The 56,166-nt window shown below is 62.0% G+C and carries 51 protein-coding genes (1 of these 51 only partly in view); 33 read left to right on the top strand and 18 right to left on the bottom strand.

Going from position 1 to position 56,166, the window contains the following annotated elements; translation table 11 throughout:
• Positions 1–523 precede the first annotated feature (523 nt).
• Positions 524–1,672, bottom strand: coding sequence for an aldose epimerase family protein (locus tag AOA62_RS16145; RefSeq protein ID WP_099549151.1), 1,149 nt, complete (start codon positions 1,670–1,672; stop codon positions 524–526).
• Between the two features lie 138 nt (positions 1,673–1,810).
• Between AOA62_RS16145 and AOA62_RS16150 the strand changes: the two genes are divergently transcribed.
• Positions 1,811–2,578: an SDR family NAD(P)-dependent oxidoreductase gene (locus tag AOA62_RS16150; protein WP_099549152.1), complete on the top strand. Its 768-nt coding sequence runs from the start codon at positions 1,811–1,813 to the stop codon at positions 2,576–2,578.
• Positions 2,579–2,583: 5 nt separating this feature from the next.
• Here the strand turns inward: AOA62_RS16150 and AOA62_RS16155 are convergent, their stop codons facing one another.
• Genes AOA62_RS16155 through AOA62_RS16165 form a run of 3 tightly spaced genes read right to left on the bottom strand, consistent with a single transcriptional unit; the run spans position 2,584 to position 4,612 of the window.
• Entirely contained in the window at positions 2,584–3,186 is a 603-nt protein-coding gene (locus tag AOA62_RS16155; protein ID WP_099549153.1) for a glutathione S-transferase family protein, read from the bottom strand.
• Positions 3,187–3,215: 29 nt separating this feature from the next.
• Positions 3,216–3,749: a G/U mismatch-specific DNA glycosylase gene (gene mug / locus AOA62_RS16160; protein ID WP_099549154.1), complete on the bottom strand. Its 534-nt coding sequence runs from the start codon at positions 3,747–3,749 to the stop codon at positions 3,216–3,218.
• On the bottom strand, positions 3,746–4,612 hold the full coding sequence (locus AOA62_RS16165; protein ID WP_099549155.1) for a LysR substrate-binding domain-containing protein: 867 nt from the start codon (positions 4,610–4,612) through the stop codon (positions 3,746–3,748). Before AOA62_RS16165 ends, mug begins: the two co-directional genes overlap by 4 nt.
• A gap of 134 nt (positions 4,613–4,746) precedes the next feature.
• On the opposite strand from AOA62_RS16165, the gene AOA62_RS16170 reads away from it, so the two are divergent.
• Genes AOA62_RS16170 through AOA62_RS16185 form a run of 4 tightly spaced genes read left to right on the top strand, consistent with a single transcriptional unit; the run spans position 4,747 to position 8,873 of the window.
• Positions 4,747–5,799: an agmatine/peptidylarginine deiminase gene (locus AOA62_RS16170; RefSeq protein WP_017134571.1), complete on the top strand. Its 1,053-nt coding sequence runs from the start codon at positions 4,747–4,749 to the stop codon at positions 5,797–5,799.
• Positions 5,800–5,803: 4 nt separating this feature from the next.
• The gene (gene aguB, locus AOA62_RS16175) at positions 5,804–6,685 is read left to right on the top strand and encodes an N-carbamoylputrescine amidase (RefSeq protein WP_017134572.1); all 882 of its coding nucleotides are present in this window, start codon (positions 5,804–5,806) and stop codon (positions 6,683–6,685) included.
• Positions 6,682–7,764: an extracellular solute-binding protein gene (locus tag AOA62_RS16180; RefSeq protein WP_099549156.1), complete on the top strand. Its 1,083-nt coding sequence runs from the start codon at positions 6,682–6,684 to the stop codon at positions 7,762–7,764. Before aguB ends, AOA62_RS16180 begins: the two co-directional genes overlap by 4 nt.
• A gap of 8 nt (positions 7,765–7,772) precedes the next feature.
• The gene (locus AOA62_RS16185; RefSeq protein WP_099549157.1) at positions 7,773–8,873 is read left to right on the top strand and encodes an agmatine/peptidylarginine deiminase; all 1,101 of its coding nucleotides are present in this window, start codon (positions 7,773–7,775) and stop codon (positions 8,871–8,873) included.
• Here AOA62_RS16185 and AOA62_RS16190 read toward each other — a convergent pair.
• Positions 8,870–9,340 carry a MarR family winged helix-turn-helix transcriptional regulator gene (locus tag AOA62_RS16190; RefSeq protein ID WP_017134575.1) on the bottom strand — a complete coding sequence of 157 codons (471 nt, stop codon included), beginning with the start codon at positions 9,338–9,340 and terminating at the stop codon, positions 8,870–8,872. The two genes, AOA62_RS16185 and AOA62_RS16190, sit on opposite strands and share 4 nt — an antisense overlap.
• A gap of 274 nt (positions 9,341–9,614) precedes the next feature.
• On the opposite strand from AOA62_RS16190, the gene AOA62_RS16195 reads away from it, so the two are divergent.
• The 4 genes from AOA62_RS16195 to yghU are packed head-to-tail and all read left to right on the top strand — an operon-like array spanning position 9,615 to position 16,242.
• Positions 9,615–12,794 carry an efflux RND transporter permease subunit gene (locus tag AOA62_RS16195; RefSeq protein ID WP_099549158.1) on the top strand — a complete coding sequence of 1,060 codons (3,180 nt, stop codon included), beginning with the start codon at positions 9,615–9,617 and terminating at the stop codon, positions 12,792–12,794.
• A 1-nt stretch (position 12,795) separates the two neighbouring features.
• Positions 12,796–13,965 carry an efflux RND transporter periplasmic adaptor subunit gene (locus tag AOA62_RS16200; protein WP_099549159.1) on the top strand — a complete coding sequence of 390 codons (1,170 nt, stop codon included), beginning with the start codon at positions 12,796–12,798 and terminating at the stop codon, positions 13,963–13,965.
• Positions 13,958–15,403, top strand: coding sequence for an efflux transporter outer membrane subunit (locus AOA62_RS16205; RefSeq protein ID WP_099549160.1), 1,446 nt, complete (start codon positions 13,958–13,960; stop codon positions 15,401–15,403). The genes AOA62_RS16200 and AOA62_RS16205 overlap by 8 nt, the downstream gene beginning before the upstream one ends.
• A 2-nt stretch (positions 15,404–15,405) precedes the next feature.
• The gene (gene yghU, locus AOA62_RS16210; protein WP_017134579.1) at positions 15,406–16,242 is read left to right on the top strand and encodes a glutathione-dependent disulfide-bond oxidoreductase; all 837 of its coding nucleotides are present in this window, start codon (positions 15,406–15,408) and stop codon (positions 16,240–16,242) included.
• Positions 16,243–16,565: 323 nt separating this feature from the next.
• Here yghU and AOA62_RS16215 read toward each other — a convergent pair whose 3' ends face one another.
• From AOA62_RS16215 to AOA62_RS16225, 3 genes are read right to left on the bottom strand one after another with little or no spacing between them, the layout of a single operon-like run.
• Positions 16,566–17,492 carry a sugar ABC transporter substrate-binding protein gene (locus tag AOA62_RS16215; protein ID WP_056861869.1) on the bottom strand — a complete coding sequence of 309 codons (927 nt, stop codon included), beginning with the start codon at positions 17,490–17,492 and terminating at the stop codon, positions 16,566–16,568.
• A gap of 19 nt (positions 17,493–17,511) precedes the next feature.
• Positions 17,512–18,291, bottom strand: coding sequence for a TIM barrel protein (locus AOA62_RS16220; RefSeq protein WP_099549161.1), 780 nt, complete (start codon positions 18,289–18,291; stop codon positions 17,512–17,514).
• The gene (locus AOA62_RS16225; protein WP_099549162.1) at positions 18,288–19,307 is read right to left on the bottom strand and encodes a Gfo/Idh/MocA family oxidoreductase; all 1,020 of its coding nucleotides are present in this window, start codon (positions 19,305–19,307) and stop codon (positions 18,288–18,290) included. Before AOA62_RS16225 ends, AOA62_RS16220 begins: the two co-directional genes overlap by 4 nt.
• 184 nt (positions 19,308–19,491) lie before the next feature.
• Here AOA62_RS16225 and AOA62_RS16230 point away from each other — a divergent pair, with 184 nt between their 5' ends.
• Positions 19,492–21,474 (top strand): sigma-54-dependent Fis family transcriptional regulator, encoded by a 1,983-nt coding sequence (locus AOA62_RS16230; RefSeq protein ID WP_099549163.1) that lies wholly within the window; start codon positions 19,492–19,494, stop codon positions 21,472–21,474.
• Positions 21,475–21,605: 131 nt separating this feature from the next.
• On the opposite strand, the gene AOA62_RS16235 is transcribed toward AOA62_RS16230, so the two are convergent.
• The gene (locus AOA62_RS16235) at positions 21,606–22,655 is read right to left on the bottom strand and encodes a LacI family DNA-binding transcriptional regulator (RefSeq protein ID WP_099549164.1); all 1,050 of its coding nucleotides are present in this window, start codon (positions 22,653–22,655) and stop codon (positions 21,606–21,608) included.
• A gap of 161 nt (positions 22,656–22,816) precedes the next feature.
• On the opposite strand from AOA62_RS16235, the gene AOA62_RS16240 reads away from it, so the two are divergent.
• From AOA62_RS16240 to AOA62_RS16260, 5 genes are read left to right on the top strand one after another with little or no spacing between them, the layout of a single operon-like run.
• Positions 22,817–23,911: a fatty acid desaturase family protein gene (locus tag AOA62_RS16240; RefSeq protein WP_099549165.1), complete on the top strand. Its 1,095-nt coding sequence runs from the start codon at positions 22,817–22,819 to the stop codon at positions 23,909–23,911.
• Between the two features lie 30 nt (positions 23,912–23,941).
• The gene (locus AOA62_RS16245; protein ID WP_017134582.1) at positions 23,942–24,262 is read left to right on the top strand and encodes a MocE family 2Fe-2S type ferredoxin; all 321 of its coding nucleotides are present in this window, start codon (positions 23,942–23,944) and stop codon (positions 24,260–24,262) included.
• Positions 24,263–24,264: 2 nt separating this feature from the next.
• Complete coding sequence (locus tag AOA62_RS16250; protein ID WP_099549166.1) at positions 24,265–25,464, top strand: NAD(P)/FAD-dependent oxidoreductase; 1,200 nt, start codon at positions 24,265–24,267, stop codon at positions 25,462–25,464.
• Position 25,465: 1 nt separating this feature from the next.
• The gene (locus AOA62_RS16255; protein WP_099549167.1) at positions 25,466–26,284 is read left to right on the top strand and encodes a sugar phosphate isomerase/epimerase; all 819 of its coding nucleotides are present in this window, start codon (positions 25,466–25,468) and stop codon (positions 26,282–26,284) included.
• Between the two features lie 50 nt (positions 26,285–26,334).
• Positions 26,335–27,297, top strand: a complete 963-nt coding sequence (locus AOA62_RS16260; protein WP_017134585.1) for a Dyp-type peroxidase — start codon at positions 26,335–26,337, stop codon at positions 27,295–27,297.
• On the opposite strand, the gene AOA62_RS16265 is transcribed toward AOA62_RS16260, so the two are convergent.
• Positions 27,294–28,166, bottom strand: coding sequence for an undecaprenyl-diphosphate phosphatase (locus AOA62_RS16265; RefSeq protein ID WP_099549168.1), 873 nt, complete (start codon positions 28,164–28,166; stop codon positions 27,294–27,296). The genes AOA62_RS16260 and AOA62_RS16265 overlap by 4 nt on opposite strands.
• A gap of 179 nt (positions 28,167–28,345) precedes the next feature.
• Here AOA62_RS16265 and AOA62_RS16270 point away from each other — a divergent pair, with 179 nt between their 5' ends.
• The 6 genes from AOA62_RS16270 (at position 28,346) to AOA62_RS16295 (ending at position 35,526) form a co-directional block, all read left to right on the top strand.
• On the top strand, positions 28,346–28,852 hold the full coding sequence (locus AOA62_RS16270; protein WP_099549190.1) for a GNAT family N-acetyltransferase: 507 nt from the start codon (positions 28,346–28,348) through the stop codon (positions 28,850–28,852).
• Positions 28,853–29,163: 311 nt separating this feature from the next.
• Positions 29,164–30,696 carry an ABC transporter substrate-binding protein gene (locus AOA62_RS16275; protein WP_236447806.1) on the top strand — a complete coding sequence of 511 codons (1,533 nt, stop codon included), beginning with the start codon at positions 29,164–29,166 and terminating at the stop codon, positions 30,694–30,696.
• 12 nt (positions 30,697–30,708) lie between these two features.
• Positions 30,709–31,650: an ABC transporter permease gene (locus tag AOA62_RS16280; protein ID WP_099549170.1), complete on the top strand. Its 942-nt coding sequence runs from the start codon at positions 30,709–30,711 to the stop codon at positions 31,648–31,650.
• Positions 31,647–32,501 carry an ABC transporter permease gene (locus AOA62_RS16285; protein ID WP_099549171.1) on the top strand — a complete coding sequence of 285 codons (855 nt, stop codon included), beginning with the start codon at positions 31,647–31,649 and terminating at the stop codon, positions 32,499–32,501. Before AOA62_RS16280 ends, AOA62_RS16285 begins: the two co-directional genes overlap by 4 nt.
• Positions 32,498–34,132, top strand: a complete 1,635-nt coding sequence (locus AOA62_RS16290; protein ID WP_099549172.1) for an ABC transporter ATP-binding protein — start codon at positions 32,498–32,500, stop codon at positions 34,130–34,132. The genes AOA62_RS16285 and AOA62_RS16290 overlap by 4 nt, the downstream gene beginning before the upstream one ends.
• 110 nt (positions 34,133–34,242) lie before the next feature.
• Positions 34,243–35,526: an OprD family porin gene (locus AOA62_RS16295; RefSeq protein ID WP_099549173.1), complete on the top strand. Its 1,284-nt coding sequence runs from the start codon at positions 34,243–34,245 to the stop codon at positions 35,524–35,526.
• Between the two features lie 167 nt (positions 35,527–35,693).
• Here the strand turns inward: AOA62_RS16295 and AOA62_RS16300 are convergent, their stop codons facing one another.
• The gene (locus AOA62_RS16300; protein ID WP_099549174.1) at positions 35,694–36,572 is read right to left on the bottom strand and encodes a GntR family transcriptional regulator; all 879 of its coding nucleotides are present in this window, start codon (positions 36,570–36,572) and stop codon (positions 35,694–35,696) included.
• A 140-nt stretch (positions 36,573–36,712) separates the two neighbouring features.
• Here AOA62_RS16300 and AOA62_RS16305 point away from each other — a divergent pair, with 140 nt between their 5' ends.
• The 3 genes from AOA62_RS16305 to AOA62_RS16315 are packed head-to-tail and all read left to right on the top strand — an operon-like array spanning position 36,713 to position 40,944.
• A complete protein-coding gene (locus AOA62_RS16305) occupies positions 36,713–38,218 on the top strand; it encodes a serine hydrolase (RefSeq protein WP_099549175.1) in 1,506 nt (501 codons plus the stop codon).
• 12 nt (positions 38,219–38,230) lie between these two features.
• A complete protein-coding gene (locus tag AOA62_RS16310; protein WP_099549176.1) occupies positions 38,231–39,526 on the top strand; it encodes an aminotransferase class III-fold pyridoxal phosphate-dependent enzyme in 1,296 nt (431 codons plus the stop codon).
• On the top strand, positions 39,523–40,944 hold the full coding sequence (locus AOA62_RS16315) for an aldehyde dehydrogenase family protein (RefSeq protein ID WP_099549177.1): 1,422 nt from the start codon (positions 39,523–39,525) through the stop codon (positions 40,942–40,944). The genes AOA62_RS16310 and AOA62_RS16315 overlap by 4 nt, the downstream gene beginning before the upstream one ends.
• On the opposite strand, the gene AOA62_RS16320 is transcribed toward AOA62_RS16315, so the two are convergent.
• Positions 40,931–41,869, bottom strand: a complete 939-nt coding sequence (locus AOA62_RS16320) for a GlxA family transcriptional regulator (RefSeq protein WP_099549178.1) — start codon at positions 41,867–41,869, stop codon at positions 40,931–40,933. The two genes, AOA62_RS16315 and AOA62_RS16320, sit on opposite strands and share 14 nt — an antisense overlap.
• Before the next feature lie 185 nt (positions 41,870–42,054).
• Here AOA62_RS16320 and AOA62_RS16325 point away from each other — a divergent pair, with 185 nt between their 5' ends.
• The 3 genes from AOA62_RS16325 (at position 42,055) to AOA62_RS16335 (ending at position 44,541) form a co-directional block, all read left to right on the top strand.
• Positions 42,055–42,663 (top strand): TetR/AcrR family transcriptional regulator, encoded by a 609-nt coding sequence (locus AOA62_RS16325; protein WP_099549179.1) that lies wholly within the window; start codon positions 42,055–42,057, stop codon positions 42,661–42,663.
• Entirely contained in the window at positions 42,660–43,337 is a 678-nt protein-coding gene (locus tag AOA62_RS16330) for a type 1 glutamine amidotransferase domain-containing protein (RefSeq protein ID WP_099549180.1), read from the top strand. The genes AOA62_RS16325 and AOA62_RS16330 overlap by 4 nt, the downstream gene beginning before the upstream one ends.
• A gap of 79 nt (positions 43,338–43,416) precedes the next feature.
• Positions 43,417–44,541 (top strand): alkene reductase, encoded by a 1,125-nt coding sequence (locus tag AOA62_RS16335; protein WP_099549181.1) that lies wholly within the window; start codon positions 43,417–43,419, stop codon positions 44,539–44,541.
• 266 nt (positions 44,542–44,807) lie between these two features.
• Here the strand turns inward: AOA62_RS16335 and AOA62_RS16340 are convergent, their stop codons facing one another.
• Positions 44,808–45,806 (bottom strand): NAD(P)H-quinone oxidoreductase, encoded by a 999-nt coding sequence (locus AOA62_RS16340; protein WP_099549182.1) that lies wholly within the window; start codon positions 45,804–45,806, stop codon positions 44,808–44,810.
• A gap of 186 nt (positions 45,807–45,992) precedes the next feature.
• Here AOA62_RS16340 and AOA62_RS16345 point away from each other — a divergent pair, with 186 nt between their 5' ends.
• Positions 45,993–46,373 (top strand): DoxX family protein, encoded by a 381-nt coding sequence (locus tag AOA62_RS16345; RefSeq protein ID WP_026013490.1) that lies wholly within the window; start codon positions 45,993–45,995, stop codon positions 46,371–46,373.
• Between the two features lie 55 nt (positions 46,374–46,428).
• Here AOA62_RS16345 and AOA62_RS16350 read toward each other — a convergent pair whose 3' ends face one another.
• The 4 genes from AOA62_RS16350 to AOA62_RS16365 form a co-directional block, all read right to left on the bottom strand.
• Positions 46,429–47,247 (bottom strand): alpha/beta fold hydrolase, encoded by an 819-nt coding sequence (locus AOA62_RS16350; protein ID WP_099549183.1) that lies wholly within the window; start codon positions 47,245–47,247, stop codon positions 46,429–46,431.
• Between the two features lie 87 nt (positions 47,248–47,334).
• Positions 47,335–48,726 carry an alginate export family protein gene (locus tag AOA62_RS16355; protein ID WP_099549184.1) on the bottom strand — a complete coding sequence of 464 codons (1,392 nt, stop codon included), beginning with the start codon at positions 48,724–48,726 and terminating at the stop codon, positions 47,335–47,337.
• Complete coding sequence (locus AOA62_RS16360) at positions 48,723–49,616, bottom strand: VOC family protein (RefSeq protein WP_017134596.1); 894 nt, start codon at positions 49,614–49,616, stop codon at positions 48,723–48,725. Before AOA62_RS16360 ends, AOA62_RS16355 begins: the two co-directional genes overlap by 4 nt.
• A gap of 185 nt (positions 49,617–49,801) precedes the next feature.
• Complete coding sequence (locus AOA62_RS16365) at positions 49,802–50,374, bottom strand: LuxR C-terminal-related transcriptional regulator (protein ID WP_017134597.1); 573 nt, start codon at positions 50,372–50,374, stop codon at positions 49,802–49,804.
• Positions 50,375–50,504: 130 nt separating this feature from the next.
• Here AOA62_RS16365 and AOA62_RS16370 point away from each other — a divergent pair, with 130 nt between their 5' ends.
• The 3 genes from AOA62_RS16370 to AOA62_RS16380 are packed head-to-tail and all read left to right on the top strand — an operon-like array spanning position 50,505 to position 54,583.
• Positions 50,505–51,683 (top strand): acetyl-CoA acetyltransferase, encoded by a 1,179-nt coding sequence (locus AOA62_RS16370; RefSeq protein WP_099549185.1) that lies wholly within the window; start codon positions 50,505–50,507, stop codon positions 51,681–51,683.
• A gap of 3 nt (positions 51,684–51,686) precedes the next feature.
• Positions 51,687–53,222: a class I adenylate-forming enzyme family protein gene (locus tag AOA62_RS16375; protein ID WP_099549186.1), complete on the top strand. Its 1,536-nt coding sequence runs from the start codon at positions 51,687–51,689 to the stop codon at positions 53,220–53,222.
• Between the two features lie 38 nt (positions 53,223–53,260).
• Positions 53,261–54,583 (top strand): MFS transporter, encoded by a 1,323-nt coding sequence (locus AOA62_RS16380; RefSeq protein ID WP_099549187.1) that lies wholly within the window; start codon positions 53,261–53,263, stop codon positions 54,581–54,583.
• A 4-nt stretch (positions 54,584–54,587) separates the two neighbouring features.
• Here AOA62_RS16380 and AOA62_RS16385 read toward each other — a convergent pair whose 3' ends face one another.
• Positions 54,588–54,899 (bottom strand): hypothetical protein, encoded by a 312-nt coding sequence (locus AOA62_RS16385; protein WP_017134601.1) that lies wholly within the window; start codon positions 54,897–54,899, stop codon positions 54,588–54,590.
• A 202-nt stretch (positions 54,900–55,101) separates the two neighbouring features.
• On the opposite strand from AOA62_RS16385, the gene AOA62_RS16390 reads away from it, so the two are divergent.
• Both AOA62_RS16390 and AOA62_RS16395 read left to right on the top strand, forming a co-directional pair.
• On the top strand, positions 55,102–55,758 hold the full coding sequence (locus tag AOA62_RS16390; RefSeq protein WP_017134602.1) for a secretin and TonB N-terminal domain-containing protein: 657 nt from the start codon (positions 55,102–55,104) through the stop codon (positions 55,756–55,758).
• On the top strand, positions 55,755–56,166 hold the 5' portion of the coding sequence (locus tag AOA62_RS16395; RefSeq protein ID WP_017134603.1) for an RNA polymerase sigma factor. It continues 134 nt past the right edge of the window; the window shows 412 of its 546 coding nt (coding positions 1–412); the start codon lies at positions 55,755–55,757; its stop codon lies beyond the right edge, outside the window. Before AOA62_RS16390 ends, AOA62_RS16395 begins: the two co-directional genes overlap by 4 nt.

The following is a 56,166-nucleotide window of genomic DNA, read 5'->3' on the forward strand; positions in this document are numbered from 1 at the left end:
TGATGCCATCGCAGGCAAGCCAGCTCCCACCTTAGACCGAGTATGGCTTTGCTGTGCTGTTGCTGTTGCTGTTGCTCCGGCTCTTACATCCTTTTCGATGACGAAGTCAGCGGTCTTTTGATCTGCGCTTTTGATCTTGATCTGAAATCGCCCCGTTAAACACGATGGCCGGAATCTGACAGTGATTTGGGGGGTAAACCGGCAGGGATGCCGGTTTAGCCGCCCCGCGCCATGGATGGCGCGTGGCGGCGGCCCCCCAAATCAGTGTCGGATTGCGGGCATGCCGAGCCACAGCGAGGCACCGAGTGTTGGGGCGAGGACTTTTTGCTTACTTTTTGGTCCTTCAAAAAGTGAGCCGCTGTAAGAGCGGAACCATAAGCCGCCGTTACCGCAGCAACGGATATGTACTCAGCAACCCTGAGCCAGCCCAAGACTTCAAACTGCCCCGGCACTCCCCGGTCACAAGGAAAAACCGGGGTGCCTGTCGCGAGGGCCGGCTCCTGCACCCCGGTTGCACCAACACTCAGTCGGCAGAAAACTTGAGCACAGTGTTCTGGCTATAAGTCTGCCCAGGATTCAACCGAGTCGAAGCAAATTTGGGTTGGTTGGGCGCATCAGGAAAATGCTGGGTTTCGAGGGTAAAAGCACTCCAGTGCTGATACGTCTTGCCGCCTTTGCCCTTCACCGTGCCATCGAGGAAGTTGCTGGTGTAGAACTGCACCCCAGGCTCGCTGGTGTAGAGCTTCAAACGCCGGCCAGACGCAGGGTCGTGTACTTCGGCGGCGAGTTGCTTGATATCGCCCTGGGTGTCGAGCGCCCAGTTGAAGTCAAACCCGCCTTGTTTCGGCTCGGCAAATTTAAGCTGCGGATGCTCGTCCTTGATGTGCTGGCCGATCGGCGTGGGTTTGAGAAAGTCCATCGGCGTGCCCTTGACCGGTGCCAGCTCGCCGGTCGGAATCAGGGTGGCATTCACCGGCGTGTAATGGCTGGCATGCAAGGTCGCGACCTGCTTGAGAATGTCGCCATTGCCCGCGCCCGCCAGGTTGAAATAGCTGTGGTTGGTGAGGTTGAGCACGGTGGGTTTGTCGGTGCTGGCTTTGTAGTCGATATGCAGTTCGTTGTTATCGTTGAGGCTGTAGGTGACCTCGGTTTTAAGGTTGCCAGGGAAGCCCATTTCACCGTCCTTGGACAGGTAGCTGAGCTTGACGCCGACCGAGTCCTTGCCCTTGACGGGTTCGGCTTGCCAAACGTGCTTGTCAAACCCCTGGGCGCCGCCGTGCAGCGAATTTGGCCCGTCGTTGAGCGGCACCTGATAGCGCTTGCCATCAAGCTCAAACGCACCGCCCGCCAGGCGGTTGCCGAAGCGCCCGATGGTCGCGCCAAAAAACGCCGTGCCGCTCTGATAGCCCTGCACGTCATCAAAACCCAGTACCACGTCATCGACCTTGCCGTTTTTATCCGGCACGTGCAGTGACTGCAACACACCGCCGTAGGTGATCACCGTGGCTTGCATGCCGTGGCTGTTGCGCAAGATGTACTGTTCGACGGCGGTGCCGTCATTGGTTTTACCGAAGGGTTTGTGTTCGCTGGTGAGGCCCGCAGCCTGGGCGCCGCCGCTGGCAATCAGCAGGGACAAGGCGAGGCCGGAAAGCAGGTGACGAGGGTGCTTCATGGTCGAACTTCCTTTTGTTGTTTTCAGTGGAATAGTTCTACTAATGTGCGATATTTTGTCGTTGCAGCAGCAGATTTATAGCCTTTTACGGCCTGTTTGCAAAATAAAATAAGACTAATTAAGTGAGGCAACCTTTATATGACCACTCAGCAGGCTGTTTACCCCGACCTTGAGGGTAAGACCGTTCTGGTTTCCGGTGGTGCCTCAGGCATCGGCGAATTCCTGGTGCGCGCGTTCGCCGCGCAGGGCGCCAGGGTGGGTTTTGTGGACCGGGCGCAAAGCCAGGGTGAGCGGCTGGCCGCGCTGCTGCATTCCCAGGGCTACAAGGTTGAGTTCGTGTGTTGCGACATCACCGATGAAATCGCCTATAAAGCGGCGATCGAACGCTTTGAGCACTCGTTGGGGCCGATCACCGTACTGGTCAATAACGCGGCCAACGATGTGCGTCACACCCTGGAAGAAGTCGATTCGGCGATGTTCGACAGGCTGATCGCGGTCAACCTCAAGCACGCGTTCTTTGCTGCCAAGGCCGTGGTGCCGATGATGAAACGCGCTGGTGGCGGGGCGATCATCAACCTGGGCTCGGTGGGGTGGATGATGGCGTCTGCTGGCTACCCGGTGTACGCCGCCAGCAAGGCGGCGGCCCATGGCATGACCCGCGCCCTGGCACGTGAGCTGGGGCCGAACCATATTCGCGTGAATACCCTGGTGCCCGGTTGGGTCATGACCGAAAAACAATTGGCAATGTGGGTCGATGATGCGGCCAAGGAGCTGATCAGCCGCAGCCAGTGCCTGCCCGGCAGCGTACTGCCGGAACACATCGCCAATATGGCGTTGTTTCTCGCCTCCGATGCCTCGGCGATGTGTTCGGCGCAGAACTTTATTGTGGATGGCGGCTGGGTCTAGGCCTGTTACTCGATGGGGTAGCGCTTGAACGCCGGGTGCTGTTCCAGCCGGTCGGCGTGACGTTGCAGGTTGGGGAATGCCTTGGGGTCGAGCACCGACGGCAGTTTGAGTTGGGTGAACGACCAAGCGACTGCCGTGGTCAGTGCAGCCTGGGTCAGCGGCCCCCCAGTGGTCTGAGCCAGGTGTTTTTCCAGCAGCGAATAGGCCGCCAGCAGTTGCCCGGTCACGCGGTCTATCCACGGTTCATGGCGTTTTTCTGCCGGGCGCAGATTGTCCTCATAGACGATCTGCACGGTTTTCTCGCAGGCCGCCAGGGCCAGCCCGAGCAGGTGCAGTTCGTGGGCGCGGGCGCCCGTCGCTTGTGCCAGCAGCTTCTTGTCGGTGGGGGCCTGGGCTTCGAAATAATCCAGGATCAGGCTGGAGTCCATCAGCAAGGTGCCGTCGTCCAGCACCAGGGTCGGCGCCTTGACCACCGGGTTGATCGCGTGGAACTGCTCGAAGGTGCTGAACACCGACACCGACTGATGTTCAAACGCCACGCCGTACAGGTCCAGGGAAATTGCCACGCGGCGTACGTAAGGCGAGTCCAGCATGCCTATCAGTTTCATGAAGCCTCCGTTGCTTTCAGGTGATGGGATCAGGAGATTAAGGGCACATGATTGTCCTGCGCAATGGCCTTGCGCAGTTGCTGATAGGCATCCACTAACTGCTCCAGGTTGAACGCCAAATTGCGCCCGCTGGGGTTGGGCAACACCCATACCGCTGCGCCGCCCAACAACAGCGGCTGCAACCCCCAGGCAACCTCGCGCTGGCCGGACACGGCGCTATAACCGACCTTGCCCAGAAAGGCCACGAAGCGTGGCTGCCAGCGGCGGATTTTCTGCTCAAACGCAGCCGCGGCGTCGTTGAATTCATGCCGCGCCAATTCCCCCGCACTCGCCGTCGGACGCTCCACCAGTGTGGTCAGCCCGCAGTGGTAGTCGAGCAAGGTGCGCCCCTCTGCGGGGTGAATTTCATGGGGCGTGAAGCCGGCCAGGTGCAACGTGCGCCAGAAGCGGTTGCTGCGGTTGGCGAAGTGCAGGCCCAAGGCGGCGGAGCCTTTGCCGGGGTTGATGCCGCAGAACACCACGTTCAAGTGCTCGGTGAGGATGTCTTCAAGTCTGTCGCTCATGTCGGGTCTATCTGCAAACGCATCAGCAGCCATTCGGTAAAGCTGCGGGCCAGTGGGTCGTTTTCACTGTCACGGTGGGTCAACAGCGCCCAACTGGGACCGCGAATGGTGGCTTCGACCAGCGGCGTGAGCAAACCATCGGCCTGGGCCTGGCGGCTCAGCAGTTGGCTGACCAGGCCGATGCCCAGCCCGCTGCACACGGCATCCAGCAGTAAACCTGGATCGGAAAAATTCAGCCCGTGGTCCTGTTGGCCCACATCAATGCCGGCCTCCACGGCCCAATGGCTCCAGTCCATCTCTCGTTCGCCGTGCAACGTGGTGCGCTGCGCCGCAGGCACAGACAGCAGCTTGGGATGGCACGCCGGAAACAGGCGGTCGGCATGCAGCACCTTGAAGCTGCATTCGGCCTGGGAGCTGATGTCGTCACGCACGGCCAGGTCGATGGTCTGGCTGGCCATGTCAGGCACTTCATCGGTGCTGAAGATCCACAGGTCTACCTCCGGGTGCCGCTGACGAAAGTCCGCCAGGCGTGGCAGCAGCCAGTGACGAGCAAAGGTCGGCGTGGTGTTGAGCACCAGTTGATTGGGTTTGCGGTACTGCCCCAGGCGTCGCACGCCCACCGCCAGTTGTTGCAGCAGCGCCTGGGTGGTGCTGAGGAAGTCATAACCTGCGTCGGTGAGGCTCACGCTGCGCCCGCTGCGTAAAAACAGCGGCTGCTCCAGGTAAGCCTCCAGGCTGCGGATCTGCTGGCTGATCGCCGATTGGGTCAGGTGCAGTTCTTCGGCAGCCTTGTGGAAACTGCCTAGCCGGGCGGCGGCTTCAAAGCCGCGCAGGGTGCCGAGGGGCGGCCAGTGGTTGAGCATATCGATAAGCTCCGCTAATCAGTTTTCTACAAAATCCATCGTTTGTTAGGCCTTTTCAGCCTACGTAGCATGTGCGCCAAGACTCCGTGGGCAGTTTTCACTGAACACAATGACTTAACTCAAAGGTGCTTGTCATGCAGCGTAGTGAAATTTTAAGCAGTGGTTGGTGTATGCCCGCGGAGTGGTCCCATCATGTGGCGACCTGGATGGTCTGGCCACATAACCAGGCGCTGTGGGAAAGCACCTGGGGTGTGACTTTGGCATTGGTGCAGCAGGATTTTGCGCGGGTCGCCAATGCCATCGCACGTTTTGAGCCAGTAAAAATGATTGTCGACCCTTCGGCAATCGCCAGTGCCAAAGCCCTGTGTGGCCCTGGCATCGAGTTGATCGCTGAGGCCGTCAATGACAGCTGGTGCCGCGACTCCGGCCCCACCTTCATTTGTCACCCGCAACAGGGTGCGGCAGGTGTGAGCTGGCGCTTCAACGCCTGGGGCGGCAAGTCGGCCCATGACTTGGACGAAAGCCTGGCGCGCCGGGTGCTTAATCACCTGGGGCTGGAATGCTTCGGCACGCCGCTGAGCAATGAAGGCGGCGCGATCCATGTGGACGGCGAGGGCACCTTGATCACCACCGAATCGGTGCTGCTCAACCCCAACCGCAATCCCGGTATGACCAAGGCCGAGATGGAAGAGGTCTTCGCGCGCCTGCTGGGGATCAAAAAGACTATCTGGCTGCCCGGCGACCCGGATTACGTCACTGGCGATATGACCGACGGCCACGTCGACGGCGTGTGTGCCTTCGCCCGCCCTGGCCTGCTGCTGGTGGATGCCACCCACGATCACCACTCGACCTACGCCCAAGTGGTACGCGAAAACCGTCGCGCCCTGGAACTGGCCACCGACGCCCATGGCCGCCGTTTCGAACTGATCGAACTGTATGAGGCCACCGACGCAGTGGACACCGATGCAGAAGTGTTTTGCGCCTCCTACACCAACTTCTACATTGCCAACGGCGCAATCATCATGCCGGCCTACGGCATTGAGGCTGATCAGGTAGCGGCCGAGGTGCTGGCCCAGGCGTTCCCGGGCCGTGAAATCGTGCCGGTGCAGATCAACCACTTGGCCCACGGCGGCGGCGGGGTGCATTGCATCACGCAACAGCAACCGGCCTGGCCGTTAAAGGGGTAATGCCATGACTGTATTGACGATTGCTACTACCCAGATGCCGTGTACCTGGGACTTGCCGGGTAACCTCGACCGCGCCGAGCGGTTGGTGCGCGATGCCGCCGCACAGGGCGCCCAGGTCATCCTGCTGCAGGAGCTGTTCGCCACGCCGTATTTCTGTATCGAGCAGCATCACAAACATTTGGCACTGGCCGAGGAGTATCAGCACAGCCGCGTGCTCAAGCGTTTCGCCGCATTGGCGAAGGAACTGGGCGTGGTGCTGCCGCTGAGCTGGTTCGAAAAGGCCGGTAATGCCTACTTCAATTCCCTGAGTGTGGCCAATGCCGATGGGCAGTTGATGGGCGTGTACCGCAAGACTCATATTCCCAACGCCATCGGCTACCAGGAGAAGGAATATTTCAGCCCCGGCGACACCGGTTTTCGCGTATGGGACACGGCGTTCGGGCGCCTGGGTGTCGGTATCTGCTGGGACCAGTGGTTCCCCGAAACCGCCCGCTGCCTGGCGTTGCAGGGTGCTGAAGTGTTGTTGTTCCCCACGGCCATCGGCTCGGAACCCGGCTGCGCGGCGCTCGACTCCCGTGACCACTGGCAAATGACCATGCGCGGTCACGCCGCCGCCAACCTGGTGCCGGTAGTGGCGGCCAACCGCGTAGGCCGTGAAGTGGCGACAACGGATGCGAGCCTGCAAATGGATTTCTATGGCTCGTCGTTTATCTGCGACCACAAAGGCAAGCTGCTGGTCGAAGCTGATCGCGAATCCACTGGCGTACTCGTGCACTCCCTGGACCTGTCTGCGATGCGCGAAGAACGCCGGACCTGGGGCATCTTCCGCGACCGCCGCCCGCACATGTATGACGCACTGCTGACCCTGGACGGACGCCCATCATGAGACTGCTTTTGAGCTGTGCCCTGATCCTCACCAGCGCCTGCGCCACGGCCGATGACAAGACGCTGAAACTCTACAACTGGGCGGACTATTTTGCGCCGGACACCTTGTCGGCTTTCACCGCCGAGACCGGCATCAAGGTGATCTACGACGTGATGGACGGCAGCGAAACCCTGGAAGCCAAGTTGATGGCCGGCGGCAGCGGCTACGACCTGATCTTCCCCGGCGACACCGTGGCCGAGCGCCTGATGCGCGCCGGCAGCCTGCAACCGCTGGACCCTGCCAAGCTCACTGCGCTGGATGATATCGAGCCGGGTTTGCAGAAGTTGCGCAGCCACTACGTCAACTCGAACAAAGCCACGGTGCCCTACACCTGGGGGACTATCGGCCTGACCTACAACACCGCACAGATTAAGCAGCGCTTGCCGAACGCGCCGGTCAACAGTCTCGACCTGCTGTTCAAGCCCGAATTTGCCGCCAAGTTCGCCGACTGTGGCATTTCGCTGATCGATTCACCGGATGAAGTGCTGGCCGTGGTGCTCAACTATCTGGGGCGCGACCCGCGCAGCGCCAAACGTGAAGACCTGGCCGCTGCCAGTGACTTGCTGCTCAAGCTGCGCCCGTATATCCGCAAGTTCCAGTCGCAACCGGTGACCGACTTGGTCAACGGTGATTTGTGCCTGTCTCTCGGCTACAGCGGTGACATGACCCAAGCCCAGCGCGCCGCCGATGCGGCCGGCAAATCGGTGACCTTTGGTTATCACATCCCTCGCGAGGGCACCACGGTATGGATGGATACCATGGCCATTCCCGTCGACGCCCAGCACCCGGAATACGCCTATGCTTTTATCAACTTCGTGATGCGCCCGCAGAACATGGCCGCCATCACCAACTTCACCGGCTACCCTACGGCCAACGCCAATGCCCGCCCGGCGGTGGAGGCAGCCATGCGTGATAACCCGCAAATTTACCCGGATGCAGCCACCTTCGAGCGGTTGATTGCCGGCAAAGACATCCCCCAGGCGGATATGCGTGCGCGCATGCGCATGTGGACTAAATTCAAGACAGCGACCACCAAGTAGAGACCCCCATGCCAACCCGTCGAACCTTCATCAAACAAGCCAGCGTGGTCTGTGCCATGACCTTACTCACCACCCATGTACGTGCCGCTGTCAAAGGCCGTTTCTACATGCCCGACGAAGGCGAAAAACACCGCCAAGCCTTTATCGCCTTTGGCGCCCAGGACGCTATCTGGGAAGACTTTACCGCTGATGTGCAAGCGGCCCTGGGCCGTATCGCCAGGGCGATTGCCAACTATGAGCCGGTCACTGTGTTCTGTCGCGAAGACGAGCGCGCATTGGCGGAAAAACACTGCGGCACGCGCAATATCACCTTTGTCGAAACCGAGTTGGACGATATCTGGATGCGCGACACCGGCGCCAATTTCGTCATCGATGGCACCGGTGGCGAAGGCGCAGTGGATTTCAACTTCAATGGCTGGGGCAACAAACAACAACATGCCGATGACGCGCAGTTGGCGGCGCTGGTGGCCGAAGAAACCGGCGCGCGCCACATTCGCAGTGAGCTGGTGGGCGAGGGTGGGGCAATCGAAGTGGATGGCCTGGGCACCGGCATCATGACCGAAAGCAGTTGGATCAACCGCAACCGCAACCCCGACTGGAGCAAGGCCGACGTGGAGGCCGAACTTAAGGAACGCCTGGGGCTGCGCAAGATCATCTGGCTGCCGGGCATCAAGGGCAAGGACATCACCGACGCCCACGTCGACTTCTACGCCCGGTTTGTGTCGCCCGGCGTGGTGCTGGCCAACCTCGATACCGACCCCGAGTCCTACGACCACAAAGTCACCCTTGCGCACCTGGAAATCCTCAAGAACGCCACTGACGCCGACGGCCGCCCGTTGCAGGTGCACACCGTATCGCCGCCGCTGAACCCGCGCAAAAACAAGTTCAGCAAGGGTAACGAGGACTTCGCCGCTGGGTATATCAATTATTTTGTGATCAACGGCGCGGTAATTGCGCCTGAATTCGGCGACCCGGAGGCGGACCGCAAGGCATTGGACCTGCTGTCACGGCTCTACCCGAGCCGCAAAGTGCTGCAACTCAATATCGATGCGATTGCCGCGGGCGGCGGCGGTATCCACTGCGTTACCAACCACCAGCCGATGGCTTAATTGTCCTTGGCCAACAGGGTGCGGGCAAATTCGTCGGAGGCGATAAAGTCCAGGGTCTGGCGCAGTTGCGCCGCCGCTTCACGGCCGAATGCCTGATCGAAGCGTTCGGCCATTTGCGTGGAAATACGCTTGGCCGCCAGGTGGGTGCGCTTGCCTTGTTCGGTCAGCAGCACGCGCCGGGTACGCCGGTCGAGTTCGTCCACGCGCAGCTCCACCAGGCCGTCACGTACCAGCGGTTTGAGCGTGTGGCCGAGCGCGGACAAATCCATCACCAGGGTTTGTGCCAGCTCGCCCATTTTCGGCGTGCCGGCCTTGGCGATGCGGTTGAGCAGCGCGTATTGCGTGGCTTTGAGCCCGCAGGGCGCGAACGCTTCGTCATAGATCTGGCCCAGGCGGCGCGAGGTGCGGCGCACGGCACCGTTGACGCAGGCGCTGGGGCTCTCGGAGCAAGGCGGGGCAGATTTCAAGGGCAGATACTCTCTGATACAAAACACGACGCGGCTGATTATGCCTGCGCGACCTGTCAGGACAAGGCCTTTCGGACCGAACTGACGTTCCAGATGAAAACTGAGACAGCTTGAAACAAATTAGTTGCGTATGCCACTAAGTTCGATATCGTGGCATATGCCTCTTTGTGACCGGGATGTCGTTACAAAAACCCCAGGACGTGCATGGGGCGAGGCGGGAAACGGCATGGCGCAGCCTGCTTGACCGACCAATCTCCTGTCTGGATCACCTCCTATGCTCAACCTCGTGCGCATCGCCTTGCTGCGCCCCTATACCTTTTTGGTATTGGCCATTTTCATCCTGATCGTCGGGCCGCTGGCGGCCTGGCGCACGCCGACGGACATCTTCCCGGAAATCCGCATTCCGGTGATTGCGGTGATCTGGCAGTACACCGGTTTGCCGCCGGACCAGATGGCGGGGCGCATCACCTCGCCGTTCGAGCGGGTGCTGACCACCACCGTGAACGACATTCGCCATATCGAAGCGCAGTCGATGAACGGCTACGGGATTGTGAAGATCTTCTTCCAGCCCGGCGTCAACATCAGCACCGCCAACGCCCAGGTGACGTCGGTGTCCCAGGCGATCCTGCGGCAATTGCCGCCCAGCACCGTGCCGCCGCTGGTGCTCAACTACAGCGCCTCCACCGTGCCGATTGTGCAGCTTGCACTCTCTGGGCCGGGCCTGAGCGAACAGCGCCTGGGTGATATCGGCCTGAACCAGGTGCGCCTGATGCTCACCAGCGTGCCCGGCGCGGCCCTGCCATACCCGTTTGGCGGCAAGAGCCGGCAAGTGCAGATCGACCTCGATTCGGCGCGCATGCAAGCCCGTGGCCTGTCGGCACAGGACGTCGCCACTGCCCTGGCCACGCAGAACCTGATCACCCCGGTAGGCACCCAGAAGATCGGCAGCTACGAATTCAACCTGCAACTGAACAACTCACCTTCGGACTTCCATGACCTGGAAAACCTGCCGATCAAGACCGCCGACGGCACCACCGTGCTGATCCGGGACGTGGCCACCGTGCGCGACGGCAACCCGCCGCAAACCAACATCGTGCATGTGAACGGCAACCGCTCGGTGCTGCTGCCGGTGCTCAAGACCGGTTCGGCATCGACCTTGGGCGTGATCGCGGGCATCAAGGAAAAGCTTGCCGACAACAAGGCTGCGTTGCCGCCCAACTTGAATATCGATTTGATCGGCGACCAGTCGCTGTTCGTGCGTTCGGCCATCAGCGGCGTGGCCCGTGAAGGCTTGATCGCGGCGGCGCTGACCAGCCTGATGATTTTGCTGTTCCTCGGCAGTTGGCGTTCGACGGTGATCATTGCCACCTCGATTCCGCTGGCGATCCTGGCCTCGATAGCCACGCTTTCGGCGCTGGGCGAAACCCTGAATATCATGACCCTCGGCGGCCTGGCGCTGGCCGTCGGTATTCTGGTGGACGATGCCACGGTAACCATCGAGAACATCAACTGGCACCTGGAGCAGGGCAAACCGGTGCAGACGGCAATCCTCGACGGGGCGGCGCAGATCGTGACCCCGGCGTTTGTCTCGCTGCTGTGTATCTGCATCGTGTTTGTGCCGATGTTCTTCCTTGATGGTGTGGCGCGCTTCCTGTTCGTGCCGATGGCCGAAGCGGTGATCTTTGCCATGATCGCCTCGTTCCTGCTGTCGCGGACCCTGGTGCCGACATTGGCCAACTACCTGCTCAAGCCGCATCTACACGGCGACGACGGGCACGCACCGTCGCGCAACCCGCTGGTGAATTTCCAGCGCGGTTTCGAAAAGCGTTTTGAAGCCTTTCGCGAGCGTTACCACAGCGTATTGCACAGCGCCTTGCACCATCGTCGCGCGGTGGTGATCGGCTTGCTGGCGTTTGTCGCCGTGTCGTTTGCGTTGGTGCCGTTCCTGGGCCGCAACTTCTTCCCCGAGGTCGATTCCGGGTTGATCCTGTTGCACGTCCGCGCTCCGGTGGGCACACGGGTGGAGAGTAATGCGCACCTGATTGCCGACATCGAAAACGCGATCCGGCGCAAAGTCCCGGCCCAGGAACTTAAAGCCTTGGTCGACAACATCGGCCTGTCCATCAGCGGTATCAACGTGGTGTACAACAACACCGGCACCGTGGGTTCCCAGGACGCCGATATCCAGATCAGCCTCAACGAAGGCCATCGCCCGACCGCCGAGTACATGCGCCAATTGCGCGAAACCCTGCCACGGGAGTTCCCTAGCGCGGTGTTCTCGTTCCCGGCCTCGGACATTGTCGGGCAGATCCTCAACTTCGGTTCTTCGGCACCGATCGACCTGCAAATCACCGGCAATAACCTCGCGGGCAACTTCACCTATGCCAGCGCGTTGCTGCGTGATATTCGCCGGGTGCCGGGGGTGGTGGATGCGCGCATCCAGCAGTCGCGGCAATTGCCGACGTTCAATATCGACGTGGACCGCACCCGTGCGCAGTTGGTCGGCCTCACCGAGCGTGATGTGACCAACAGCCTTGTGGTCAACCTTGCCGGCTCCAGCCAGGTGGCGCCGACGTTCTGGTTGAACCCGGCCAACGGCATTTCCTACCCGATCGTGATGCAAACCCCGCAATACAACCTGGAAAGCCTGGCCGCACTGCACAACTTGCCGCTGAGCGGCAGCAATGGCGCGGCCACCGACCAGACCTTGGGCGGCCTGGCGAATATCCAGCGCAGCCACAGCAGTTCGGTGTTCAGCCAGTCGGATATCCAGCCGGTGGTTGAGGTGCTGACGGCGATTCAGGACCGCGATTTGGGTGGCGTCGCCGCCGATATCCAGAAAATCATCGCGGCCCACGCCGGTGAAGTGCCGACCGGCTCCAAGGTGATTTTGCAGGGCCAGGTGCAGACCATGAACGCGGCCTTCAGTGGCTTGCTGTTCGGCCTGTTGGGCGCGGTGGTGCTGATCTACCTGCTGATCGTGGTCAACTTCCAGTCCTGGGCCGACCCGTTTGTGATCATCACCGCGTTGCCGGCGGCACTGGCGGGCATTGTGTGGATGCTGTTTGTCACCCATACGCCGCTATCGGTGCCCGCCTTGACGGGGGCGATCATGTGTATGGGCGTGGCCACCGCCAACGCCATCCTGGTGGTGAGCTTCTGCCGTGAGCGCCTGGCTGTGCATGGCGATGCCGTGCAGGCCGCGCTGGAAGCCGGTTTCACGCGGCTGCGGCCGGTGTTGATGACCGCCATCTCGATGATTATCGGCATGGCGCCCATGGCTTTGGGCCTGGGCGAGGGCGGCGAGCAGAACGCGCCGCTCGGCCGTGCGGTGATCGGCGGGCTGGCGTTTGCCACCATCGCCACGTTGATTCTGGTGCCATTGATTTTCAGTCTGGTCCACGGGCGTCGACAACACGCCACGCTGGCGACTACCGTTTCCCAAGGGGTTTGACATGTCCGTTTCTATTGCTGAAAAAAAGCCGTCCCGTGGCCTGCTGTGGCTGATCGTGGGCGGGGTGACGGTGGTGGTCGTCGTCGGTGTCGGCCTGAGCGTGCGTGCCAGTGATTCCCGTGACCTCAGGACCTGGACCGACGCGCAGGCTCTGCCCAGCGTCAACCTGGTCAAGCCGGTGGTGCAAGCACAAGGCCCGGTACTCAATTTGCCGGGGCGCATGGAAGCCTATTCGCGCGCGTCGATTTTTGCCCGGGTCAATGGCTACCTGAAATCCTGGAATGTCGACATCGGCACGCGCGTCAAAGCCGGCCAGGTATTGGCCGAAATCGACACCCCGGAACTCGACCAGCAACTGCTGCAAGCCCGCGCCACTTTGGCCTCAGCCCAGGCCGATGAACACCTGGCCGATACCACCGCCAAGCGCTGGCAGGCGATGCTCGCGACCGACTCGGTGTCGCGCCAGGACGTCGACGAGCGCACCGGCGACCTGACCGCCAAGCAGGCCAAAGTGACGGCGGCCAAAGCCAATGTCGAGCAGTTGGTGGCGACCAAGGGCTTCCAGCATCTGGTCGCGCCGTTTGCCGGTGTGGTCACCGCGCGCAGCACCGATGTGGGCGCGTTGATCAGCGCCGGGGGCACCGCCGGCAAAGAGCTGTTTGCGGTGGCCGATGTCAGCCGTCTGCGCGTGTATGTGCAGGTGCCGCAGACCTTCTCGCCACAGATTCGCGAAGGCACTACGGCGCGCCTGAGCGTGCCGGAGTATCGCGGCGAAACCTTTACCGGCAAGGTGATCGCCACTGCCGATGCGGTCAACGCCGCGTCCGGCAGCACCTTGGTGCAACTGCTGGTGGACAACCCCGGCGGCCGCCTGCTGCCCGGTGGCTACACCAGCGTGCAGTTTGATTTGCCGGTTCAGGCCGACGTGCTGCGCGTACCGTCCAGTGCCCTGGTGTTCGATGACAAAGGTATGCGCGTCGCCACCCTCGACAGCCAGGACCATGTGCACTTCAAGACCGTCACCATCGCCCGTGACTTTGGCGACAGTGTGGAGATCGCCAGCGGCCTGCAAGCGGCCGACCGCGTGATCGATACGCCGCCGGATGGCCTGGCCGATGATGATTCGGTGCAATTGGCTGCCGCTTCCGTCGAGGCCAAACCCCATGGCTAAGCGCAACTTGCTGGGCCTGCTCGCCAGCTTGAGCCTGGGTGCCTGCTCGTTGGCGCCGCCGCTTGAAGTGCCGCAAACACCTGTCGCCGCGCAGTTTCACACCCAAGGCCCATGGACCGTCGGCGCGCCCGACGACCAGGCCAACCGAGACGGCTGGTGGCGTATCTACAACGACCCGCAGCTGGATGCGATGCAGCAGCAGTTGCTGAAAAACAACCCGGACCTGAGCGCGGCATTCGCGCATTACCAGCAATCCCAGGGGTTCCTGGCCCAGGACCGTTCGGGGCTGTTCCCCAAGCTCTCGGCCATCGGCAGCGGCCAGCGTATTCGCCAGTCGGGCACCAAACCGCTGCGCTCGGCCACCTCGCCGGACGTCTATAACTCCGCGACATTGGGCCTGGAGGTGGATTATGAAGTCGACCTGTGGGGCCGCGTGCGCGACACGGTTGCGGCCGGCATCAGTGACTCGGAGGCGGCCAGGGCCGACCTGGCGTCGGTACGCCTGAGCCTGCAAGCGCAATTGGCTGACAGTTACATCCGCCTGCGCGGTATCGACTGGCAGAACCAACTGCTGGAACAGACCCGCGACGCCTACACCAAAGCCCTTAGCCTGACCGAAGGCTTGCACGGCGGCGGGATCGTGTCCGGGCTGGACGTGGCGCGGGCGCGCACGCAGCTGTCGACGGTCAAGTCGCAATTGAACCAGAGCCTGGTGCAACGGGCGGTGTTGGAGCATTCGATTGCGGCGATGCTGGGGGAGTCCGCCTCAACCTATACCGTCGCCGTGAATGTGGCGCCGATTGCCTTGCCCAACGTGCCCACGGGCGTGCCGTCGAGCCTGCTGCAACGCCGCCCGGATATTGCCGCTGCCGAGCGTCGCATCGCGTCGGCCAATGCGCGGATCGGCGTGGCCAAGGCCGCATGGTTCCCGCAGATCACCTTGAGCGCCCAGGGCGGCTATCAGAGTGACGAGTTTGCCCGTTTGCTCAGCGCACCCAACCTGTTCTGGGCCATCGGCCCGTCGCTGGTCGGCACAATCTTTGATGGCGGCGCGCGCCAGGCCCAGGTGGATATTGCCAAGGCCGCCACTGACGAAGCCGCGGCTAAATACCGCGGCGTGGTGCTGGGCGCTTTCGAGCAAGTGGAAGACAACCTGTCGCAGATCGCGGGCCTGGGCAGTGCCCTGGATGACCAGCGTGACGCGGCCGCTGCCGCGCAATACGCCGAAGACCTGTCGACCTCGCGTTATCGCCAGGGCGCCGTGGCCTATCTGGATGTGGTCACCGCCCAAGTGGCTGCGCTGGAAGCCAAGCGCAGTGTGCTGCAACTGCAAACCCAGCAATTAAGCGCTAATGTGGGCCTGATCAAGGCGCTGGGCGGCGGATGGAACGTGGCCCAACTGGCTGCATCGAACAGTACTCAAATCAAGGAGAAGTGAGCATGACCGACTACCTACCCCCGAAGGTGTGGACCTGGGACACCGAAAGTGGCGGCACTTTCGCCAGCATCAACCGACCCATTGCCGGTGCGACCCATGACAAAGCACTGCCGGTCGGCAAACACCCGTTGCAGCTGTATTCCCTGGCCACGCCGAATGGGCAGAAGGTCACCATCCTGCTCGAAGAACTGCTGGCCCTGGGGCACAGCGGCGCGGAATATGACGCGTGGCTGATCAAGATCGGCGATGGCGACCAGTTCGGCAGCGGCTTTGTGGCAGTCAACCCCAACTCCAAGATCCCGGCGTTGATGGACCACAGTGGTGACACGCCGATTCGCGTATTCGAGTCGGGTGCGATCCTGCACTACCTGGCCGAGAAATTTGGCGCGTTCTTCCCCACCGAGCCTGCTGCGCGGGCTGAGTGTTTGTCGTGGCTGTTCTGGCAGATGGGCAGCGCGCCGTACCTGGGCGGCGGCTTCGGGCATTTTTACGCCTATGCGCCGAGCAAGATGGAATACCCGATCAATCGCTTCGCCATGGAAACCAAGCGTCAACTGGACGTGCTCGACCAGCGCCTGGCGGTGAGTAAGTACATTGCCGGCGATGAGTACACCATTGCCGATATTGCGATCTGGCCGTGGTATGGCGGCTTGGTCAAGGGCCGTTTGTACGGCGCGTCAGCGGAGTTTTTGTCGGTGCACGAGTACAAGCACGTGCTGCGCTGGGCCGAGGCGATTGAAGCACGTCCGGCGGTGCAGCGTGGGCGGCGGGTGAATCGGGTGTCCGGGGCACCTGAGGAGCAACTGGCTGAGCGCCACGACGCCACCGATCTGGACTGAAACCCGGGCAAATTGTGGGAGCTGGCTTGCCTGCGATGACGGAGTGTCAGTCGATAAATTTGCAACTGGCCCACCGCTATCGCGGGCAAGCCCGCTCCCACCTTTGGACCTCCATATTCTTCCAAACTATTTGTAGCGCTGCTCGAACTGCACCCACACGTTGCGCTGGCCGAGGCGGTTGAAATACACCGATTTTGGACTGAAACTCGATCAAACTGTGGGAGCTGGCTTGCCTGCGATTGCGGTGGGCCAGTTATAAAATGGGTGACTGACACTCCGCTATCGCGGGCAAGCCCGTTCCCACAGTTGAGGGCACCCGACTTTTATTTGTAGCGCTGCTCAAACACCGCCACCTGTTCCGGCTTGATCAACTCAAACGGCACCCACACTTCCGATTCAATTGGCTCGCCCTTGATCATCCGAATCGCTGACTCCACGGCCTGTGTGGCCTGTGCCTTGGGGTCCTGGAACACCGAGGCGGTGAGCATGCCGCGCTTGATCGCCGCCAGGCCATCGGGCAAGCCGTCGATACCGATAATCGCGATTTCACCCTTGGCCTTGCCTGCCTGTTGCAGCGCCATGGCCGCGCCAATCGCCATTTCATCGTTGTTGGCCACAATGGCGTCGAACTGTGTGCCGGCCAGCAGCCAATTGCTGGTCAGGTCCATGCCTTTGCTACGTTGCCATTCGGCGCTTTGCTGCTCGACCACCTTGATTCCCGGAAAGTCTTTGAGCACTTGCCTGGCGCCTTCGGTGCGGTCATGGGTGGCGTTCTGCGCGAGGTCGCCCATGATGATCGCCACATTGCCTTTGCCGCCGAGTTTTTCCGCCAGGTAGCGCATCTGCAATTGCCCGGCTTCGATGTCGTTGGAGGCCACCGTGACCACACCTTTGGGCAGCGTGCGTTCGTCCGGGTGGCGGTTGACGTACACCAGCGGCGTCTTCGCGGCCACGGCGGCGCGGGTCATGTTGGCGGTGGCGGCGGTGTCCACCGGCAGCACGATCACCGCGTCGACTTTCTGGTTCAGAAAGCCTTCGACCTGATTGAGCTGGCGCACCACGTCGCCCTGGGCGTCTTCGAACTGGATCTGTACATCCTGCTGTTTGGCGGCGGCTTCGAGGCCGGTGCGCACGTAGGTCATGAAGTTATCGTCAACCCGGGCGATGCTCACGCCGATGCGGTAGGCGGCGAAGGTCCATTGGCTGAACAGCAGTAAAAAAGCAGCGACGATCAATGCGTAACGAGGCATGAGGCGGTTCCTTTTTTTGTTATAGGGTGAAGGCTTGGCGAAAACGTTGCAGCGCCAACTCACTGTCGCCGCTGGCCCAGCCTTCGAGGCCGACCACGCCGCTGTAGCCGATGGCGTGCAGCGCCTTGGCGATGGCCGGGTAGTGAATCTCGCCGGTGCCGGGCTCCTTGCGTCCTGGCACGTCGGCCACCTGGATTTCACCGATGGCGCTGCCTGCGCGCTGGATCAGTTCGATCAGGTTGCCCTCGCCGATTTGTGCGTGGTACAGGTCCAGGTTCATCTTCAGGTGCGGGCTGCCGACGGCTTCGATCAGTGCCAGAGTGTCGTCGGCACGGGCAAACGGCACGCCGGGGTGGTCGACGTCGGTGTTGAGGTTTTCCAGCAGAAACACGCGGCCGGCGTCTTCGCCCAGACGCGCGATTTTTTCCAGGGTCTTGCACGCGCTCAGCCACATGCGCCCGGTGGTCTGGGCCACCGGCTGCACCGGCAGGCCACCGTCACCCAGGCCGGTGCCGTGCAGGTTGAGGCTGGGGCAGTTCAGGCGTGCGGCGACACCCAGGGACTCGCGGGCACTGTCGAGCAATTGGCGGATGCCGTCGGGGTCGGTGAGGCTGCCGCTGATGTAGCCGGTCATGGAGGTGAAGTCGGCGCCGGTGGCGGCCAGTGCGCCGATGTCCTTGTGGGTCCAGCTCCAGATTTCGGCGCTGAAACCCAGGGCATGAATGCGCTTTACGCGTTCGATAAAGGGCAGGTCGAGAAACACCATCTCGGCGCTGACCGCCAGTTTAAACGGCATCATCGGCCGGCTCCTGGCACGGTTACGGCCTTGCCGGTTTCGAACGACTCGATGCAGGCGCGGGCAATCGCCAGGGCCGCCCGTGCGTCTTCGCCGCTGGCCAGAGGCTTGGCGCCGGTGCGCAGGCACTCGACGAAGTGGTTGAGCTCGGCAATGTAGGCGTCGCGCAGCAGGTCGGTGTCCATGCGCTGGGTGTCGGCCTGGATCCCTTGGGCCAGGTAGCGCACCAAGTCAGATTCGTTGAGGCTGCCCATGCTCAGCATGCCTGCGCTGCCGAACACTTCGCCGCGCACGTCGTAGCCGTAGACCGCCTGGAAGTTGGCTTCGGCGGTGGCGATGGCGCCATTGTCGAAGCGAATCGTGACCACGGCGGTGTCGAGGAAGCCTTTGCTTTTGTATTGCGGTGCAATCAGCGCATCGGCCATCACGTAGACCTGCACCGCCTCGGCGCCCGGGTTGAGGTAGCGCAGGGTGTCGAAGTCGTGGATCAGGGTTTCGAGGAAGATCACCCACTGTGGCGAGTTGGCGGGGTTGTTGAGCGCCGGGTCGCGGGTCAGCGAACGCAGCAATTGTGGCGTACCAATACGCCCGGCCGCCACATCGAGGTGTGCGGTGCGAAAGCTCTTGGCAAAGCGCCGGTTGAAACCGACTTGCAGCGGTACACGGGCATCGGCAGCAGCGGCGATGGCGCGGTCGGCTTCATCGAGGGTGATGGCCATGGGTTTTTCGCAGAAGATGCCCTTGCCTGCGCGGGCAGCGCTGATCACCAGTTCGGCGTGGCTGCGTGCAGGGGCGGCGATAAGAACACCATCGATATCCGGGTCGTCGAGCAACTGCTGTGGGTCGGTGTAGAACTTGTTCACGCTCAGCTCCGCCGCCAGGCGTGCGGCCTGGCCGGGCGTGGGGTCGGCGATGGCGGCGAGGCAGGCGCCGGGGAGGTGTCGGGCGGCCGTCAGCCCGTGGAAACTGCCCATGCGACCGGCACCGATCAAACCCAGGCGGATGTTTTGTGTACTCATGCAATGACCCCTTTTTATTGTTGGCCGCGGGACATTTGTCAGCGGCTATGGGGTAGGAGCAAGCACTGTGCCAATATTTAAGCTGTTGATATTTAGAAGATTATAAAATTCCATAAACAAAAAGTGTTCATTCTGATGACATGCCTATACTGACATGTCAAAAACATGAACATGGACTGCAGCAATGACCTCCGTTCCCATGGCTTTCAGCGTGCAAGACCTCGACTACCTTACGGCCCTGGGGCCGGCTTCGCTGAACGACGGCCCGATTCCCGCGCTGGAACAGGCATGGCGGGCGTGTCTGGCGGGCGTGGTCGAACGCCCGGTCGCCGTTCGGCAGGTGATTTGGGATTCATGGCGGCGCAGTGTCGAGGCGGGTATCAGCCCGGATGACAGCCAATACCGTTTTGTCGCCGCCGACGCGCTGGCGGCCACCCTGGCGGCCCACCGCGTGCTGATCGCGGCGGCGGCGCAGGTCATGCGCGGCTTGCTGGCCTACAACCCGCGCGGGCATATCAACCTCACCGACGCTGAAGGCACCACTCTGTATTTTTGCGGGCTGGATATCACGCCCATCGGCAGCCGCCTGCTGGAATCGGTACAGGGCACCAACTGCACCGGCCTGGCCCTGGCCGAAGACCGCCTGGTGTACGTGCTGGCCGAGGAGAATTTTGGCCGTGGCCTGCGTGAACGCCGCATGCATTGTGCCGCTGCGCCGATCAAGAATGCCCAGGGCCAGACCCTGGCCATGCTGACGCTCACTGCCGAGCCCGGCTGGTTTCACTTCCACACCCTGGGCACCGTGCAAGCGGCCGCCGAGGCGGTGGCGCGGCAGATGGCGTTGCAAGCGCTGCTGGAGGAACAGCAGACGGTGCTCGAGGTGCTCAACGAAGGCTTGGTGGTGCTCGATGAGCGCGGCTGCATCAAGGCGCTCAATCGCTACGCCCGGCAATTATTCCGCGTCGGCCTGGAACTGCTCGGCAGCCCGTTCCAGCGCCTGGGCCGCAGTGAGCTGAGCGATGCCATGTTGCTGCGGGCCGGCGAGGGCGTGCGTGACCTTGACTGCACCTTCCACTTGCACGACCGCAGCCAACTGGCGTGCCTGGTGTCGGTATGCCCGCTGGAGCAGGGCGGGGTGATTGTGTCGCTGCGCGAAAGCCGGCGTATTCGCGAAATTACCCGGCGCATTATCGGCACCCAGGCCAGCTATACCTTTGAAACCATCCAGGGTAATTCGCGGGCGATCCAGGACGCGTTGCACTTGGGGCGTATTGCCAGCCGCAGCGATTCCACCACCTTGATCCTCGGCGAAAGCGGCACCGGCAAGGAGCTGTTTGCCCAGGCGATTCACAATGGGAGCGAGCGGCATAAAGGCCCGTTTGTGGCAGTCAATTGCGGTGCGATTCCACGGGACCTGGTGCAAAGCGAACTGTTCGGGCATGTCGAGGGCGCATTCACCGGCTCCACCCGTGGCGGTTCGGCGGGCAAGTTTGAACTGGCCGATGGCGGCACGATTTTCCTCGATGAAATTGGCGACATGGCATTCGACGCCCAGGTCAGTTTGCTGCGGGTATTGCAGGAAGGTGAAGTTACCCGCGTCGGGGCAAAAAACTCCCGCCAAGTGAATGTGCGCATTATCGCCGCCACCCATCGCAACCTCAGCCAGGCGGTGGCGGAGGGCGCGTTTCGTGAAGACCTTTACTACCGCCTCAATGTCTTGAACCTGACCGTACCGCCGTTGCGCATGCGCCGTGACGATATCCCGCTGCTGGCGCGGCATTTCCTCAATCGGTGCGCCCGTTCGATGCGCAAAGCGGTTCAGGGTTTTTCGCCGGATGCATTGGAGTTGCTCTCGGCCTACGGCTGGCCCGGCAACGTGCGTGAGCTGGAAAACAGCATTGAGCGGGCAACCAACCTGGCGATGGGTGAGTTGATCCAGGCTGCCGATCTACCACTTGAAACCCAGCAGCGTGCCGCCTTGCGCCCTTACGAACCTCAACCCGCGCAGGACCTGAGCAGCCATGAGCGGCACGCTATCGTCGCCGCGCTTACCGCAGCCGGCGGCAATATCCGTTTGGCTGCGCGGCAGTTGAACGTGTCGCGAGGCGGGCTGTACAACAAGATGAGCCGGTTCGGGTTGAGCGCCGGGGATTTTCGCGTGCCGTAAATCTCTAGCCAAACCCGGTCAAAGGTGGGAGCTGGCTTGCCTGCGATTGCGCAGTGTCAGTTGATAAATGTGTAACTGACCCACCGCTATCGCAGGCATGCCAGCTCCCACAGTTTTTTGATCGTTGTGTATCAGTTGGACAGGTTCTCCGAGGTCACGATCTGCGGTGGGATATGCACTCTGTGCCGCAGTGGATCGAAGGCCTCGGCGGCCTGCAACTCCACCAGTAATTCGATCAGCGCGGTCGCCGTCTGCCGAGGCTGCGAGTCCATCACCACATCAATCAAACCTCGGCTCAGCGCCTCACGCGACAACGCGGTGGACTCCTGCAAAATGCAGCACAGCGCCGGCCGTTTGGGCAGCTGCGCCAGGGCATTGATCACGCCGTCACCGCCGCCGCCCACCACGCACAGGCCGCGCAGGTCGGTGTGGCGGGTGAGCAGGTCGAGGGTGGCTTCTTCAGTGATGTCGCTGTTGTCCAGGTTGATCAGCGGTTCCAATGGCTTGAGGCCCGGCGCATGCTCGGCCAGGTAGCTGTGCAAGCCCTCCACCCGCGCCTGATGGCCAAGAAAGCGATGGCCGCCCAACAGGATGCCGACGCTGCCTTTGCGTGCGCCGCAGGTGCGCGCCAGCAGCCAGCCCATGGTGCGTCCGACCACGTGGTTATCCTGGCCCACATACGGCTCCAAGGCTTGTTCGTGGATATCCGAGAGCAGCGCAACCACCGGCACGCCGGCTTCGCGAACCTGCGCCAGTGTGGCGTTGATCAATGGGTGGGCGAAGCTGACGACGGCGAGCGCGTCGCATTGCACCGCCAGTTGCTCGATTTGCGTAGCGATGGCACTGGGCGTGCGGTCGAGAATGTAGTCGAACTGGCAGGTCAGGTTGGCTGTAGCGTGCTGCTGCGCGGCCGTGCTGATCGACTGCGCCAGGTTGGCGTAAAACGCTTGGGCGGTGCCCAGCAGCAGGATGCCGAAACGGTAGGTGGGGCGCCGCTCACGAATGCGTTGGCCGATCAGCCGTGCGGCAAAATAACCCACGGCTTCGGCGGCCTGGAATACTTGCTCGGCGGTCTGCGGATTCACCGGCGCACGGGCGTTGAGTACGCGGTCGACGGTGGCCACACTCAAGCCTGCCTGGGCGGCGACAGTGGCGATGGTCGGGCGTTTATTATTATTCATGACAGGCCTCTCAAGCGTCTTGATAGAAAACTATCAAGCCTCGCTGGGCCTGGATGATAGCTTGATAGGGAATGGATTCAAGGCCTTGAGGCGGATTTATCCGCGCTCTATGGTTGGTTCGCAAAGCACCTGTTACCCAACGCTTGCGGAGAACAATAACAATGCCTGAACACACGCCTCACCGCGCTCGGCGCGACTACAGCCTCACCGGCCCTGAAGCTGCCCGCGCCGCTGAAAAGGGCCTGGTCTCGGCCAGTTGGTATCAATCGCCGATCTCGCGTAAACGCATGAAAGAACTGATGCAGCGCCGCGACGGCCCGGCGTTGCTCGATACGGCCCTGTGGGTGTCGGCGCTGCTGGTCACGGGGTTTGGCGGCTACTGGTTCTGGGGCTCGTGGGCGTGCGTGCCGTTCTTCATGGCTTACGGCGTGCTCTACGGCACCGCGTCCAACCCGCGTTGGCATGAGACCGGCCACGGCACCGCTTTCAAGACCCGCTGGATGAATGATGGGCTGTACCAGGTGGCGAGCTTCATGTGCATTTTCGAGCCGCATGTATGGCGCTGGAGCCATGCGCGGCACCACACCGACACCATCGTGGTCGGGCGTGACCCGGAGATCGTCGAGCCGCGCCCGCCGAGCCTGTTGATGATGGGCCTGAGCCTGTTCAACCTGCCGCTGGCCTGGAAAACCTTCAGCGGCGTGGCGCGCCATGCGATCGGCAAGATGAGCGCCCAGGAACAGGACTTCATCCCCGAGTCCGAATGGCCCAAGGTGTTCCGCGCTGCGCGGATCTGGGTCGGCATTTATGCGCTGGTGATCGGCACCGCGTTGTACCTGCACAGCTGGCTGCCACTGATGCTGGTCGGCCTGCCGAGCCTGTATGGCGCCTGGCTCGGCTACCTGTTCGGTCTCACCCAGCATGTGGGCCTGGCCGAGGATGTGCTGGACCACCGCAGCAACTGCCGCACCATCTACATGAATCGCGTGCTGCGCTTTATCTACATGGACATGAACTACCACCTCGAACACCACATGTACCCGATGGTGCCGTACCACGCCTTGGCGCAACTGCACGAAGAGATCCGCAGCGACTGCCCGCCGCCGTACGCGAATATTCTTGAGGCGTACAAGGAAATCCTGCCGACGATCTGGAAGCAGCGCAGCGACCCGAGCTATTTCGTGCAGCGCCCCGTGCGCCATCGCACAGAACCCACTGCCCATGCCCCGTTAAATGCCGAAGCCACTGCTGGCTGAGTTTCACCCCATCCAATAAGAGAAAACGCCATGAACGATCAATGGATCGACGTCTGCGCCGTGGGCGAAATTGACGAAGAAGACGTGCTGCGCTTCGACCATGGGCCGCACACTTACGCGGTGTACCGCTCGGCCGAGAATGAATTTTTTGCCACTGCCGGCCTGTGCACCCACGAGAAAATACACCTGGCCGACGGCCTGGTGATGGACCACGTGATCGAGTGCCCCAAGCACAACGGGCGCTTTGATTACCGCTCCGGCAAAGCCCTCGGCGCGCCGGTGTGCGTCAACCTCAAAACCTACCCGGTGCGGGTCGAAGCGGGGCGGGTTTTACTCGCCGTGACGGCGTGAGCATGAACGCCCCCCTGATCATCGTCGGCGCCGGCCATGCCGGTGGCCGTGCGGCGCTGACCTTGCGCGAAGAAGGCTACACCGGGCGCCTGATCCTGATCGGCGATGAACCGCACTTACCCTACGAGCGCCCGCCATTATCCAAGGGCTTGCTGCAAGGCAGCACGGACCTGGCGGGTTGCAGCCTGTGCGACAGCCAGCGCATGGCCGCGCTGGGCATCGAACATATCGCCGGCAACCCGGTTACGCGCCTGGAGCCGCACCAGCACCGGCTGCAACTGGCTGACGGCCAATGGCTGGACTTTGCCGGTTTGCTGCTGGCCACTGGCGGCCGGGCGCGACGCTGGCCTGTGGAGCAGGCGAGCGTGCTTTACCTGCGCACCCATGATGAGGCGCTGGCCCTGCGCGACGCCTTGCGCCCCGGCACGCGGCTGGTGGTGGTCGGCGGTGGTTTTATCGGCCTGGAAGTGGCGGCGACCGCGCGCGGCCTGGGCTGCCAGGTCACGGTGCTTGAAGCTGGCCCACGCTTGGCGGGCCGGGTGTTGCCGCCGGTGATCAGCGCAGCGCTGCTGAATTTGCACCGCCAGCAAGGCGTTGAGGTGCGCTTGAATGTGGCACTCGAATCCATCGACGCCGACGCGGTGCAACTGGTCGATGGGCAGCGCTTGCCGTGTGATCGGGTGGTGGTCGGCATTGGCATGCAACCCAATCTCGAACTGGCTGCAGCGGCGGGGCTGGAAGTGGGGCAGGGCATTCGCGTCGATGCGCAACTGCGCACCAGTGCGCCGAACATTTATGCGGCGGGCGATGTGTGTGAGTTTCGCCTGGGTGGCCTGTATCAACGCCAGGAAACCTGGCGCAATGCCGAAGCCCAAGGCCGTCACGCCGCCCTGAATATGCTGGGCCGGGAGTTGCCGTTCGAGGCGCTGCCGGGTTTCTGGTCCGACCAGTACGACTGGGGCTTGCAGACCGTTGGCGTGATGACCCCGCTGACGGTCAGCCGCGCACTGCCGAGCGGTGGTTTGCTGTTGTTCCACCTGGATACCGACGGGCATTTGCAAGGCGCTTGCGGCTGGGCGCTCGGCAATGGCGTGGCCAAGGACATCAAGCTGTGCGAACGCTTGATCAGCGCGTGCATTGCACTCAATACGGCCGACCTGGCCGACCCGGATGTTTCCCTTAAACATTTGCTGCGAGGCTGATATGCGCCAATTGCTGGTGTTCCAATCCCTCTGGGCCATGCAGACCGAACCCGGGCCGCTGGAAGCCCAGCTTGATCGCATCGCCGCCGCCGGCTTCGACGGCATCACCGATCATTACTGGAAACCCGCCGAGGTCGCGCGCCTGCACGCTGCCGCCAGCGCCAGGAGCTTGCAGATCGAAGGCCAACTGTTCCCGCAATCGGTGGATGACCTGGCCGCCGTGCTGGATGTGATCAGCCGCTACGGCTGCCACCACCTCACCCTGCAGGCCGATGTGCGCCCGCGCACGCTGGCCGAGGCGGCCCGCCTGGTCGAAGGCTGGCAGCGCCTGGCCGAACAGGTGGACTTTCCGATCCTGCTGGAAACCCATCGCTACCGCCTTACCAACGACCTGCTGTTCACCCTCGACCTGCTCGCACAGATGCCCGACCTGAAACTGCTCGCCGACCTGTCCCATTACGTCGTCGGCCGGGAGTTACCGGAACCGGGCGCGTTCGAGGACGACGAGCAGATACGCACGATATTGCGCCACAGCTGGGGCTTTCACGGGCGAGTGGCCAGCAGTGAACAGGTGCAGGTCTCTGTGGGTTTCCCCCAACACCAGGCCTGGGTAGAACGCTTTACCGGTTGGTGGCGCTACGGGATTGAAGACTGGCTGGCCCGGCCCGATGCGCCCAATAGCCTGTCGTTCACCTGTGAGCTGGGCCCGCCGCCCTATGCAATCACGGATGCAAACGGCGGTGAAATCAGCGACCGCTGGGCCGAGGCGCTGAAGCTGAAGACCCTGATTCGCCAGGTGTGGGAGAGCTGCCAGCGATGATCTGCTAATCTGCGCGGGTTAAAACCGCCCTTAGCCTGTGGACTTTCATCATGAAGACTTGCCCTGTTCAGCCACCTCTTGAGCCGCAGTCCGTCTGCCATCCCATCACCAGCAGCGCGATCTTCATGGTTGCAACCGTCGCTCCCGGCAGTGAAGACCAGGTGCGCGCCTGGTGCGGCGATATCGCCGGGCTGGTGCGTTCGGTGGGCAAGCGCGTGCCGGCGGGCAACCTGACCTGCGTCTGCGGGTTCGGCTCGGATGCCTGGAGCCGGCTGTTCGGCGGGCCACGCCCGGCGGCCTTGCACCCGTTTCGCGAGTTCGGCGTGCCAGGGCGCATGGCGCCGTCGACGCCCGGCGATATCCTGCTGCATATCCGCGCCGAGCAGATGGACCTGTGCTTCGAATTGGCCACGCAGTTGATGGTGGCCCTGGGCGACAGCATCAAGGTGGTGGATGAGGTCCAGGGTTTCCGTTACTTCGATATGCGCAGCATCATCGGTTTTGTCGACGGCACCGAGAACCCGGTGGGGCGCAAGGCCGTCGGCTTTACCATCGTCGGCGATGAAGACGCGGAATTTGAAGGCGGCAGCTACGTGCTGGTGCAGAAGTACCTGCACAACATGAGCGCCTGGAACGAGCTGACGGTGGAAGCGCAGGAGAAAGTGATCGGGCGTACCAAACTGGCCGACATCGAGCTGGATGAAGAGACCAAACCGAGCAACTCCCACAGCGCCCTGACCGTGATCACCGACGAAAACGGCGAAGAAGTGAAAATCCTGCGCGACAACATGCCCTTTGGCCGCCCAGGCGCCGGCGAGTTCGGCACCTACTTTATCGGCTACGCGCGCTCGCCGCAGCCCCTGGAGTTGATGCTGGAAAACATGTTCGTCGGCCGCCCGGTCGGCAACTACGACCGCTTGCTGGACTTCAGTACCGCCGTGACCGGCGGCCTGTTTTTTGTGCCTTCGGCCGATTTGCTTGAAGAGCTGGCCGACCGTCAACCGGGGTCTTAACTGAGCAACCCGGTGCTGACCGCCACAATCAAGAAGACTCCCAGCAGCGCGCGATAAATCACAAACGGCCAGGTGGAGAACCGCTCCAGGAACTTCATCAGGCCCCAGATCGCGAAGAACGCCGAGATACTTGCCACCACCAGGCCGAAGAGCAAATGCGGCCAGGCGTGGGCGGGCATGTCGGCGTGCAGCAGCACCCACAGCTCTTTCAAACCGGCCAGCGCGATGGCGGGCAGGCCCAGCAGGAATGAAAAGCGCGCGGCTTCTTCACGCTTGAAGTTGAGGAACAGCGCAGCGGTCAGCGTCGAGCCCGAGCGCGATACGCCGGGAATCAGCGCGCCAATTTGCGCAACCCCGACAATCAGTGCATCGCGCAGGCGCATCTGGCCCATGTCCCGGGTGTGACGTGCGCGCACTTCGGCCACCGCCAGCAGTACCGCCATCACCACACAGGAAATCCCGATCACCATCAGGCCGCGCAACGGCGAGTTGCAGCTGTTGAGGGTCGAGGACAAGGCCAGGCCGGCAATGCCGATGGGGATGGTCGCCAGCACAATCGCCACCGCCAGCTTGAACCACGGGTCGTTGTAGTCGCCCCGGCGTACCGCACCGATGCTGCCCGTGGTGACCTGGCGCACATCGCGCCAGAAATAACTGACCACCGCCGCCAGCGCCGCCAACTGCATCGCCGCCGAAAACGCCGAGCCGGGGTCTTGCCAGCCGAGCAGGGCGGGCACCACACGCATGTGGGCGGTGGACGACACCGGCAGCAGCTCGGTAATGCCCTGGATCACACCCAGGATGAAAATCTGCAGGTAATCCAGGGAGGCAAAGCCCACATCCAGGCCGGCGGAACAGACGTTGGTCAAAATAGAGGTCCTTGAGGAAAAGGTCGAAGCTGACGAAGTTTATTCTAAATGTTTCAGGAATTTCGGTTGGACGGGGCAAATCCGCAATCGGTTCAGCAAACAGAAAGGTTATGCAATGTATTGGCCTGCGCGCGTGTTTTGTGAACAATGGCGCCCTGCGTTTTGTCACCGAGAGCCCCATGCCTGAAACCACCGTTGAACTGATCCAGACTGGCCCCGAAGCGTCCGAGCTGATCCGCAACCTTTACCAGTATTACGCCTATGAGTCCTCGGACTGGGAACAGGAAGATGTCGAGGCGGATGGCCGCTTCTACATCCACGATGAGCACCTGACCCGTTACTGGCACGACCCGCAATGGAGCGCCAACCTGCTGCTGGTGGACGGTTATATCGCCGGCTTCCTGCTGATTGAAGGCAGCGAACTGCCAGGCATCGACGCCCTGGAACTGGCCGACCTGTTCATTCTCAAGCGCTACCGCCGCAAAGGCATTGGCCGTGCCATTGCCACCCAGGTGTTGAGCAGCGGCCAGGCCGATTGGCTGGTGCGTTTCTATGACCAGGATGAAGTGTCCCAGGCGTTCTGGCGTGCGGTGCTGGATGATTTGCCGCGCCCGGTGCAGACCCTCGAGTTGGAGGATGACCCGCAGTTGGTGAGTTACCTGATTACGCGAGCGGTCCTGCATTAAGCGAGCGCCTGCGGGCGCACGCTGGTTTACACCCATAGAGGCTTCGGCCTCTTTTTTATTGCACTGAAAAACCATCATCGGTTGAAGAGTAGAAGGCTTTAATGTTTTTAAGTACTTAAAAAAACATTTACAAGCCAACTCCATGCTGTGAGTATGTCCGGGCGAATTTAAAAAAACAAAAACATCCGCGGCACTGATCCCGTTCAGGCCATAACAACAACGACCTCAAACAGGCTTGAAGCCGGCTCCTGCCCCAGGCCGCTTCTGTGCGAAGGAGAACATCTCCCTTGAATCGCTTACTTAATGGCACGCTGTGCGTCACCCTCGTACTCGGCGCCGGCTTTGCGCAGGCCCAGACCACCTTGCGCGTCGGCTTGAACGCCGACATCCGCAGCACCGAGCCGGGCGTCAACCGTGACGAAAATACCGACACCGTGATGCTGCACATCGTTGAGGGCCTGGTAGCCCACCGCGAAGACGCCTCGGTTGGCCCGTTGCTGGCCCGCGAGGTGCAACGCGCCGACGACGGCTTGACCTACACCTTCAAATTACGCGAAGGCGTGCACTTCCAGAACGGTGCGACATTAACTGCCGATGATGTGAAGTGGACCTGGGAGCGCTACCTCAACCCCAAGACCCAGTGGCGTTGCCTGGCCGAATTCGACGGGCGTGGCGGGGCGAAAATCACCGCCATCGACACGCCGGACCCGCTCACCGTCGTGTTCCATCTCGACCAGCCCAGCGGCCTGTTCCTGGCTTCGATGGCGCGCCCCGATTGCGCCGGCAGCGGCATCCTGCACCCCGATTCGCTGGCCGCCGATGGCAGTTGGAAAGCCCCTGTCGGCACCGGCCCGTTCAGCCTCACCGAATGGAAACCCGGGCAATACGTGGTGCTGTCGCGCTTTCACGACTACAGCCTTCGTGACGACGCTGCACCGGACGGCTTTACCGGCAAGAAGCAGGCCCTGGTGGATGAAGTGCGCTTTATGGTGATCCCCGACCCGTCGTCGGCCAAGGCGGCATTGATGTCCAACAACATTGACCTGCTGCCCAATGTCAGCGCCAGCGATGCGCAGGAGTTGAAAACCACACCGGGTGTGCAGATTTCATTCAGCCCGATCATGGCCATCTGTGGCTTGTTGTTCCAGACCAACGATCCGCTGCTCAAAGATGTGCGCATCCGCCAGGCCATCGCCCATTCTCTGGATTACGGGCAAATGGTCAATGCGCTGTCCAACGGCACCTCCGAGCCGAACAACTCGGCCATCGCACAAACCAGCCCCTTCTACAGTGCCACCGCCAAGCAGGGCTACCGCTACGACCCGCAGCTGGCCCAGCGCCTGTTGAAAGAGGCCGGCTACCACGGCCAGCCGATCAAGATGATCGTCAATAAACGCTATTCGCAGATGTTCGACATGGGCCTGCTCAGCCAGGCAATGGCGGTGGCCAGTGGCTTGAACATCCAGATGGAAACCCTGGAGTGGGGCACCCAACTGGAGCGCTACCAGAGTGGCAATTACCAGATGATGGCGTTCTCTTACTCCTCGCGCCTGGACCCCGCTACCAGCTTCGATTCGCTGATGGGTGACAAGAGCAAGGAACCGCGCAAGGTCTGGGATAACCCCCAGGCCCAGGCGGTACTGCGTGAGGCGGTGCGCGAGAGCGACACGGCCAAGCGCCAGGCGCTGTTCGACCAGTTGCACTCGATGATGATCCACGACACGCCCATGGTGATCATCTACAACGGCACAGTAGCCGCGGCGCTGCGCGACAGCGTCAAGGGCTTCCATTCCTGGCCGGTGTCATCGCCAAGGCTGTGGGGCGTCAGCCTCGCGGCCCACTAACGAGGCCTGAGCATGTTGCGTTTTATTTTGCAAAAACTCGCGATGGCGATTCCGACACTGCTGCTGATCTCGGTGATGGTGTTCGCACTGATTCGCCTGATCCCGGGCGACCCGGCGCTGTTGATGCTCGGTGATATGGCCGACCCGCAAAGCCTGGCCGATATGCGCCACACCCTGGGCCTGGATCAATCGCTGGTCATGCAGTTCCTGATCTGGTTCAAGGCCGTAATGAGCTTCGACCTGGGTGTATCCATCAGCACCAAGCAGGCGGTATTGCCGCTGATCCTGGACCGCTTCAGCGTCAGCGCCACCATCGTGCTGGTGGCGGTGTTGTTTGCCACGTTGATCGCCGTGCCGATTGGCTTGATCGCGGCCTGGAAACAAAACAGCGCGCTCGACCTTGGGTTGGTGTCCGTCGCCACCTTGTTGCTGTCGATTCCCAGTTTCTGGCTTGGCCTGTTGCTGCTGCATGCCTTTGGTATTCAACTGGGCTGGTTGCCGGTGGTGGGCTACGTGAGTTTTGCCCAGGCGCCGTGGCAAGCGATCAGCTACATGGTGCTGCCGGTGGTGACGCTGACCCTGGTTGAAGTGGGCGCGATTACCCGCATGGCGCGTGCCAGCACCATCGAAGTGCTGCGCCTGGAGTACATCGCCCACGCCCGCGCCAAAGGCCTGTCGGAACGTGCGGTGCTGTGGAAACACGCGTTGCCCAATGCGTTTGCGCCGACCTGGACGCTGGTCGGGCTGATCCTCGGCAACCTGCTGGGTGGAATCGCTGTGCTGGAAACGGTGTTCACCCTGCCTGGCATCGGCCGCTTGATGGTCGATGCGATTTTTGCCCGCGACTATCCGGTGCTGCAAGGCTGCCTGTTGTTGATCACCTTTATCTATGTGCTGGTCAACCTGTGTGTGGATCTGCTCTATCCGCTGTTCGACCCAAGGGTGAAGTTATGAGTTCGACTATTGCCGTGCCCGTAGCGGCCAAGCGCCGACGCGGGTGGGCGCCGGCCAATGCCGTGATCGGCGGCGGGCTGCTGGTGGCGTTGATCGCGCTGGCGTTGATGGGGTTGGTGTGGTCGCCGTTCGATCCGCTGAAGATCGACTTGATCGCGCGTTTCCAAGCACCATCAGCGGCCCATTGGTTGGGCACCGATGAGTTTGGTCGCGACGTGTTCAGCCGCTTGCTGATCGGTGCCCGCACCAGCCTGTGGGTGAGTTTGCTCACGGTGACGGTGGCGGTACTGGCCGGCACCGTGATCGGCATGCTCGCCGGTTACTTGCGCGGTTGGACCGACCGCGTGTTGATGATGTTCAACGATGCGCTGCTGGCGTTTCCCGGCATCCTCATGGCGCTGGGCATCATGGCGATTATCGGTGCCAGCAAATACGGCATCGTGTTGGCCCTGGGCATTGCCTACACGCCCTCGGTGGTGCGGGTCGTGCGCGGCACGGTGTTATCCCTGCGTGAGCTGGAGTACATCGAAGCCTCGCGGGTCATCGGCAACTCCGAGCTGTACACCATGCTGCGGCACATCGCCCCCAACTGCCTCGCGCCACTGTGTGTGCTGGCCACCAGCATGTTCGGTTGGGCGCTGCTTTCGGAAAGCGCCCTGAGCTTCCTCGGCCTCGGCGTACCGCCACCGGCTGCCACCTGGGGCAACATGCTTGCCAGCAGTCGGCCGTATATCGCCTCGGCACCTTGGCTGGGTGTGTTTCCGGGGCTGTTTATCTGCCTGACGCTGTTGGCGATCAACTTGTTTGGCGACGCACTGCGTGACCGTCTCGACCCCCGGATGAGGAAATGAACATGCCCGCCAATTGTGTTTTGTTGAGTGTGCAAAACCTGAAGATCCGCGTCGGGGAACATGGCCCGCTGGCCGTCGATGACCTGAGTTTCTGTATCGCGCCGGGCGAGATTGTGGCGTTGGTGGGCGAGTCGGGCAGCGGCAAGACCATGGCCGCTCGCGCTGCCATCGGCTTGCTGCCGTTGCCGATGCAAGTGTGTGGCGGGCGCCTGGATTTCCAGGGCCGCGACCTGGTCAAGGCCGGCACTGAAGAATTGCGCGCGATTCGTGGTGCGAGCATCGGCATGGTGTTCCAGGAACCGATGGTGTCGCTCAACCCGGCGTTAAAAATCGGCCAACAGATGAGTGAGGCGCTCAGGCTGCACACTGACCTCGACCCGCCGCAGATCCGCGAGCGCTGCCTGGCCATGCTGCGTCGCATCGGGATCAAGGCGGCTGAACGTTGCCTGGAGTCCTACCCGCATCAGTTCTCCGGCGGCATGCGCCAGCGCATCATGCTCGCCTCGGTCATGCTGTTGCGCCCGGCGCTGTTGATCGCCGACGAACCCACCACTGCCCTCGACTGCCTGGCGCAGTTGGACGTGATCGAGTTGATGCTGGAGCTGACTCGCGAACAGGGCACGGCCATTCTGTTTATCAGCCATGACCTGTCACTCGTGGCCCGCTATGCGCACAAAGTGGTAGTGATGCGTCACGGCCAGGCGGTGGAGCAGGGCAGTACCCAAGACATCCTGCTGGCGCCCAAGGCCGAGTACACCCGCCAACTGCTTGAAGCCTTGCCACGGCGTGGCGAGCTGCCAGCATTGCCGGCGAGCAGCACGCCGTTGGTGGAGATTGACCAGGTGTGCATCGAGCACCCTGGGCCGACTTCGTTCTGGGGCAAGCGCCAGTACCAGCGCGTGGTGCATTCGGCCAGCCTGGCGATTGCACCTGGCGAAACCCTGGCACTGGTGGGCGGCAGTGGCTCGGGCAAAACCACCCTGGGTCGTTCGCTGGTCGGGTTGATCAAACCTTGCGCCGGGTCGATCCGCTTCAAGGGCGTGGATATCCTCAAGGCCGCCAACCGTACCCACCGGCTGCAGTGCCAGATGATTTTCCAGGACCCGTATTCATCACTGAACCCACGGATGAAAATCGGCCAGATCCTTGCTGAACCCCTGCGCCACGAGCCCGGTTTGAATGCCGCCGAGCGGCGTGAGCGCGTCACGCAAACCCTCAAGGATGTCGGCCTGGGTGAGGAGTATGTCGAACGCTTTCCCCACCAACTGTCCGGTGGCCAACGCCAGCGTGTCGCTATTGGCCGCGCACTGGTGCGCCGCCCGCAATTGGTGGTCGCCGATGAGCCGATTTCGGCCCTGGACATGACCATTCAGAAACAGATCCTCGAACTGTTCGAGCGCTTGCAGGCGCAGTACGGTTTTGCCTGCCTGTTCATTTCCCATGACCTGGCGGCCGTGGAGCGCATCGCCCATCGCGTGGCGGTGATGCACCAGGGCGAGGTCGTGGAAGTGGGGGCACGCGAGCAGATCTTCGATTGCGCGCAGCACCCCTACACCCGCCAGTTACTGGCGGCCGCCAGCCCACTGGAGAAACTGCCGGGCGGCGGCTACCGAATACGACCGGCAATTTAACCCCCTGATTTCATCCGGCGCGCGGGCCTTCATGCCTGCGCGAGGGTGAACGTCGTGCCCAGAAAAACAATAAGACCTACTCACCGAAATGACTGCCAGGAGCCAACAACATGCCTAACAACACGCTCAACCTGATCTTCAAGGGCGCCGGTCTTATGAGCGGGGGCCTGCTGTGCGCCCCGGTCCAGGCGGACTTTATCAAGGACAGCAATGCAGATCTGGACTTGAAAAACTACTACTTCAATCGTGACTACCGCGATGACGCCGGGCAATCCAAACGCGAGGAGTGGGCGCAGGGTTTTATCCTCAACCTCAAGTCGGGCTTTACCGAAGGCACCGTGGGGTTGGGTGTTGACGTGGTGGGCATGCTCGGCTTGAAACTCGATTCCAGCCCGGACCGCTCGGGCTCCGGTTTATTGTCGCGCGATAACGATGCTGCGCCGGGTAAACCGAGTTACTCCAGGCGTGCGCATGACGAGTACTCCAAATACGGCGTGACCGGCAAGGTGCGTGTTGCCCAGAGCGAGTTGCGCAGCGGCTACCTGCTGCCGGACTTGCCCACGTTGCAACCCAATACCAGCCGATTGTTCCCGCAGACGTTCCGGGGCACGCAGGTGACCTCCACCGATATCGCCGGGCTGGCGCTGATTGGCGGGCAGATTGACCAGACCAAACAGCGTGAGTCCACCGAGTACGAGGATATGGGGCTGACCAGTCAGAGCGGGGCTTACAAAAGCACCGCCAGAAGTGATCGTTTTCGATTTGCCGGCGGCGATTACAGGCTCACGCCGGGCATGACCCTGAGTTATCACTTTGCGCAGCTGGAAGATATTTATCAGCAGCACTTTATTGGGCTGAAAAACAGCGTTGCGCTGGGCGGCGGCCTGCTCAAGATGGATATCCGATATTTCGATGCGGACACCTCAGGTGCCGGTTCGGCGGGCAACGTGGATAACCGCGCGCTGAGTACGCGGGCGATGTTCAGCTACAAGGGGCATAGCATGGGTGGCGGGTATCAGGAGCAGTACGGCACAACGCCGTTTACCTATGTGGACGGCACCAATACCTATCTGTTTTCCGAGTATCAGTTGAGTAACTTCTCGCAAACCAATGAACGGGTCTGGCATGCGCGGTATGACTTTGATTTTGCGGCGCTGGGGGTTGCGGGACTGACATTCTCTACGCGCTGGGCCAAGGGTGACCGGGCGCAGGTGAAGGGGTTTGCGGGGGAAGGGCGGGAGTGGGAGCGGGATATTGATGTGGGGTATGTATTCCAGTCGGGGGCGCTGAAAGGCGTTTCATTGCGCTGGCGCAATGGGTTGAGCAAGGCCAATTACCTGCGTGACATGAATGAAAACCGGGTGATCGTCGGTTACACCGTGGCGCTTTGGTGATGCACGTGTTTGCCCTGAAGACGCTGTCTCTGTGTGGTAGCTGGCTGGCCTGCGATGGCGGGCTTGCTCGCCAGAGCCATGTGTCAGGCGCTGGAAGACTTGGGTCGGGGTACATAGCCCCAGGTGGGGGTAACCGCTGCAGCGGATATGCCCCCAATCCACACGCCTCAGCTCTTGTTTCGCGCCACCCGCAACTTGCTCGCCACATCCAGATGCCGATGCAACAACGTCGACGCCCACTCATTATCGCCTTGCTCCAACGCATCCAGAATCGCCAGATGCTCCTGGCACGACACCCGGACCCGCTCCACATTGTTCACCGTGTGAAACTCGGTCAACCGTCGCAACCGGTTCTGCTGCTGGATCGCCTGCAAGATATAGCCATTACCGGAAGCCGCCGCCAGCAGCTCATGAAACTCCGCGTTGCACTCGATAAAACGCTGCCCATCAACCGTGCCCTCCAACAACTCCATCTGCCGCTCCCGGCAGCGGCGAAACTGCTCAGGGTTGATAGTGAACGTCGGCTCCAACAGCCCCGCCGGCTCCAGCAACATGCGGAAGCGGTAGCTCTCAAAGCGCGTCTTCGGGCTGTTCAGCGTTGGCAAAAACTGCCAGCCATGCCCGTGCTTGCGCTGCATCACACCCTCATCAGACAAGCGCAGCAAACACCGGCGCAGCACGCTTTTGCCGACACCGTAGCGGCGCAGCAAATCACTTTCGGAAATCTGGTCGGGCAGCACCTGGTTCAAACGGTCATCGATCAAGCGGGTGTACAGCTGATCTTCTTCGTTATGCAACGCACTGACCTGTTGCGCCAAGCCATCGCCGGCTTCCAGTGGCACACGAAAGCCCTGCTGCGCCAGCGGCTCGATGGCTTTCTGTGTGGCCAGGTACGACAGCGCGCTGCGGATCGGCGAGCGCGACACGCCCAGGCGCTGGGCCAGTTCCACTTCTTTGAGGTGCATCCCGGGTTGCAGGTCGCCGCTGGCGATGGCGGCCAGGATCTGTCCGGCGACTTTGGTCTGCAGCGAGGTGAGTTGGGGCATGGCGTGAAGTCGATCCTGTGACAAGGGAGGCAAGAATACCCGGAAAACTGAATTATAGGCGGCTCAAATACATGAAGGCCGTCGTGAGTAAAACCTTATCTGCATTATTTGAAATATAAAAACATCAAAGAGGACCGATTATGACCTACATTCCGCTGCCCAGGGCCTTGCCCCATGAACGCGGTGTCGACCCCGCCGGCATTGCCGATTTCATTCAGGCCGTGTCCCTGGCGGGTCTTGAACTGCACAGTTTCATGCTCTATCGCCAAGGTGCGGTGGTGGTCGAGGCGTTTTGGCAACCCTACTCGGCGCACCGCATGCATGTGCAGCATTCGGCAACTAAAAGTTGGACCGCCACCGCGATCGGCCTGTTGGTGGACGACGGTCGCCTGCGGCTTGACGCTAAGGTCGTCAGTTTCTTCCCCGAGTTGTGCCCGCAGCCCATCAGCGCCAACCTCGCGGCCATGACCGTGGAGGATTTACTGACCATGCGCACCGGCCATGCACGCGGGATTTCCGGCGGGGACTGGCGCAACCTGCAAAGCAGTTGGGTCGAGGCCTTTCTCAACGAGCCGGTGGACGAGCCGCCGGGCCAGGCGTTTATCTACAGTAGTGCTTCCAGCTTTATGCTTTCGGCGATTGTCACCCAGGTGACCGGGCAGACGATGCATGCCCTGCTGCAGGCGCGTGTCCTTGATTACCTGGGGCTCGACAAGCTTGCGTGGGACCTGGCGCCGGGGGGCTTCAACGCCGGCGGCAATGGCTTGAGTTGCACCAGCGAAGACGCGTTGAAATTCGGCGTGTTGCACCTCAACCAGGGCCAGTGGCAGGGCCGCCAGCTGTTGTCGCCACAGTGGGTGGCACAGGCCACGCGCAACCAGGTACAGGACGTATGGATGGGCGAGTTCGACGGCAAGCAGTATCTGCCACGGGACAAAAACAAGGGCAACGAAGCCCAGCGCGAAGGCTATGGCTACCAGTGGTGGATGACCGAGCACGGCGGCTATTACGCCTCGGGGGTGTTCGGCCAGCAGTGCATGGTGCTGCCGGAGCAGGACACGGTGATTGTCTTCACCTGCGGCCTGCGCCTGGGCGAGAAACGCTTGCACCAGGCGCTGTGGCAGCATCTGTTCCCGGCGCTGGGGCGCACTGCTGCGGATGCTCAAACCAGCCAAATGCACTTGGACGCGCTGATCGAAGGCCTGCGCCTGCCCGGGCTGCCAGGCCTGCATGCCTCGCCCGCCAGCGCCGCCATGCAAGGTCGGTTCGCCATCGAACCCAATGAGGACGGTGTGCGCGAGTTGGCCTTTGATTTCCAGGGAGAGCACTGCGATTTCACCCTGGTTGACCACCGCGGCACCCACCACATACGTGCCGGCTTGCGGCAACCGATCGAAACCACTACCAGCATGACCGGCAACTATCTGCATCACCAGTATCAACCCGAGCAAACGCAGGTGGTTGCCCAGGCGCGGTGGACGCCCGAGGGCGAGTTGCACATGGATTGGCGCTTTGTTGAAACCGCATTCGGTGACCACGTGCGCTGCCGCCTCCTGGAGGGTCGCTTGTATTGCGACCGAGGTGTGAACACCAACGCCGGCGCCTTGCAACGGCCAACCCTTTTCGGCGTACGCACACAGTCTTAAGGAGTGCACGCAATGACCTCTTCCCTATGGGCGCCCTTTACCGCGATGCGCGCCTTCAACCGTCAGCCGATGTTGTTTGATCGCGCTGCCGGCATGCATTACACCACCACCGAGGGGCGCGAGGTGCTCGACGCCATGGCCGGGCTCTGGTGCGTCAACGCCGGTCACGGCCAGCCGCGTATCGTCGAGGCGATTCGGGAAGCGGCGGGGCGCCTGGACTTTGTGTCCTCATTCAAGATGAGCCACCCTGCGGCGCTGACCCTGGCTGATCGTCTTGTGGCAACCGCCCCTACGGGCCTGGATAAAGTGTTTTTTACCAACTCCGGTTCCGAAGCGGTGGATACTGCGTTAAAGATCGCTCGCGCCTACCATCAGGCGCGCGGCGACTGCCGCCGCACCAAGCTGATCGGCCGCGCCAAGGGCTATCATGGCATGGGGTTTGGCGGTTTGTCGGTGTCGGGGATTGGCCGCCAGAAGCGCGACTTCGGCCCGTTGCTGGGTGATGTGGCGCATTTGCCGCTGCCCTATGACGCGGGCTTACGTTTCAGCCCGGGTCAGCCGCAGCAGGGCGCGCACTATGCCGATGCCTTGTTGCAGTTGCTGGAGATCCACGACCCGGCAACCGTGGCGGCCGTGATTGTCGAGCCGGTCACCGGTTCAGGCGGCGTGTACGCACCGCCCCTGGGCTACCTGCAAAGATTGCGCGAGATCTGTGATCGTCATGGCGTGCTGCTGATTTTTGATGAAGTGATTACCGGTTTAGGCCGCCTCGGTCATGGGTTCGCCGCCCAGGCTTTCGGTGTTACGCCAGACCTGATGACCCTGGCCAAAGGCCTCACCAACGGTGCGGTGCCCATGGGCGGCGTGCTGGTCAGCGGCGCGGTGTACGAGGCTTTTATGCAAGGCCCGGAGCAGGCCATCGAGTTGATGCATGGGTACACCTATTCAGCGCATCCACTGGCGTGCGCAGCGGGTTTGGCGACCCTGCAGGTGCACGAGGAACTGGCTATCAACACCCATGTTCAGCAGCTTGCCCCGCTGTGGCAAGCCCGCGCGCTGGCGCTGCGTGAACAACCGTGGGTGCTGGATGTGCGTGCAACAGGTTTGCTCTGTGCGGTCGAACTTAAGCCGCGCGAGGGTGCGCCGGGTGCGCGGGCCGGGGAGGTCGCCCAGCGCTGTTACGAGGCGGGCGTGCTGGTGCGCGCGTCCGGGGACAATATCCTGCTGTCGCCGCCGTTGATCATCAGCGAGGAGCAGGTCGCGCTGGTTTTCCATACCTTGGGCGCTGCGCTGGAGGCGACGCGATGAATCACCGGGACTTTTACATCGACGGCCAATGGGTCAAGCCATTGGGGGCCGAAACCCTGGCGGTGCTCAACCCGGCCACCGAGTGCGTCATCACCCGCATCAGCCTGGGCACTGTCGCCGATCTGGACCTGGCGGTGGCTGCCGCTCGGCGCGCTTTTGACTGCTACAGCCAATGGTCACGCGAGCAACGCCTGGAGCTGTTGGCGGCGATCATCGACGGCTATCGCCAACACAGCGAAGCCCTCGCGCAGTGCGTGCACCAGGAGATGGGCGCGCCATTGTCGCTGGCGCGCAGCGCACACGTGCCGGCAGGCCTGGGCCATCTGCAACGGGCCTATGAACTGCTGAAAGACTACGCATTCGAGCGCCTCCACGGCAGCACTCTGATCAGCCGTGAGCCGATTGGCGTGTGCGGGCTCATCACGCCGTGGAACTGGCCACTGAATCAGCTGACCTGCAAGCTCGCCCCAGCCCTGGCAGCGGGCTGCACCCTGGTGCTCAAACCCAGCGAAAAGGCGCCCCTGTCGGCCCTGTTGCTGGCCGACATCCTGCATCGCGCCGGGGTGCCCAAGGGCGTGTTCAACCTGGTCAATGGTGATGGGCCGACCCTCGGCGAGGGGATTGCCCGCCATGCTGATATCGACATGGTTTCCTTTACCGGCTCGACCGGCGCAGGGGTTGCGGTGGCCAAGGCGGCCGCGCAAACGGTCAAGCGGGTCTGCCAGGAACTGGGCGGCAAGTCGGCCAACCTGATCCTCGCGGATGCGGACTTCGATGCAGCGGTGCGCCACGGCGTCAGCAGTTGCTTTCGCAACAGCGGGCAGTCATGCAACGCACCGACGCGCCTGCTGGTTCCACGGGCCATGCAGGCCCGTGCGGTACAGATTGCCCGAGAGGTGGCGGCGCAAGTGTGTTTTGACGACAGCAACCCGGCCACGGCCATCGGGCCGCTGGCCAATCAGGCGCAGTTCGAACGCGTGCAGAGGGTGTTGGGGGCAGTCGCCCAGGCGCCGGTATGCGGTGGCGTGGGGCGGCCCGAAGCGCTGACGACGGGTTTTTATACGCGGCCCACGGTGTTCGCCGACGTCGACCCGCAGTCGCCGATTGCCCGTGAAGAAGTGTTCGGGCCGGTGTTGGTGATCATCCCGTACGACAGCGAAGCGCAGGCGATCGCAATTGCCAACGACAGCCCCTACGGTCTCTCCGGTTACGTCAGCGCCGGCACCCTGGAACGCGCGCGTTTCGTGGCTCGGCAACTGCGCACGGGCATGGTCCACCTCAACGGTAGCAAGGCTGACAATGGCGCGCCATTTGGCGGGTACAAGCAGTCGGGCAATGGTCGCGAGTGGGGCGTGTTTGGCTTGGAGGATTACCTGGAGGTGAAGTCGATGTTCGGTTATGCGCCTAACCCGGATTGAACAACACCTGTTGCATGGCCTGTGGCGGCTGCCCGAAGGCACGCAGAAACGCCTGGCGCATGCGTTCGCGGTCACCAAAGCCGGTTTCGCGGGCCACCACTTCGACCGGGTGGCGGCTGGTTTCCATCATCGCCCGGGCTGCTTCCACGCGCAGTGATTCGATGGCCTTGGCCGGTGTTTGCCCGGTTTCTTCGCGAAACACCCGGCTGAACTGGCGCGGGCTCAAGCGGGCAACCTCGGCCAGGGCTTCGACCGAGAGGTCGTGGGTCAGGTTTTCGCGGGCATAGGCCAGGGCCAGCTGCACGCGGTCGGATTTGGGGTCCAGTTCCAGCAGGGCTGACAATTGCGACTGCTCACTGCCGCGGCGTTGGGCGATCACCAGTTTGCGGGCGATGCGCCGGGCCAGGTCGCTGCCCAGGTCAGCCTCGACCATGGTCAGTGCCAGGTCGACGCCGGCACTCATGCCGGCGCCGGTCCAGATCTGGCCGTCGACCACGAACAGTTTGTCTTCCTCAAGCTGGATGTGCGGGTAGCGCTTGCGAAAGGCGGGCGCGTGGATCCAGTGGGTGGTGGTGCGCTTGCCCTCGAGCAAGCCGGCTTCGGCCAACACGAAGATGCCCATGCACAATGAGGCCACGCGCCGTGATTGGGCGGAGGCGGCCTTGACCAGTTCGAGCAGGTTGGCTTCCGGCAAGCGAAATTCCAGATAGCCGCTGACGATCAGCGTGTCATAGCCCTGCGCGCGGATCGGCGTGGTGTTCACCGAAAAGCCTTGGGAGGTCATCACGGCACCGCCGCTTTCCGACACCAGGTGAAACTCATAGGCCGGTTCGCCGCGCAGCAGGTTCGCGCATTCAAATACCGAGCCCAGGCTAAGGCTCAGGGATTGAAAGTTCGGGTAAACCATCAGCGCAACGCTGTGCATCATTGTTCTCCAAAAAACGCGGGCCAGGGCACGGGAGTGGCGATTGTCGGCGGGTGTCGGGTAAACGGCAACCGGCTTTGTGGCATGTCCGGAATCCTTGCGCATCTGACATTGTTGAAGGTGTGCGTGGCGCCTAACATCCCCTCAACGAACTAGACGACTGGTCTAATCGGACGGGAAGCGTGATGAACAACGAAACTAAAAGTACCCGGCAGGCGATTCTTGACACGGCGCAAGTGATTGTCGGCCGTAAAGGATTTTCTGCGGTGGGCTTGAACGAAATACTGCAAGCCGCCGAAGTACCCAAAGGCTCGTTCTATCACTACTTCAACTCCAAGGATGCCTTCGGCGTGGTGTTGCTCGACAGCTACTTCGACCACTACGTCAACGGCATGCAGCAGTTGTTCGATCAGCCTGAAGTGTCAGGTTTCGCCAAGTTGATGCGCTATTGGCACTCCTGGGTCGACAACCAGACCGGCTGCACCGATACGGGCAAATGCCTTGCCGTCAAACTCGGTGCCGAGGTGTCAGACCTTTCAGAGCCGATGCGTCTGGCCCTGCAGCGCGGCACTGCACGCACCATTGAATTGCTTGCCCAGGCCTTGCAGCACGGCATTGAAGACGGCTCGCTGCAGGCACAGCCACACCCCGAAAGCCTGGCCCGGCGCCTGTATGCGTTGTGGCTGGGGACCAGCGTCATGAGCAAGATCACCCGAACATCCGCGCCGTTTGATGAGGCGCTGCTGCTCACACAACACCTATTGCAACCCATCGATCGAGGCACTGGAAAATGAAAGTATTAATGGTACTGACCTCTCACGACCAGCTGGGCGATACCGGTCGTAAAACCGGCTTCTGGCTCGAAGAATTTGCCGCTCCGTATTACACCTTCAAGGACGCCGGTGCCGAACTGGTGCTGGCATCGCCGGCCGGTGGTCAGCCACCGCTGGACCCGGTCAGTGACCAGCCGGATGCGCAAACCGACGATACCCGGCGCTTTGCCGCCGATTCGGCCGCGCAGCAGGCCCTGGCCAACACGGTCAAGCTGGACTCGGTGAATGCTGCCGACTTCGACACGGTGTTTTACCCAGGTGGTCATGGGCCATTGTGGGACCTGGCCGAATCGCAAGCGTCGATCGCGCTGATCGAAGCCTTTGAGCGCGCCGGTAAGCCGATTGGTTTTGTCTGCCATGCGCCGGGTGCGCTGCGTCACGTCAAGGCAGTCAACGGTGAAACGTTGGTGAAAGGCCGTCGTGTGACGGGCTTCTCCAATTCCGAAGAAGCCGCCGTGGGCCTGACCGATGTGGTGCCGTTTTTGATTGAAGATGATTTCAAGGCACTCGGTGGCCTGTATGAGAAGGGCGCCGACTGGCAGTCCTTTGTGCTTGAAGATGGCTTGCTGGTGACGGGGCAGAACCCTGCCAGCTCCAGCGATGTGGCCAAGGCCCTGCTGAAACTCACCGCTTAAATTAACTAACCGTTGCAGGCATTGGCGGCTCTCAAGAGCCGCCAATGCTTTTGTTCGCCCTGAATTTGGACTTTTACTCATGACCATGCGTGTTTTAAATACCCCGGTAAAGCTGGGGCATCACAGCCTCAATAACCGGGTTGTGCTGCCGCCCTTGACCCGTCAACGCAGTGCGCAACCGGGTGATATCGCCACCGACCTGATGGCCGAGTATTACCGCCAGCGCGCCAGCGCCGGGTTCATGGTCAGTGAAGGCACACAGATCGAACCTCGCGGCCAGGGCTATGCGTGGACGCCGGGTATCTACACGCCCGCGCAGATCGACGGCTGGCGCCAAGTCACCGAGGCGGTGCATGCCGAAGGCGGGGTGATTTTCGCTCAGCTGTGGCATGTCGGCCGTGTGTCCCATAACGCCCTGCAGCCAGAAGGGTTGGCCCCGGTCGCGCCTTCTGCGTTGCGGGCGGAGCAGGCGAAAGCCTTTATCGAAACCGGCCCCGGCGTGGGTGAATTGAAACAGCCGCCGGTGCCGCGTGCATTGAGCGTGCTGGAGATTGAGGAGTTGGTTGGGCATTACGCACAGGCTGCGCGCAATGCCTTGGACGCCGGTTTTGACGGCGTGGAAATCCATGCTGCCAATGGTTACCTGGTCAACCAGTTCATCTCTGCCCATGCCAACCAGCGCGACGACGAATACGGCGGCTCGTTGCACAATCGCCTGCGCTTTTTGCGCGAAATCGTTGAAGCAGTGACGGCCGTGGTCGGGCCGGAGCGTCTTGGCGTGCGTTTTTCGCCGTTGTTCAGCGGCACTGATCAGGACCGCGTGTACATCGGCCTGGTGGAGGAAGACCCACATCACACCTATATCGAGGCGATCAAGGTGCTGGAGGCGTCCGGCATTGCCTATGTGTCCATCGCCGAAGCCGACTGGGACAACGCGCCTGACCTGCCGGAAACCTTCCGCCAGGCGGTGCGCAACACCTTCAGCGGACGGATCATCTACGCCGGGCGCTACACCGCTGAGCGTGGTGCAAAGCTGCTGGAGGCGGGGCTGGCAGACCTGATCGCATTCGGTCGCCCGTTCATCGCCAACCCGGACTTGCCACAGCGGCTTTTCAACGGCTGGCCATTGAACCCGCTGCGGGCTGAGGGCATGTATGGCGGCTCTGAGCTGGGCTATACCGATTACCCGGTGTACGCCGGGTAAGTGCGCCAAGCCGCTGCGATGGCGGTGGTTCAGGTGGTTTATGTTTCGCCAGTGCCGCCGCCTTCGCAGCCTCGCCGGGGCTCGACAGCTCCCACATTTGAGCTTTGTCGCTGGGTGAATCTGCGTTCGATGCGATGGCCCTGCAAACCGAACCCCCAGCAACACAGCCGATTCCCTGTAGGAGCTGTCGAGCTTTAGCGAGGCTGCGAAAGCGGTGGGTCAGGCAACTTGTATGTCGCCTGTGCCGCCGCCTCGCCGGGGCTCGATTACTTCACTTGCAACACGATCTTGCCAATATGATCCCCGCCTTCCATCCGCGCATGGGCCTGGGCGGCGTCGGTGTATGCGTACACCTTGTCGATGATCGGCAGGCAGCGCCCGGCGGACAGCACCGGCCATATGTATTCGCGCAGCTGCTCAGCGATTGCGGCTTTCTCGTCCTTGGTGCGAGCGCGCAACAAGGAACCGGTGATGACTGCGCGTTTGCCGAGGATCGTCAGCAGGTCGACGTCATTGGCTTTGCCGCCGCCGAGGAAGCCCAGCATCACCAAGTGCCCGTCCATGCCCAGGGCCTTGAGGTTGTTGTTCAGGTAGGAGGCTCCCATGATGTCGAGGATCACGTCGACGCCCTGGTCGCCGGTCTTCTTGGCGATGACCTCGGCAAAGTCCTGCTCGCGGTAATTGATCGGCTCGGCGCCCAGTTTGGCAATTGCCGCGCATTTGTCGGCGCTGCCGGCGGTGGCGAACGCCTGGATGCCGAACTCCTGGCAGAGCATCAGCGCGGTGGTGCCGATGCCGCTGGTGCCGCCGTGGATCAAGGCGCGTTGGCCTGTGTGCGCGCCACCCAGGCCGAACAGGTTGGCCCAGACAGTGAAAAAGGTTTCTGGCACGGCAGCGGCTTGAATCCAATCCATGCCTTCAGGCACCGGCAGGGCCTGGCTGGCGGGTACGGCGCAGAACTGTGCATAGCCGCCACCATTGGTCAGGGCACAGACCTTGTCACCCAGGCTGTATTCACTGACGCCGTCGCCCAGCGCAACCACTTCGCCGGCCACTTCCAGGCCCGGTATCGGGCTCATGCCGGGCTTCATCGGGTACTTGCCGGCGCGTTGCAGGGCATCAGGACGGTTGACCCCGGCGGCATGCACGCGGATCAGAATTTCGCCGGGGCCGGGTGAGGGCACTGCAACCTGACGGGGCTGGAGAACCTCAGGGCCGCCGAAGGTGGTGATTTCAATCTGGGTCATGTCGTGGGGCAGAGTCATGTTTACGATTCCTGTAGCGATGAGCGTATGAAGTGGGACCGCAGCCTGGGGTGGTTGATTCAACCGGGGTAGTTTGTGTGGCGCCCAGCATAGCCGGCTCTTTGCCATAAGGTCAGCACAGGCTTGCAAGCTCGGGCGCGGCTCTGCGGACACAATCGACGTCGGTTTCTTTTATGGACGTTGCAGATGAATGAATCAAAAAGTCAGGCGCTTGGGCTGCTGTTTCTGCGAGTGAGTGCATCGCTGTTCTTGCTGTGGGTACATGGGCTGCCCAAACTGCTCCACTACAGCCAACAATTGACGCTGATCGAAGACCCGTTCCACCTGGGTGCCAATGTCACGTTATGCCTGGCGATTGGCGCTGAAGTCGTCTGCCCGTTGTTGATTATCGCCGGGGTCTGGGTGCGCCTGGCCTGTTTGCCGATCCTTGCAGTGCTGCTGGTGGCTTTGCTGGTAGTGCACCCGCAGTGGTCGCTGTTTGAAGGGCAGTTTGGATGGCTGCTGTTGATCCTGTTTTCCAGCATTCTGATCGCAGGGCCCGGTCGCCTGGCACTTGATCACGCCTGAACAAAAAAAGGCCGGGCAAGCCCGGCCAAAGAAAGGAGAGGGTGACGCCGTTGCTTCAGCGGTTGAGGAAGGCCAACAGGTCTTCGTTCAACTGCTGGGTGTGAGTGGCGGCAAAACCATGCGGCGCGTCCTTGTACACCTTCAATTGCGCGCCTTTAATCATCTGCGCCGCCACCTTGCCGGTGGTCTCGAACGGCACGATCTGGTCGCCATCACCGTGGATCACCAGGGTCGGCACATCGACCTTGGCCATGTCCGGGCGAAAGTCGGTTTCGGAGAATGCCGTGACACAATCAACCGTCGATTTTAGCGATGCCAGCAAGGCGATCTGCAAGGTCTGGGTGAGCACGCCTGGCGAGACCTTCTGCCCCTGGTTGATGCCAAAGAACGGGGTATTGAAATCGCTGATAAATTGCGCGCGGTCCTTGAGTAGCCCGGCCTTGATACCGTCAAATACATCGGCGGGCACACCTTGCGGGTAGTCCGCTTTCTGACCAAAGATCGGCGTCACGGCACCCAGCAATACCAGGCCGGCTACGCGTGCGTTGCCATGGCGGGCGATGTAGCGAGCGACGTCGCCGCCGCCCATGGAGAAGCCCACCAGGGTCACGTCGGTGAGGTCCAGGTGTTCAATCAACTGGGCAATGTCGTCGGCGAAGGTGTCGTAGTCATTGCCGGTCCATGGTTGGTCGGACCGGCCAAAACCACGGCGGTCGAAAGCGATGGTGCGAAAGCCGCGGCTGCTCAGGTATTCCATCTGGTATTCCCACATATCCGCATCCAGCGGCCAGCCGTGGCTGAACAATACAGGTTTACCGCTGCCCCAGTCCTTGAAGTAGATCTGGGTACCATCTTTGGCAACGAATGTGTTCATGCATAACTCCTTGATTGAGGGGGATGACTGCGAGTTACTATTGCCCTGCACGTGTCGAAGGGCTTGTACACCTGTGCTTGCTTGGGTTTACCAACTGAATTTGAGCTCGACTCCCAGGTAATTGCTGTCGTCACCACCGGCCTCGCGCAGGGTGCGGCCCACCGCGTAATGCACGGCTTCGACCGCGCCGGTAAGGTTCGGTGTGAAGTCATAGTCGGTGCGCAGCTGAGTGTAGGCGCCGGTCCAGCGTTCACCTTTGCCTGCAGTGCCGGCCACGGGCAAGTTCGGTTGGGTATAGACCGCGTCTTCGGTGGTCTGTCGCCAGAGCAGGCCGATGGCAGTCTGTACGCTCAGTTTGGAAATGGGCTTGACGGTGATCGACGGTTTGACGTGGATCAGGTTGCTGTAGCCCGTATAGCCGGCCAGTGAAAAATAGTAGCCGTTGGGAAACAGCGGGTTGAACGTGCCGACGGTAGCGTCACCCGCTTTGCGGTCGCCGGAGGCGATATCCAGTTGCACGCCGAGCCGTGGTTTCCATGCCAGGCTGTCAAGCGTGTAGCCCGTACGGCTGCCAGCAGCCCACGCCCGAATCGACTTGCTCCCCACCGACCCCCTTTGCAGCATCGCCTCGATGTCCCAATCGAAGCCCCGGGCCACACCGCCCAGGCGGGCGTCGAACAGCTGGCGGGTTTCCTCGCCGTCGGCGTCCAGGTAATGCGCAGCGCTGCGTTCATACACGCCGTAGTAGGCCGACAACTCATTGCTGCCGCCCACCAGTCGCTCGACCCGCAGCAGGTGAAAGCGAGCGTCGCTGTTGGAGCGGTCGTCGAAGTGTCTCTCGTCCTGATACTGCACCGGCTGGCTGGCGATCGCGATAAAACGCCAATGGGGGGTTTCCCAGTCGGCCCAGAGCGCGTCGAACGACTGGCGCACATTCGGCCCATCCCGCGACGAGATAAAACGCTGCAAGTCGAAGGCGAAGTCCTGGCGGCCGATACGGCCCTTGAACGTCCCGCTGCTGAAGGTGTTCACGTACTCGGCAAAGGCCAGCCGCAAGTCGACACGGTTTTGATCGGCACCACCCACTGTGGTTTTGTCGTACGCCCGAGCATCTTCGAGTTGGGTGAACACCCGCCAGTTTTCGTCCAGGTGCAGGTCCGCGTGGATCTCAAAGCGCTGGATCAGGTAGCGATCACGCTTCACATCGCGCACGCCGAAGCCACTGGCATCGTTCATCTCGAAGCGTTCGCGCAAGCTCGCGCCCAACGACAGGTACGTCAACGGGTTGGTGCTTGACAGCGGGATGTACTTCAAGTTGTCCAGCGGTTGCGTGCGCAGCACCGGGTCTTGCAGCACCGACCAGTTTTCCTGCCAGCGGTTGGTTTTGAGCACCGGTCGGGTGGCTTGCTCCTCTGCGTGGGCGCTGGCGGTGAGCAGCGGCCACAGCACGGCCAAGCCCCAGGGGGTATGACGATTCATTTTGTCGCGCTGAGCTGGTGAATTTCCGCGACGTATCCACCGGGAAATTCGACCATTGCGCTGCGCCGCCCTTTGCTCGCGAACGCCGGTACCAGCACAGTGGCGCCAGAGCCTGTGGCTTTGGCCAGGGTAGCCGTCAGGTCGTCGACTTGGTAACCGGTGGTCTCATGGCCGAACGGGTAGGGCAGTTGGCCATTGGTCACCAGTACGGCCATGCGTCCGAACGGCGATTGCAGGTCGACACGCCGGTAGAGGCCGCCCTGGCCGATATCGATACCCGGCGCGTGTTTGTCGTCAGCCAGGACCTTGCCATGGGAAAAACCGAGGAAAGCGTTGATAAACGCCTCGGCCCGCTCGGCTGGCAGGTATACGCGGTTTTCCGGCACCGTCTGAAACCCTGCGTAGTTCGGCGCCTGGGTGTGCCAGTAGAGCTGCATGTTCACACCGCCTGGCCACTGCACCACGGCATCGCGGCCGATAGGGTCGGGAAAGTCACTGACAATCACGGCCGCACCATTTTCCCGCGCGGCCTTTAGGGCCTCGTCCATGTCCTTGACTAGATAACCGTTGCGCTCCTGGCCAAACGGATGCGGTATGGGGGTGCTGAAGCCGAACAGTGACACCGTACCGACTGGCGTCTGCAGCAATTGCGAGGTGGTACTGCTTGGCACTGGCAGTACGTTCACCACCACTTGTGGGGTACTTTTGCCACCGAAGGTCGCGAGGAAGCTCGTGGCAAAGCGGTCCACATCAGCGGGTGCCACGTAGACGTGGCTGGTGTCGTATTGCGGTGCCACTGCCACGCTCGGCGTTGCCGCAAAAGCGCTGTTCATCATGGCCCCGACCAACAGCGTCAATGCCAGGCTTACCGTATTCGCGTTTCTACCCATGCCTGCTCTCCAGTCGTTTTTGGAAAGTCAGGAGCTTAGGCGGCCGGCACGGATGCGAATTGTACGGGCGTGCTTGATGGAACACTTGAGGCCGGAAAGTCACAGGGCATGACAGGTGCGGTTTTCAGCGCGGGATACTGCTGTAGCTTCGAGTGATATCGCAACCCGACAAAAATCCACCTCTGTCACACCACCATAATAATTTTCGACACCAATTCCACCACCGTCTTGGCCTGCAACTTTCTCATCAAGCGCGCCCGGTGCACCTCCACCGTGCGGTGGGAGATCGCCAGGCGTAGGGCTATTTCCTTGGACTTGAGGCCATTGACGATGTGCATGGCGATTTCCCGCTCCCGTGGCGTGAGGTCGCCGGTGCCCTGGTGGGTGCGGTCCAGGCGTTCGAAGTGCCAGATCATCAGCTTGAACGGGTCTTTGGGCGTGAGGGTGTAGCCGTGGGACCTGGCCCAGAACACTTCGCCGTTGTGGTGCTGCATGAAACGCTCATCGGAGTAAAAGCCGTTTTCGCTTTCCAGCAGCCATTCATGGCTGCGCTTGCCAATGGCGTGGTAGTCAGCCTGGGAAGGGTAGATCAGCAGCGTCAGCTGGTTGACCAATGCGTCGCGCGAATAGCCGAACAACTGCAGGAAAGCCTCATTACAGTCGACCATTACGCGGTTGCGGGTGACCAGTTGCGGCGCGGGGGAGAGCTGGAACGCCAGGCGTTCTATGTCGTGGAACTGCTGTGCAAACGCGTTCATTGGGCATCCTGCCTCGTCGCTTTTCTCAACTGGGGCTACTTAGCCATGTAAGTAGTTGCACGAATTGGCGCGCGCCCAACGGTGGGTCATTGTAGGTAAATGTCCGCGCCAAAAATAGAAGAAATTGATTATGCCAGCTGATTGCGTCTCCATTGTTGCTGCCGGTCATTCACGTTTTGGTCGCCTTGAAGGCACCAGCCTGGAGGATCTGATCGTACAGGTCACCCGCGAAGCCCTGAAGGACGCGGCGATTGACGCGAGCGAGATCGACGCGTTGTTCCTTGGCCACTTCAACTCCGGGTTGGTGCCCGACGGGTTCCCGGCCTCGCTGCTGCTGCAGGCCGACCCTGGGCTGCGCTTCAAACCGGCGACCCGCTGTGAAAACGCCTGCGCGTCCGGCTCTGCGGCAATCCTGGCCGGGGTCCAGGCGATCCTGTCCGGCAGCGCCGAGCTGGTATTGGTGGTGGGCGCGGAAAAAATGACCCACACCACCACCGCCGAGGTGACCCAGGCCTTGGCCGGTGCCGGTTATCAGAACGACCCGGCCGAAGCGGGCTTGAGTTTCCCGCAGCTGTTCGGCCGTGCGGCGCGCCAGTATGCCGAGCGCTACCACTGCCCGTTGGGCTCGATGGCGGCCATCGCCACCAAGAACCACTCCAACGCCATGGCCAACCCGCTGGCACAGATGCACCGGGTGATGGATTTCGAGCACTGCAACAACGTGTCCAAGAGCAACCCGTTTGTGGCCGATTCGCTGCGCCTTACCGACTGCTCGCTGATCAGCGACGGCGCCGCCGCGATCATCCTGGCCTCGCCCAAGCGCGCGCGGGCGTTCCGCCGTGATGTGCAGATTCGTACACTGACCCAGGTCAACGATTGCCTGCCGATTACCCAGCGCGACATCCTCGCGTTTGAAGGCCCGCAACGCGCGATCCATACGGCGTTGCGCGGGGCGAATATCACCCTGGCCGACCTGAGCTTCGCCGAGGTGCATGACTGCTTCACCATCGCTGAGCTGCTGATCTACGAGGCCATGGGCCTGGCGCCCAAAGGTGAGGGGCACCGTGTGCTCGACAGCGGTGTGGTGCGCGCGGGCGGGCGGTTGCCGGTGAACCTGTCCGGCGGGCTCAAGGCCAAGGGGCATCCGGTGGGCGCCACCGGTGTGTCGATGCATGCCCTGGCGTTTCGCCAGTTGACCGGCGAGCCGATCGGCCTGGCGGTACCCAACCCCGAATTCGGCCTGGTGTTCAATATGGGCGGGATGGCCGTGGCCAACTATGCCTCGGTTCTGCACGCGCGTCGGAGCTGAACCATGAACATTGCCAACTGGCTGCACGACACCCAGCGCCGCGATCCGCTACGCCCGGCGTTGTTTGAGGGCACGCGGCAAGTCGCCGACTACGCGACCTTCACCGCCCATGTCCGTCAACGCGCCGCGCAACTGGTCGATCAATATGGCCTGGTGCCGGGCGATGCGGTGGCGCTGTTGATGAAGAACAGCTGCGACTACCTGGAAGTGCTCTACGCCATCTGGTGGCTGGGTGGCGTGGTGGTGCCGATCAACGCCAAACTGCACCCGGCAGAAGCTGCTTGGATTGCTACCCATGCCGAGGCCCGCTTGATCTTTACCGACGGCGGCCGGGTCTTTGCGTCATCCCGGGACTTGCCTGCGCGCTGCAAGGAACTGGACGCTCACACACTGCCGCCGACCCGCGGCTGGCCGACCCTGGAGCAGCCGGTGCCGCGCCTGGACGAGGACCTGGCCTGGTTGTTCTACACCTCCGGCACCACCGGGCGCTCCAAGGGCGTGATGTTGTCCCACGGCAACCTGGTCGCCATGTCGCTGTGTTACCCCACGGATGTCGACCCGGTCAGTGCCGACGATGCAGCCGTGTATGCCGCGCCGATGTCCCACGGTGCGGGGCTGTACAACTTCATCCATGTGCGCTGCGGCGCCCGGCATGTGGTGCCGGCTTCCGGCGGTTTTGATGCCGGCGAGCTGTTTGGCCTGGCTGCGCAGCTGGGCAATGTATCGCTGTTCGCCGCGCCGACCATGGTCAAGCGCATGGTCGAACAGGCGCGGCGCCAGGGTTATGGCGGCGACGGGATCAAGACCATTGTCTACGGCGGTGGGCCGATGTACCTGGCCGACCTGTGTGAAGCGCTCGACACCTTCGGCGCGCGGCTGGTGCAGATCTACGGCCAGGGTGAAAGCCCGATGACCATCAGCGTATTGCCTCGCGCTGTGATCGCGGACCGCCAGCGCCCAGGCTGGTCAACCTTGGCGGCGTCTGTCGGCCACGCACAAGCCTGTGTCGAAATTCGTATTCTGGATGCCCGGCACCAACCGCTGCCGACCGGCGAGCGCGGTGAGATCGCCGTGCGCGGTGCCACGGTGATGCAAGGTTATTGGCGCAACCCGCAGGCCACCGCGCAAACCCTGGTGGATGGCTGGTTGCTCACCGGCGACATCGGCTTTCTCGACCTGGCCGGCTTCTTGACCCTCACCGATCGCTCCAAAGACGTAATCATCACTGGCGGCAGCAATGTGTACCCGCGTGAAGTCGAGGAAGTGCTGGTGCAGCATCCCGACGTGTCCGAGGTGTGTGTGGTGGGCGAGCCGGACGCGCAATGGGGCGAGTCAGTGGTGGCCTTCGTGGTTACGCGCAGCGGGCAGGCGTTGGATGAGGCCGAACTCACCGCGTGGTTTCTGCAGCGCATGGCGTCATTCAAGAAACCCAAAAAGTATGTGTTCAGGGCCGATTTGCCGAAGAACAGCTACGGCAAAACCCTCAAGACCGACTTGCGGCAGTGGTTGAAAGCAGCGAGTATCGCCGCGCTTTCCTAGCTTTTCATGGACAGAACAACCGACAAGGAGTCCCTTCGATGGGCAATACAGCGCAAGACACGCAGCGCAAGCGCCGCCGTGCATTCCTCGGTGCCACCTCCGGCCACTTGATCGAGTGGTACGACTATGGCGTCTACGGCTTTCTCGCCGTGTACATCGGCCAGGCGTTTTTCGTCTCCGACGACCCCACCACCAGCCTGCTCGCCAGTTTCGCGGCGTTCGCCCTGAGCTTCTTTATCCGGCCGTTGGGCGGGCTGTTCTTCGGCCCGCTGGCGGACAAGATCGGCCGGCGCAAAACCCTGATCATGGCGCTGGTGATGATGACCGGCTCCACTGTAATGCTGGGCCTGTTGCCCACTTATGCGACCCTTGGTATCGCCGCGCCGATCCTGCTGATTCTGGTGCGCTGCGTGCAGGGCTTTTCGGCGGGCGGCGAGATCGGCACCGTCACCAGCTTTATCTCCGAATACGCCGGCCCCGGCCGCCGCGGTTTTGCCACGTGCTGGTTGATGGTTACCGCCGTGCTCGGCCTGCTGCTGGGTGGCGCCGTGGCGAACGGCATGACCTGGATTCTGGGCGCCGACACGATGCAGGAATGGGCCTGGCGCGTGCCGTTCCTGATCGCGGCGCCGCTGGGGTTTATCTCCATGTATATCCGCCTCAAGCTCGAAGACAGCCCGGAGTTTCTGGCCCTGCAACGCGCCGGGCAAACCTCCCGCGCGCCGCTGCGCGAGGTCTGGCAGTGGAAACGCGCCATCGCCCTGGTGTTCTTCATCATTACCTTGCACAGCTCGATCTTTTACCTGGTGCTGACCTTCGCCTCGACCTACATGGCCAAGATCCTCAAGTTCGACAGCGGCACCACCTTGCTCTATGTGTTTGTCGCCAGCTTCTCGGCGGCATTCGTGATGCCGTTTGGTGGCGCCTTCACCGACAAATACGGGCGCAAGCCGTTTCTGATGGTGATCGGCACTTTGGCCACGCTGGCGATGTTCTGGCTGTTCAAATCGGCACCCACCGCCACGCCCGCGTCGTTCTTCGCGCCGTTGATGGCCGTGGCGATCCTGTTCGGGCTGTACGCCTCATCCACCTACGCGCTGATGAGTGAGTTGCTGCCGACGCGCATCCGCTCCACCGGGATTGCCGTGGCCTATAACGTGCCGGTCGCGGTGTTTGGTGGCAGCGCGCCGCTGATCTCCACCTGGCTGATCAAAGTGACGGGCGACATTACTTCACCGTGGTACTTCTACGTGGCCACCGGTGTGGTATCGCTGATTGCCCTGGTGGTGTTGCGCAAAGAAGATTTTGTTGCCAGCGGTAGCCCGGTGGTTGTGCCGCCTGCGGCTGCGGCGTTGGCCTGATTGCTCAGGGGCGTTGGGGTTTTACCGACGTCCCGAACGTATTGCCCATGCGGTTACTGGTCGCCGCCGGCGTGGCCAACCCCACCTGGTTCGGCGGCCGCTTGTGTACCGGGAGGTTCTGCGCCTCGCGGTTCTTTTGCGCGGCCTTGGCCGCGTCCGGGTCATTGCCCATTTGCTGGCTCAGGCAGCCATAGTCGGGCGCCTTGTACCCATCTACCGTGACTTCCGTGCAGCCTTTGGCAGCGGTTTCGGCGTGGGCGGCCAGTGGCAATGCGACGCACAGCAACAGGCCGGCGAATGGGGTGTAACGCTTCATCGGAGCCTCCTGGCAGGCCCGCACAGAGGGGCCGTTAGTGTTGCGAAGTGTAGTTCAGCGGGCTTGCCGTCACCGTGATGTTTTTTTTGCTATCACCGTAACATCAGGTTCATAAACGGGCCTCAGGATGACGGTTTTCAAGGACACGTCAGCCGTGCAGCGATGCCGCGTGGGGGGTGAACAGGGAGGCTGGAAGCGCGCCATGGGTGCCCTGGCCTTGCTGTTGCTGTTGGTTGGCATAACGCCCGCCAGCGCCGCGCCATCGCTGCTGACATTGGACCTGCCCGCGCAGGACCTGGAACACGCACTGCATGCCTACAGCCGCGCCACCGGGATGGCGGTGCTGGTCGACCGTGAGTTGACGCGGGGCCGGCGCTCCATCGGTGTGCGCGGGCGGTTCACTGCGCAGGAGGCGCTGGCGGTGCTGCTGACGGGGAGTGGGCTGATGGCGCGTTATGCACGTGATGATGCGGTCACCCTGCAAGTCCCGCCGACCCCGGCGCCTTTGCTGCGGGGAGCGTCAGCGCGCAATACGGCACGCATCAACACCAGTTACGCCGCCGCGCTGCAACAGGCGATCGAAGCCAGCCTGTGCCGCTCACCACTGACCCGGCCCGGCAGCTTTCGGGCGTTGGTGCAGGTGTGGGTCAACGCTGATGGCGTGATTGAACACAGCCGGCTGGTCAGCTCCACCGGCGACGAACAACGCGATGAAGCACTGGTGCGCAGCCTTGGGACAACCCGGGTCGAACGCCCGGCACCCAGCGCGCTGCGCCAGCCGGTGACGTTACTTTTGATGCCCGACACAACAGGAATACGCATGGAATGCACAGCAGGGACGGGAGCCGCGGGCGCATGAAGAACACCGGGCACAGTGCGATGGTCAGTCTGTTTCTGGCCTCCTATGAAGACTTCAAGGTGCGCCTGCGCAAACGCTTGGGCTCGGAGGACCTGGCCAATGATGTGCTGCACGAAACCTACCTGCGGGTCGACCGCATGGACGTGCCGCCGAACCTGCAACAACCCAACGCCTACCTGTACCGCATGGCCCTGAACATCGCCGCCGACCGCCGCCAGGCGGATGCGCGCTTGCTCACCGGCAGTGAAGTCGAGGCGTTGCTGCAAAGCGCCGATGAGGCCCAGGACCCTTCGCGGGTGGTGGGTGGCCAGCAAGAGATCCAGTCGTTGGTCAAAGCCCTGTACGAACTGCCGGCGCGCCGACGCAAGATCTTGATCGCTGCGCGCCTGGAAGAAGCGCCGCACCTGG

It is taken from the genome of Pseudomonas sp. 2995-3 (assembly GCF_002742565.1).
Lineage (GTDB): Bacteria > Pseudomonadota > Gammaproteobacteria > Pseudomonadales > Pseudomonadaceae > Aquipseudomonas > Aquipseudomonas edaphica.

Excerpts from the sequence above, each read along its gene's own strand:
- AOA62_RS16220 (WP_099549161.1), bottom strand. The coding sequence starts at position 18,291 with ATGATGCCGTTTAAACTGGCGGTCAGCGCCGAGATGGTGTTTCTCGAC.
- AOA62_RS16300 (WP_099549174.1), bottom strand. The coding sequence starts at position 36,572 with ATGCCCCAACTCACCTCGCTGCAGACCAAAGTCGCCGGACAGATCCTG.
- AOA62_RS16235 (WP_099549164.1), bottom strand. The coding sequence starts at position 22,655 with ATGAATAATAATAAACGCCCGACCATCGCCACTGTCGCCGCCCAGGCA.
- AOA62_RS16180 (WP_099549156.1), top strand. The coding sequence starts at position 6,682 with ATGAGACTGCTTTTGAGCTGTGCCCTGATCCTCACCAGCGCCTGCGCC.
- AOA62_RS16370 (WP_099549185.1), top strand. The coding sequence starts at position 50,505 with ATGCCAGCTGATTGCGTCTCCATTGTTGCTGCCGGTCATTCACGTTTT.
- AOA62_RS16345 (WP_026013490.1), top strand. The coding sequence starts at position 45,993 with ATGAATGAATCAAAAAGTCAGGCGCTTGGGCTGCTGTTTCTGCGAGTG.
- AOA62_RS16380 (WP_099549187.1), top strand. The coding sequence starts at position 53,261 with ATGGGCAATACAGCGCAAGACACGCAGCGCAAGCGCCGCCGTGCATTC.
- AOA62_RS16155 (WP_099549153.1), bottom strand. The coding sequence starts at position 3,186 with ATGAAACTGATAGGCATGCTGGACTCGCCTTACGTACGCCGCGTGGCA.
- AOA62_RS16150 (WP_099549152.1), top strand. The coding sequence starts at position 1,811 with ATGACCACTCAGCAGGCTGTTTACCCCGACCTTGAGGGTAAGACCGTT.
- AOA62_RS16290 (WP_099549172.1), top strand. The coding sequence starts at position 32,498 with ATGAACATGCCCGCCAATTGTGTTTTGTTGAGTGTGCAAAACCTGAAG.
- AOA62_RS16335 (WP_099549181.1), top strand. The coding sequence starts at position 43,417 with ATGACCATGCGTGTTTTAAATACCCCGGTAAAGCTGGGGCATCACAGC.
- AOA62_RS16255 (WP_099549167.1), top strand. The coding sequence starts at position 25,466 with ATGCGCCAATTGCTGGTGTTCCAATCCCTCTGGGCCATGCAGACCGAA.
- AOA62_RS16200 (WP_099549159.1), top strand. The coding sequence starts at position 12,796 with ATGTCCGTTTCTATTGCTGAAAAAAAGCCGTCCCGTGGCCTGCTGTGG.
- AOA62_RS16165 (WP_099549155.1), bottom strand. The coding sequence starts at position 4,612 with ATGCTCAACCACTGGCCGCCCCTCGGCACCCTGCGCGGCTTTGAAGCC.
- AOA62_RS16245 (WP_017134582.1), top strand. The coding sequence starts at position 23,942 with ATGAACGATCAATGGATCGACGTCTGCGCCGTGGGCGAAATTGACGAA.
- AOA62_RS16145 (WP_099549151.1), bottom strand. The coding sequence starts at position 1,672 with ATGAAGCACCCTCGTCACCTGCTTTCCGGCCTCGCCTTGTCCCTGCTG.
- AOA62_RS16330 (WP_099549180.1), top strand. The coding sequence starts at position 42,660 with ATGAAAGTATTAATGGTACTGACCTCTCACGACCAGCTGGGCGATACC.
- AOA62_RS16340 (WP_099549182.1), bottom strand. The coding sequence starts at position 45,806 with ATGACTCTGCCCCACGACATGACCCAGATTGAAATCACCACCTTCGGC.
- aguB (WP_017134572.1), top strand. The coding sequence starts at position 5,804 with ATGACTGTATTGACGATTGCTACTACCCAGATGCCGTGTACCTGGGAC.
- AOA62_RS16305 (WP_099549175.1), top strand. The coding sequence starts at position 36,713 with ATGACCTACATTCCGCTGCCCAGGGCCTTGCCCCATGAACGCGGTGTC.
- AOA62_RS16315 (WP_099549177.1), top strand. The coding sequence starts at position 39,523 with ATGAATCACCGGGACTTTTACATCGACGGCCAATGGGTCAAGCCATTG.
- AOA62_RS16270 (WP_099549190.1), top strand. The coding sequence starts at position 28,346 with ATGCCTGAAACCACCGTTGAACTGATCCAGACTGGCCCCGAAGCGTCC.
- AOA62_RS16365 (WP_017134597.1), bottom strand. The coding sequence starts at position 50,374 with ATGAACGCGTTTGCACAGCAGTTCCACGACATAGAACGCCTGGCGTTC.
- AOA62_RS16320 (WP_099549178.1), bottom strand. The coding sequence starts at position 41,869 with ATGCACAGCGTTGCGCTGATGGTTTACCCGAACTTTCAATCCCTGAGC.
- AOA62_RS16215 (WP_056861869.1), bottom strand. The coding sequence starts at position 17,492 with ATGCCTCGTTACGCATTGATCGTCGCTGCTTTTTTACTGCTGTTCAGC.
- yghU (WP_017134579.1), top strand. The coding sequence starts at position 15,406 with ATGACCGACTACCTACCCCCGAAGGTGTGGACCTGGGACACCGAAAGT.
- AOA62_RS16360 (WP_017134596.1), bottom strand. The coding sequence starts at position 49,616 with ATGGGTAGAAACGCGAATACGGTAAGCCTGGCATTGACGCTGTTGGTC.
- mug (WP_099549154.1), bottom strand. The coding sequence starts at position 3,749 with ATGAGCGACAGACTTGAAGACATCCTCACCGAGCACTTGAACGTGGTG.
- AOA62_RS16385 (WP_017134601.1), bottom strand. The coding sequence starts at position 54,899 with ATGAAGCGTTACACCCCATTCGCCGGCCTGTTGCTGTGCGTCGCATTG.
- AOA62_RS16185 (WP_099549157.1), top strand. The coding sequence starts at position 7,773 with ATGCCAACCCGTCGAACCTTCATCAAACAAGCCAGCGTGGTCTGTGCC.
- AOA62_RS16325 (WP_099549179.1), top strand. The coding sequence starts at position 42,055 with ATGAACAACGAAACTAAAAGTACCCGGCAGGCGATTCTTGACACGGCG.
- AOA62_RS16280 (WP_099549170.1), top strand. The coding sequence starts at position 30,709 with ATGTTGCGTTTTATTTTGCAAAAACTCGCGATGGCGATTCCGACACTG.
- AOA62_RS16355 (WP_099549184.1), bottom strand. The coding sequence starts at position 48,726 with ATGAATCGTCATACCCCCTGGGGCTTGGCCGTGCTGTGGCCGCTGCTC.
- AOA62_RS16375 (WP_099549186.1), top strand. The coding sequence starts at position 51,687 with ATGAACATTGCCAACTGGCTGCACGACACCCAGCGCCGCGATCCGCTA.
- AOA62_RS16195 (WP_099549158.1), top strand. The coding sequence starts at position 9,615 with ATGCTCAACCTCGTGCGCATCGCCTTGCTGCGCCCCTATACCTTTTTG.
- AOA62_RS16240 (WP_099549165.1), top strand. The coding sequence starts at position 22,817 with ATGCCTGAACACACGCCTCACCGCGCTCGGCGCGACTACAGCCTCACC.
- AOA62_RS16295 (WP_099549173.1), top strand. The coding sequence starts at position 34,243 with ATGCCTAACAACACGCTCAACCTGATCTTCAAGGGCGCCGGTCTTATG.
- AOA62_RS16225 (WP_099549162.1), bottom strand. The coding sequence starts at position 19,307 with ATGAGTACACAAAACATCCGCCTGGGTTTGATCGGTGCCGGTCGCATG.
- AOA62_RS16390 (WP_017134602.1), top strand. The coding sequence starts at position 55,102 with ATGGGTGCCCTGGCCTTGCTGTTGCTGTTGGTTGGCATAACGCCCGCC.
- AOA62_RS16260 (WP_017134585.1), top strand. The coding sequence starts at position 26,335 with ATGAAGACTTGCCCTGTTCAGCCACCTCTTGAGCCGCAGTCCGTCTGC.
- AOA62_RS16250 (WP_099549166.1), top strand. The coding sequence starts at position 24,265 with ATGAACGCCCCCCTGATCATCGTCGGCGCCGGCCATGCCGGTGGCCGT.
- AOA62_RS16205 (WP_099549160.1), top strand. The coding sequence starts at position 13,958 with ATGGCTAAGCGCAACTTGCTGGGCCTGCTCGCCAGCTTGAGCCTGGGT.
- AOA62_RS16170 (WP_017134571.1), top strand. The coding sequence starts at position 4,747 with ATGCAGCGTAGTGAAATTTTAAGCAGTGGTTGGTGTATGCCCGCGGAG.
- AOA62_RS16230 (WP_099549163.1), top strand. The coding sequence starts at position 19,492 with ATGACCTCCGTTCCCATGGCTTTCAGCGTGCAAGACCTCGACTACCTT.
- AOA62_RS16350 (WP_099549183.1), bottom strand. The coding sequence starts at position 47,247 with ATGAACACATTCGTTGCCAAAGATGGTACCCAGATCTACTTCAAGGAC.
- AOA62_RS16285 (WP_099549171.1), top strand. The coding sequence starts at position 31,647 with ATGAGTTCGACTATTGCCGTGCCCGTAGCGGCCAAGCGCCGACGCGGG.
- AOA62_RS16310 (WP_099549176.1), top strand. The coding sequence starts at position 38,231 with ATGACCTCTTCCCTATGGGCGCCCTTTACCGCGATGCGCGCCTTCAAC.